At 37.0% G+C, this 42,800-nt stretch carries 37 protein-coding genes and 1 tRNA gene; 4 read left to right on the forward strand and 34 right to left on the reverse strand.

Annotated features, from left to right (window positions below; genetic code table 11):
- Positions 1 to 127: 127 nt before the first annotated feature.
- The 23 genes from hpf to HNQ37_RS04800 form a co-directional block, all read right to left on the reverse strand.
- A complete protein-coding gene (hpf, locus tag HNQ37_RS04690) occupies positions 128 to 670 on the reverse strand; it encodes a ribosome hibernation-promoting factor, HPF/YfiA family (protein ID WP_183539791.1) in 543 nt (180 codons plus the stop codon).
- A 203-nt stretch (positions 671 to 873) separates the two neighbouring features.
- Positions 874 to 3,357: an ATP-dependent Clp protease ATP-binding subunit gene (locus tag HNQ37_RS04695; protein WP_183539793.1), complete on the reverse strand. Its 2,484-nt coding sequence runs from the start codon at positions 3,355 to 3,357 to the stop codon at positions 874 to 876.
- A gap of 1 nt (position 3,358) precedes the next feature.
- On the reverse strand, positions 3,359 to 3,802 hold the full coding sequence (locus HNQ37_RS04700; protein ID WP_183539795.1) for a CtsR family transcriptional regulator: 444 nt from the start codon (positions 3,800 to 3,802) through the stop codon (positions 3,359 to 3,361).
- Between the two features lie 435 nt (positions 3,803 to 4,237).
- Entirely contained in the window at positions 4,238 to 4,717 is a 480-nt protein-coding gene (gene greA, locus HNQ37_RS04705; protein ID WP_183539797.1) for a transcription elongation factor GreA, read from the reverse strand.
- A 166-nt stretch (positions 4,718 to 4,883) separates the two neighbouring features.
- Entirely contained in the window at positions 4,884 to 7,064 is a 2,181-nt protein-coding gene (gene mltG / locus HNQ37_RS04710) for an endolytic transglycosylase MltG (protein WP_183539798.1), read from the reverse strand.
- A gap of 56 nt (positions 7,065 to 7,120) precedes the next feature.
- Complete coding sequence (gene rpoE, locus HNQ37_RS04715; protein WP_183539800.1) at positions 7,121 to 7,669, reverse strand: DNA-directed RNA polymerase subunit delta; 549 nt, start codon at positions 7,667 to 7,669, stop codon at positions 7,121 to 7,123.
- Between the two features lie 28 nt (positions 7,670 to 7,697).
- Entirely contained in the window at positions 7,698 to 8,210 is a 513-nt protein-coding gene (locus HNQ37_RS04720) for an adenine phosphoribosyltransferase (protein ID WP_183539802.1), read from the reverse strand.
- Between the two features lie 10 nt (positions 8,211 to 8,220).
- Positions 8,221 to 10,494: a single-stranded-DNA-specific exonuclease RecJ gene (recJ, locus tag HNQ37_RS04725; protein ID WP_183539804.1), complete on the reverse strand. Its 2,274-nt coding sequence runs from the start codon at positions 10,492 to 10,494 to the stop codon at positions 8,221 to 8,223.
- 62 nt (positions 10,495 to 10,556) lie between these two features.
- The gene (locus HNQ37_RS04730) at positions 10,557 to 10,988 is read right to left on the reverse strand and encodes a deoxycytidylate deaminase (RefSeq protein ID WP_183539806.1); all 432 of its coding nucleotides are present in this window, start codon (positions 10,986 to 10,988) and stop codon (positions 10,557 to 10,559) included.
- A gap of 41 nt (positions 10,989 to 11,029) precedes the next feature.
- Positions 11,030 to 11,626 carry a hypothetical protein gene (locus tag HNQ37_RS04735; protein ID WP_183539808.1) on the reverse strand — a complete coding sequence of 199 codons (597 nt, stop codon included), beginning with the start codon at positions 11,624 to 11,626 and terminating at the stop codon, positions 11,030 to 11,032.
- A 61-nt stretch (positions 11,627 to 11,687) separates the two neighbouring features.
- Positions 11,688 to 12,323, reverse strand: a complete 636-nt coding sequence (locus HNQ37_RS04740; protein WP_183539810.1) for an SDR family NAD(P)-dependent oxidoreductase — start codon at positions 12,321 to 12,323, stop codon at positions 11,688 to 11,690.
- Positions 12,307 to 13,233, reverse strand: a complete 927-nt coding sequence (gene rnz / locus HNQ37_RS04745) for a ribonuclease Z (protein ID WP_183539812.1) — start codon at positions 13,231 to 13,233, stop codon at positions 12,307 to 12,309. Before rnz ends, HNQ37_RS04740 begins: the two co-directional genes overlap by 17 nt.
- A 161-nt stretch (positions 13,234 to 13,394) precedes the next feature.
- Positions 13,395 to 13,466: transfer RNA gene (locus HNQ37_RS04750), tRNA-Arg, on the reverse strand.
- 62 nt (positions 13,467 to 13,528) lie between these two features.
- Positions 13,529 to 14,158 (reverse strand): LysE/ArgO family amino acid transporter, encoded by a 630-nt coding sequence (locus HNQ37_RS04755; protein ID WP_183539814.1) that lies wholly within the window; start codon positions 14,156 to 14,158, stop codon positions 13,529 to 13,531.
- A gap of 84 nt (positions 14,159 to 14,242) precedes the next feature.
- Positions 14,243 to 15,958 (reverse strand): ABC transporter ATP-binding protein, encoded by a 1,716-nt coding sequence (locus tag HNQ37_RS04760; RefSeq protein WP_425486325.1) that lies wholly within the window; start codon positions 15,956 to 15,958, stop codon positions 14,243 to 14,245.
- A 413-nt stretch (positions 15,959 to 16,371) separates the two neighbouring features.
- Positions 16,372 to 18,111 (reverse strand): ABC transporter ATP-binding protein, encoded by a 1,740-nt coding sequence (locus HNQ37_RS04765; RefSeq protein WP_221289062.1) that lies wholly within the window; start codon positions 18,109 to 18,111, stop codon positions 16,372 to 16,374.
- A gap of 252 nt (positions 18,112 to 18,363) precedes the next feature.
- Positions 18,364 to 19,527 (reverse strand): cation diffusion facilitator family transporter, encoded by a 1,164-nt coding sequence (locus HNQ37_RS04770; RefSeq protein WP_183539818.1) that lies wholly within the window; start codon positions 19,525 to 19,527, stop codon positions 18,364 to 18,366.
- Between the two features lie 133 nt (positions 19,528 to 19,660).
- Positions 19,661 to 20,650, reverse strand: a complete 990-nt coding sequence (locus tag HNQ37_RS04775) for a M48 family metalloprotease (RefSeq protein WP_183539820.1) — start codon at positions 20,648 to 20,650, stop codon at positions 19,661 to 19,663.
- A gap of 69 nt (positions 20,651 to 20,719) precedes the next feature.
- Entirely contained in the window at positions 20,720 to 21,286 is a 567-nt protein-coding gene (locus tag HNQ37_RS04780; protein WP_183539822.1) for a LemA family protein, read from the reverse strand.
- A 129-nt stretch (positions 21,287 to 21,415) separates the two neighbouring features.
- Entirely contained in the window at positions 21,416 to 23,941 is a 2,526-nt protein-coding gene (locus tag HNQ37_RS04785) for a M1 family metallopeptidase (RefSeq protein WP_183539823.1), read from the reverse strand.
- A gap of 96 nt (positions 23,942 to 24,037) precedes the next feature.
- Positions 24,038 to 25,468 (reverse strand): MFS transporter, encoded by a 1,431-nt coding sequence (locus HNQ37_RS04790; protein WP_183539825.1) that lies wholly within the window; start codon positions 25,466 to 25,468, stop codon positions 24,038 to 24,040.
- A gap of 248 nt (positions 25,469 to 25,716) precedes the next feature.
- Positions 25,717 to 26,940, reverse strand: coding sequence for a tRNA uracil 4-sulfurtransferase ThiI (thiI, locus tag HNQ37_RS04795; RefSeq protein ID WP_183539827.1), 1,224 nt, complete (start codon positions 26,938 to 26,940; stop codon positions 25,717 to 25,719).
- A 328-nt stretch (positions 26,941 to 27,268) separates the two neighbouring features.
- Positions 27,269 to 28,204, reverse strand: a complete 936-nt coding sequence (locus HNQ37_RS04800) for an IS30 family transposase (protein WP_183539829.1) — start codon at positions 28,202 to 28,204, stop codon at positions 27,269 to 27,271.
- A gap of 600 nt (positions 28,205 to 28,804) precedes the next feature.
- Here HNQ37_RS04800 and lysS point away from each other — a divergent pair.
- Positions 28,805 to 30,292, forward strand: a complete 1,488-nt coding sequence (gene lysS / locus HNQ37_RS04805) for a lysine--tRNA ligase (protein WP_183539831.1) — start codon at positions 28,805 to 28,807, stop codon at positions 30,290 to 30,292.
- 62 nt (positions 30,293 to 30,354) lie between these two features.
- On the opposite strand, the gene HNQ37_RS04810 is transcribed toward lysS, so the two are convergent.
- Genes HNQ37_RS04810 through HNQ37_RS04820 form a run of 3 tightly spaced genes read right to left on the reverse strand, consistent with a single transcriptional unit; the run spans position 30,355 to position 33,580 of the window.
- Positions 30,355 to 31,329 carry an FAD:protein FMN transferase gene (locus HNQ37_RS04810; RefSeq protein ID WP_183539834.1) on the reverse strand — a complete coding sequence of 325 codons (975 nt, stop codon included), beginning with the start codon at positions 31,327 to 31,329 and terminating at the stop codon, positions 30,355 to 30,357.
- Between the two features lie 2 nt (positions 31,330 to 31,331).
- Positions 31,332 to 32,084, reverse strand: a complete 753-nt coding sequence (locus HNQ37_RS04815) for an NADPH-dependent FMN reductase (protein ID WP_183539836.1) — start codon at positions 32,082 to 32,084, stop codon at positions 31,332 to 31,334.
- A 38-nt stretch (positions 32,085 to 32,122) separates the two neighbouring features.
- Complete coding sequence (locus HNQ37_RS04820; RefSeq protein WP_183539837.1) at positions 32,123 to 33,580, reverse strand: amino acid permease; 1,458 nt, start codon at positions 33,578 to 33,580, stop codon at positions 32,123 to 32,125.
- Positions 33,581 to 33,875: 295 nt separating this feature from the next.
- Between HNQ37_RS04820 and HNQ37_RS04825 the strand changes: the two genes are divergently transcribed.
- Positions 33,876 to 34,658: a peptidylprolyl isomerase gene (locus HNQ37_RS04825; protein WP_183539839.1), complete on the forward strand. Its 783-nt coding sequence runs from the start codon at positions 33,876 to 33,878 to the stop codon at positions 34,656 to 34,658.
- A 52-nt stretch (positions 34,659 to 34,710) separates the two neighbouring features.
- On the opposite strand, the gene HNQ37_RS04830 is transcribed toward HNQ37_RS04825, so the two are convergent.
- From HNQ37_RS04830 to HNQ37_RS04840, 3 genes are read right to left on the reverse strand one after another with little or no spacing between them, the layout of a single operon-like run.
- The gene (locus tag HNQ37_RS04830; RefSeq protein ID WP_183539841.1) at positions 34,711 to 35,613 is read right to left on the reverse strand and encodes an RluA family pseudouridine synthase; all 903 of its coding nucleotides are present in this window, start codon (positions 35,611 to 35,613) and stop codon (positions 34,711 to 34,713) included.
- A 40-nt stretch (positions 35,614 to 35,653) separates the two neighbouring features.
- Positions 35,654 to 36,526: an NAD kinase gene (locus HNQ37_RS04835; RefSeq protein ID WP_183539843.1), complete on the reverse strand. Its 873-nt coding sequence runs from the start codon at positions 36,524 to 36,526 to the stop codon at positions 35,654 to 35,656.
- Positions 36,527 to 36,550: 24 nt separating this feature from the next.
- Positions 36,551 to 37,198 carry a GTP pyrophosphokinase gene (locus HNQ37_RS04840; RefSeq protein WP_183539846.1) on the reverse strand — a complete coding sequence of 216 codons (648 nt, stop codon included), beginning with the start codon at positions 37,196 to 37,198 and terminating at the stop codon, positions 36,551 to 36,553.
- A 110-nt stretch (positions 37,199 to 37,308) separates the two neighbouring features.
- On the opposite strand from HNQ37_RS04840, the gene HNQ37_RS04845 reads away from it, so the two are divergent.
- Entirely contained in the window at positions 37,309 to 37,911 is a 603-nt protein-coding gene (locus tag HNQ37_RS04845; RefSeq protein WP_183539848.1) for a CYTH domain-containing protein, read from the forward strand.
- A gap of 746 nt (positions 37,912 to 38,657) precedes the next feature.
- Here the strand turns inward: HNQ37_RS04845 and HNQ37_RS04850 are convergent.
- The 4 genes from HNQ37_RS04850 to HNQ37_RS04865 form a co-directional block, all read right to left on the reverse strand.
- A complete protein-coding gene (locus HNQ37_RS04850) occupies positions 38,658 to 38,807 on the reverse strand; it encodes a hypothetical protein (protein WP_183539850.1) in 150 nt (49 codons plus the stop codon).
- 51 nt (positions 38,808 to 38,858) lie between these two features.
- Positions 38,859 to 39,140, reverse strand: a complete 282-nt coding sequence (locus HNQ37_RS04855) for a DUF2129 domain-containing protein (protein WP_183539852.1) — start codon at positions 39,138 to 39,140, stop codon at positions 38,859 to 38,861.
- 49 nt (positions 39,141 to 39,189) lie between these two features.
- Positions 39,190 to 39,564: a YlbF family regulator gene (locus HNQ37_RS04860; protein WP_183539854.1), complete on the reverse strand. Its 375-nt coding sequence runs from the start codon at positions 39,562 to 39,564 to the stop codon at positions 39,190 to 39,192.
- Positions 39,565 to 39,636: 72 nt separating this feature from the next.
- A complete protein-coding gene (locus HNQ37_RS04865) occupies positions 39,637 to 40,233 on the reverse strand; it encodes an ATP-dependent Clp protease proteolytic subunit (RefSeq protein ID WP_183539856.1) in 597 nt (198 codons plus the stop codon).
- A gap of 246 nt (positions 40,234 to 40,479) precedes the next feature.
- On the opposite strand from HNQ37_RS04865, the gene HNQ37_RS04870 reads away from it, so the two are divergent.
- On the forward strand, positions 40,480 to 41,010 hold the full coding sequence (locus HNQ37_RS04870) for a hypothetical protein (protein WP_183539858.1): 531 nt from the start codon (positions 40,480 to 40,482) through the stop codon (positions 41,008 to 41,010).
- Between the two features lie 68 nt (positions 41,011 to 41,078).
- Here HNQ37_RS04870 and HNQ37_RS04875 read toward each other — a convergent pair whose 3' ends face one another.
- On the reverse strand, positions 41,079 to 42,344 hold the full coding sequence (locus HNQ37_RS04875) for an FtsW/RodA/SpoVE family cell cycle protein (RefSeq protein WP_183539860.1): 1,266 nt from the start codon (positions 42,342 to 42,344) through the stop codon (positions 41,079 to 41,081).
- Positions 42,345 to 42,800 lie beyond the last annotated feature (456 nt).

The raw sequence follows: 42,800 nt of genomic DNA on the forward strand, positions 1-42,800 counted from the left end.
GAGTCCTGTTCAATATCGTTTGAACTATTTAAAATAACAAAAAAGGCAAGAAATGAATCTTGTCTAAAAAAGTCTAACTTTTGGGGTGCACTACATAATAGTTCCATTTTTTATTTTTGATTGTAAACTATCTACCTTCGATTAATCCTACATTACCATCTGAACGTTTGTAAATAACGGCTGGTTGATTTGTATCACCATCAATAAAGAAAAAGAAATCATGTGAGAGCATATCCATTTGCAGAGTAGCTTCATCAACAGTCATTGGCTTCAAATCAACATTCTTTGTTCGAACAAGTCTTGAAACTGCTTCTGTTAATTCTTCGCCCGCTTCTAACTCCGCAAACTCATCAGCTAAAGCGGTATGTTCAGACTTGGTATTGATACGAGTTTTATATTTACGAATTTGACGGGCCAACTTTTCTTGAACGGAGTCAATTGAGTTATAAAGGTCACGAGATTTATCCTCAGCACGAAGCGTTATTTGCTTTGCTGGAATTGTTACTTCAACTTTGGCGGACTTGTCTTTATAAGTTTTAAGACTAACGTGAGCAATCATCTCATGACCGTCGTTAAAGTACTTCTCGAGATTAGAAATTCGATCCTCGACATAGTCGCGTAAGGCTTCGGTGACTTCGATGTTTTCGCCACGGATGTTGAATTTAATCATAAAAACCTCTTTCTATTAGCCATAATCGCTTTAACTCTGATACTTAATTCTAGGGTAATAAGCATCAGAGAATAAAGCGTTTACAACCTTATGGTTTAACTTATTATACCAAATTAACTTTTTTTTGGCTTGAAATGATTTTACAATTAAGAACTTAAATTTTTCTTCAAATATGACGTTTGATTAAGATGAGAACTTAAACATTATTCGAGAATAAAGGCTTCTGCAACGGCAAATTTCATTTTATCTTTTTCACAAGTTACAGTCACAATTTGATTGTTTTTAACTTCTTCCTTAAGGATCATCTCCGAGAGTGGGTCTTCAATTTCTCGTTCAATAACTTTTCGAATTGGTCGAGCTCCATATTCAGGGTCAAAGCCCTTTTTAGCAATATATTTAATAGCTGATGGGTTAATTTTTAGGCCAATTTCTTGCTTGGATAGGTGGTCAACCAATCCCTTGGTCATATATTTAACAATTTGATAGATCTCGTCTTCTGTCAAATTATGGAACACTATCGTCTCATCAATTCGATTAAGAAACTCCGGACGGTAATGAATTTTGAGCTCTTCCAAAATACGTTTTTTCATTGCGTTATAATCTTGTGTCCAGCTTTTGGTGGCAAAACCTACTATTTTGTCATCTCTTAAAGCTGTTGCGCCAAGATTTGATGTCATAATAATAATAGTATTGCGGAAGTCGATTTTTCTTCCCTTGGTGTCTGTCACAAAGCCATCATCAAGAATTTGTAACATAACATTAAAAACATCTGGATGTGCTTTTTCAACTTCGTCAAGTAAGACCACCGAATAGGGTTTGTTACGCACACGCTCTGTTAATTGTCCCCCTTCGTCATAACCAACATAGCCTGGAGGAGCACCTATAAGACGACTGGTTGAAAATTTCTCCATATATTCACTCATATCTACACGAATAAGATTGTTTTCTGAGCCAAAGACGCTGGCAGCAAGAGCTTTGGCAAGTTCTGTTTTACCGACTCCAGTTGGTCCAAGAAACATAAAGCTTCCGAGAGGACGGCCCCCAGTTGAAACTCCTGAGCGACCACGACGAATCGCACGAGATACAGCAGAAATAGCCTCTTCTTGTCCAATCACCCGCTTATGCAATTCCTTTTCAAGATTGATAATTCGATCTGTCTCCGACTTGCTCATTTGTTGAACCGGAATTCCAGTCAAACTTGATAGAACTTCATAAACATCCTCCTCTTTAACTTCAGCTTTACTTGAATTTGAATTCAAAGAAGACTCATATTTTGACAACTTTTGCTCTATTTTTTCAATTTGCTTATTGATAGCCTTTGCCTTTTTCAAATCAAGTAGCTCAACAGCTTTTGGCAAATCCTTCTTTAGCTTTTCAAGTTCGATTTCATCATCAATATTCTTATTCGTAAAAGTTTTTTCAGTAATTTTAACCTTAGCTGCTGCTTCATCTAGTAAGTCAATTGCCTTATCCGGTAAACGCCGGCTAGGTTGATAACGAATACTCAATTCAACCGTTTTTCGGATCGCTGATTCTGATATTGAGATACCATGAAACTTTTCGAATTTTTTTCTAAGTCCATTTAGAATTTCAATTGCTTCATTTTCAGATGGTTCATCAATATTAATCTTAGCAAAACGACGCTCTAATGCCTCATCCTTTTCAATATATTTTTGATATTCCTTATACGTTGTCGCACCAATTAGTTGAAATTCACCGCGAGCAAGTGCTGGCTTCAGTATGTTTGAAGCATCACTTACAGAATCTTGCCCCCCTCCTGCCCCAATAATGGTATGAAGCTCATCAATGAAGAGAATTGTATGAGGGTCTCTACTAACCTCATCAACAATTGCAACCATACGATCTTCAAATTCACCACGCAAGGAAGTGCCTGCAATTACATTAGCCATTGAAAGAGAAACTAACCGTACACCCAGAAGATTTTTTGGAACGTCACCTTTAATTATTCGCGTTGCCAGTCCTTCTACAATTGCAGTTTTTCCAACACCGGGTTCACCAACCAGAACAGGATTATTTTTCCCACGTCGACTTAAGATATGAATTATTCGATCAATTTCAACATCTCGTCCAACAGTCGGATCGAATTTTCCAGCAATCGCTTGTGCTGTCATGTCATCAGAAACTGTATCAAGAGTTGGTGTTTTTGAGTTTTTATCAATTGATTTCGTCCTACGACGTTGTGACATAGGGGTGATTGGCTTGATTGGACGTTCGGGATGAGGAATTTGTAAATCATTATCTTTAATTACAGATTTAAAAAGATTCCGCATATCCACGTCAAGCTCATCCAAGATGGTTAATGCAAAGGAATTATCCTCATTTAACATTGCAAGTAATAAAAACTCAGTTCCTATTTTTTCAAGGCTATTTTCTTTGGTATATGCGAGAGCAGTATCCAAGATTTTTTTCAGCCGAGGACTGAAGTCCATATCTGATTTGTTAAAAATATTATGACTTGAATATGCTTCTAACTCTTCTGCAATAAGCTCATAAGTCACACCACGATCAATTAAATAACCATCCACTAATGTATCAGAAACATCCACTAGAGCCGCCAATAAATGCTCTGAACCGACAAATTGATATCCAAAACGGTAAGCAATGTCAATTGCACGCTTCAAAACTTTTTGTGCCGAAATTGTGTAATCATTTTTGTTGAATAACATTTTAATTCCTATCTAAACGTTGTAACACTTCGTGCAGTAGATGACCGCGGGTAAGGTCAGAGATTTTGTCTGAGGAAAGAACAACCAAGAGTAGATTTCCCTCTTGCTGAGTCAAAATATTTTCCTCAAAGAGCATTTGCAGCACTTCACGCATATCTTGACTCGTAAGTAAATATGGTAATCGTTGATAAAAATCAGATAAAAAATCATGCTTACTTGAATAGTCAAACTTAACAATTTTGATGTAGCCACCGCCACCTCTTTTAGATTCCACATCAAAGCCTTGATTTGAATTAAAGCGAGTTTTTATAACATAGTTGATTTGAGATGGAACCACAGAAAATCGTTCAGCTAATTCAGAACGTTTGATTTCGATCTCACTGGCTTGTGCTTGAGCTAAAAGCTGTTTTAGATAAGCCTCAATCATATCTGAAGTATTTTCCATTTTTCGATCTTTCTTTATTTATTTAAGTCACCCTGAACGTTGTGAACGTTAGAGAAATTCGACTTTGACTATATCTGACTATTATACCATACGCCAATTTTACCGCAACTTATACAATACTATTAAATGGAATCAAGAATAATTTTGGTTTTATAGATTCAACAATCCAATAGACCTTTTCACAATTAACGATGGTAAAGGATTTTTCTCATGGCGATTGATGACTAAGTGCACGAAAGCCTATAAAATAATGCACAAGACTCTTCAATCTGGAAAATCCTCAAAATGAACACCCACACTTGAGGTTTTTAAATATAATATTAGGTAATAACAACAATTTTTTATATATTCGACTATAAAAAAACTGCCAAGGGCAATTTTCATTTTCTATTTATAAATCAAAGCAGATTCACTAATTAGGACTAAAAGTAAATCTTATTGTGAAACCTTCATAATCTTAACATTCATCTCAGCACCATTAGGAAGTTCAACTTTAACCAAGTCACCTTTTTTGCGGCCAATAAGGGCACGAGCAATCGGACTTTCGTTTGAAATCTTTCCTGAGAATGGATCAGCTTCTGCTGTACCAACAATTTGGTAAGTTTCTTCCTCATCTTCACCCTCAGTCAGAATACTCACTCTCTTACCAAGAACAACCACATTTTTTGCAACGCTTGAACTGTTGACGATTTCAGCTGAACGGATCATTGATTCCAATGTTGAAATTCGTCCTTCGATGAAGGCTTGCTCATCTTTAGCTGACTCATACTCTGAGTTTTCAGATAAATCTCCGTATTCACGAGCAGTTTTAATGCGTTCAACTACTTCTGGGCGCTTTACAAGCTTGAGCTCCTCAAGTTCTGCTTCAAGCCTTTCAAGACCTTCTTGGGTCATTTGATATACTTTTTCTGCCATATTATTCCCTTTTTCTGTTAACCGCCAATACTTCAATGCATTGCGATTCGACCTTTAAGGACAACTCAGATTAGGCCACTGACGCAAAGATAAAATAGGTTACGGTTTATTTTTGATTATTTTAGCACTAAATCGCTTTATTTCAAGCAATTAAGTTTTTTGAGGACTAGTTTCCTCCTAAGTACAGCTGGACATCTGCATCGTGCTCAGCAGAAGTCTCTTCAAAGTGAAGCGTTCCAGTACTATCTGCAATAAAGTAATAGTAAGAATTTGAAGTGTGATTCATCACCGCTCCCAATGACATAGCACTTGGAGAGACAACTGGACCAGGACCAGTTCCTTGATTTGTATAGAGGTTGAATGGAGAATTCATACTAGTATCTATATTTGCATCATCCTTAGCACTTACATTTGTACCAAGTTTTCCCTCAGCATAGAGAATTGCCACATTTGAACCAAGAGCCATGCCCTGATTAATTCGTTTGAGGAATACATCAGCTACATTTTTACGATCTGATTCTGTGTTTGCCTCTTTTTCAACTAAAGCTGCCAAACTTATAAATTGATTCACATTAAGATTAAGTGATGAAATTTGATCATAATAAGGTTGCATATTTTTATCCATTGCCTTAATCATTTGTTCAACCACTTCTTTCAGGCTAGTTCCTGCGGCGTATTCATATGTAGCTGGAAATAAATAACCTTCAAGTTGATATTTAACTCCAGAATCTGCTTTTGGTAAATTTACAAACAATTTGGGATATTTAGCTGCCATCTGAGAAATAAAGCTTGGATCAGTCACAATTTTCAAGAATTCATCTTTTGAAAATGGAGAGGCAGTGGAATCCTTGCTTCCTGCATTTATTGTGATTGCTGTTGAAATTTGATCAAGTGTGTATCCTTCTGGAATTGTAACTTTACCAGTGATGGTTACCCCACCCTTGACAAGTGTTTGAGCAATTTGAAGGGGAGTCATGCTCTTAGATAAATTGTAAGAACCAGACTTAAAATTAGTTTGCCCTTTAATCAAAGCATAAATATTAAAAATAGTTGGATTTTTGACTAGATTATTATTTTTAAGAATATTCGCAACATTTTTTGAACTTGTTCCAGCAGGGATTGTGACGAGGTGTGTTGTTTTATTGTTTGGATCAACCGCTTTTAAATTTGAAGAAATATAAGTGTACCCGAAGCCACCAAGAGCTAATAAAAGAAATATAAGAACAATTGCAATCGATCTTCCAATATGAATTTTCGATTTCTTTTTTTCCTTTTTTTCAACTTTGTTCAATTTTTTTTCTTCAGTTTCTTCATTAAAATTGCGGGCTTTCCTACTCATTATTAAGGGGTTCTCTCTGATTTCATTACTAATTGTAACTCGATTCGCCTGACTTAGTCCATCCTTAATTTCTGGAGATTTTTCGACAATTTTTTCATCACTTCTTACTGAAGCATGAGCCTGTTTGCGGGTCGCAAGCGCTCGTGCAAGCGCAGGACTTATATCAGGTTCTTGAGCCTCAAGTGGATTCCGAGATTTTTTAGATTCAGGATGGAGCGTATGATTGAGATCAGAAAACTCCGATTTTTGAGTCGTCTGGAAACTTTCAAAGTCATCAAGCTCCTCAGAAGGTTCTTGAATAAATCCTTTAATTTTCTCCGTGTGTACCTTTGGAAGTGGTGATTCGGATAAATTATCCGTGATAGCCACAGATTGAGATTTAGACTTCATAGAAGGGTCTTCAGGGTCTTCTGAATCATCATACAACCGAGACATAATCATCTCTTTAAAAGAGACATACTCTTTAGTGTCTGAGGTCTTTTGGCTATTAGTTGATGAACTCTCCTTAACATCATTCATGTTATTTTTCAATGATTTTGGAATTAGACCTGAAGTCAAAAGATCTGAATTTTGAGGCAATTCAGATATTCCTTTATTTTCGTTCTCAATCTCACTTGTTTTTCTCTTAGGGAGCTTATCTAGATAGTCAACTTTGGATATTTTTGATGAATGAGAATTATTTTCAAATTTTTGCTTTTTTGAAATAATAAAATCATCGTCATCCATTGACATAATAGGTTGATCAACCATTAGGTGTGACTTCATAACTTTCTGACTATCAGGTCTTTTATTTGTCAGATAAGAATTATCTTCATCTCCTCCAACATGAACTTTTCCTTGCTCAAACATTGCTTGCTGAGCAATTAGCTGGATGTCATCGGGAACTTTCCGTTCAACAAAAACAGGTGTCCCAGGCACAGGCTTGGGACTACTTTCAAACTCTGACTGCGGAATTTCCTTTAGAAGGAAATCGCTAGAAAGGCTTTCGCTGTTGATTTCTTCAGACAAAAGGGCCTCCTAAATTTCTATAATAAATATTAAAATATTAAAATTAATATTAAAAATTAATCTTCATCGTCGTCATCGTCAACTTCTCCGATTGCCCCGACTTCATCTTCAGGAATTTCAGCGTCAATTTCAACTTCAGCAAGCTCTTCATCATAAGCTTTTGCTTCATCTTTGTCCTCATCAGACTCATCGTCATCATAACTGATCTCTTCGATCTTTTTGGGAACAAAGCCCCCACTGTCTGACTCATCATCATTTATAGTAACATCAAGAATATCTTCATCAAGCTCATCTTTGATCTTATTTTCATCATCGAAATAATCAAGTGAGATTGTTTCCTCATCAATGGAGTCAATCGCATACCATGAACGAAGTCCCCATGTATTGTTACCAAGTGGTATGAATGAGCCATCCGTGTTTAAGTCAGTATAAAAATGAGACAAATCAGCTGACATTTTCTCATCTGATTTTCCTAACATACTTTGAACTTCAGTCACGATATCAGCAAATGCCATCTCTTCACCAGCTTGATCAAGTAAGGCATGTGCCACTTCAATCATAGAAAGTTCTTCAATATTTTGGCCTTCAAGTGCTTTAATTTTCATAAAAGATTAGATCCTCCGGAATTATTAATTAGTAATGTAAAAGAACTTTATAATCAGTGCCTTTAAGCTTTTCTCTACCCTTAAGTTCATCAAGTTCAATAATAAAGGCAGCTCCAGCAACTACACCACCTAGTTTTTCAACTAAAGCAATAGTTGCTTCAATTGTTCCACCAGTTGCAAGTAGATCATCAACTATCAGAACACGTTGACCTGGTTTAATGGCATCCGCATGAATCGTCAATGTATCAGTTCCATATTCTTTTTCATATGTTTCTTCAACCACCTCACGCGGAAGCTTTCCTGGCTTGCGCACAGGAGCAAAACCAACTCCCAAAGCATAAGCGACTGGACAGCCAATGATGAATCCACGAGCTTCTGGTCCAACAACAAGATCGATTCCTTTATCACGCGCATATTGTACAATTTCAGTACAAGCATAGTTAAAAGCATTTCCATCAGCCATAAGGGGAGTTACATCACGGAAGACAATCCCTGGTTGTGGGTAGTCTTTAATTGTCGCTACGTACTCTGAAAGTTCCATAATTAAGTTACTACTGGTATCTCAACTCAGTAGTCTCTCCATTCTTTAGTTTATTATAAATTTCTTTGACCGAAGATAGGGCAAAAAACTCTTGTAATCGGATTGTTTCTTCAAGTTCCTGAAAGATCTTGCTTTCTCTGATCTCACGCTTCTCAGCATTTTTTACTACTGACATTAACCCATCTTCAAGCTTGACAAAGCCAAGTTCTTCGAAAATTTGTATCATCTTAACGAGTAAGTCTTTTGGAATTTTAAGATAGTTTGAGAGTTCTCCTAATTTAAATCGGACATCAAACTCAGGAAATTGATAGATTGCTTTAAAAAGACCCGCATACTGGTCACGGCTTCCAGACCCATTGAGATAGTAGGACTTTTCAATTTGATTTAAAAAGTAAACTAACTCCAAATTTTCAGAAAGCAGGGCATTATGCAAGACTTCAAGCCCCGCTTTTCCGGTCGGAGCATCTTTTATGAGCAATACAGAGTTCATTATACCATTTTTCAAAGAATTATTCTCAAAAATGCCAATTTTGTCCTGAAAGTCTGCTATCGTCATTGGGTGGCTACGTAAATCGACCAATTCAATTCCAACTGCTCGTGCATCCTCTACCATTAATTGTAGACTTGTTTGTCCATTCCAAGTATTGCTCGAAACTTGAACCATGAGTTCTGTCTCTACCTGTTCAAATTCAATAGCCTTATTCCCTTGTCTGAAAAGGACCGCATCCAACTGAGTTTTTCCCTGGCTTAGACGCATCTTTAGATGTGAATTATCCTTACCCATAGTTCGGATGTTTTGAGTTTTAAAGTTTCTGAGTAAGAATAAAGGTTTTGGGTTTCCCATCCCAAAGGGTGAAATTTTAGCGAGCGACTTTAGCGTATCAAGTGAGATTTCATCAAGCAAAATTTCTTCGGCTACCTGTAAATTAGGTTTTGCTGATAAATTTGTCCCTTGAAACTTAAGTTCTTCGTTTAAGACTTTGCGAAGTTCTTCAACTTTATCTACATCAATCGTCAAGCCACATGCTTGAGCATGCCCTCCAAATGCTTTGAAAAGATCTCGATGCTTCGTAAGTGCTTCAAAAATATTAAATCCAACTACTGAACGACCAGAACCTCTAAGCTCACCCGTTTTTTCATCCAAAGATAACATTATTACTGGTTTTGAATGTTTCTCAAGCAAACGACCAGCCACAATGCCAAGAACTCCTTTATGCCAATTTGCATGGTAAAGTACTTCAACTGATTTGTTTGGATCTATCATAGACTCAGCTTCAAGCATAATTTTTTCAACAATGTTTTTTCGCTCAGTGTTTTTCATCTCAATGAATTTTGCAATTTCAAGATTGGCTTCTTCATCCCAACCTGTTAAAAGTTCAATTGCGGGATTCGGATCATCTAAACGTCCAAGTGCATTTAAACGAGGTGCGATTTGAAAACCTATTGCCTCCTCATCAAGCTTTCTTAAATCACAACCTGCTAATTGCATCAAATGGATCAAACCTGAACGATCAGTATTTTTTAGTTGATGAAGTCCAAGAGAAACAAGTACACGATTTTCTCCACCGGGGCGAAGTGAAACCATATCCGCCACAGTACCAATTGCCACAAGATCTAGCATTTCCATCGGGATTGACTCAAGTAATGCACAGGCAACCTTAAATGCCACCCCCGCGCCACACAGATCATCAAAAGGATAAAAAGAATCAGGATGCTGAGGGTGTACAATTGCATAGGCTTTTGGCAAAATCTCGGGAATTGAGTGATGATCTGTCACAACAACGTCGCACCCATGGCTTTGTGCCCAATCAATTGGTACATTTCCAGCTACTCCATTATCTGTTGTAATAATCAGACTAACAGCCTCTTTTTCAATCCAATATTTATAAACATCTATATTAGGACCATACCCATCGGTGAAACGATTAGGAAGATAAACCTGAGCCAACTCGTCAGCACCAAGTTCATCCAATGCCGATTTCATGATGGAAGCAGATGTCATCCCATCGGCATCATAGTCTCCATAAATGAGGATCTTCTCTTGATTTTCAATAGCAGTACGGATCCGGTCTACTGCCTTCTTCATATCATGCAGAAGAAAGGGATCGTGTAATTGGGAACTGTCTGGATTTAAAAAAGCTTCTATTTCGCTTTTGCTTCTAACGCCTCTCTCCCACATGATGGAAGCTACAATCTTATCTATTTTTTCTTTTTTTACAATTTTCACGAAGTCTTCAGAAGGTTCCGTTTCTAATAACTTCCAGTTATACTTTGCTTTTATCATTCTTTTAATTATATCAAAAAAGGCCAGATAACCGTCCTTCTTAACTCATCTTATTTCAATACTCAATCTACTATTTGATATTTTCTAATACTTATTCCAGCACTCTTAAGAAGTTCTTTGGCATAATCGGTGTCCCCATACTCGCGACCATAAACGATTTCTGAAATTCCAGCCTGAATGACGAGCTTGGTGCAGATTAAACAAGGAAAGTCCGTCACAAAAATGATCGTTCCTTCAGTTGACTCACCATACTTCGCACATTGAATTAAGGCATTTTGCTCAGCGTGTACTGTTCTAATACAATGACCGTTTTCAATCTTATGCCCTACTTCATCACAGTGGACATCACCAGAAACTGAACCATTGTACCCTGTCGCGATAATATGCCTATCTCGCACCACAAGCGCACCCACATAACGACGATCACAAGTTCCACGGGAGCTCGTGAGTTGAGCAATTTCCATAAAATACTGATCAAGGGAAGGGCGTGTCATTTAATTCTCCTTATTTTCACAAAGATTTTTTCATTGCAATTTTAATATGGACTTGAGTTCGTAATTGAAACAACCTGTTTCGTTGCATTTGCAACTTTGCCTGAAAATTGGCTTTGAAGCTCTGAAATAGTCAAACTTGCCTGTGTCTTCCAAACAATTTCACTCCAATTACCAGAAACGCCATTAGGAAAAGACGGAATTTGGAAAGTGACCTGATCGCCTTTTACCAAAAATTGTGCAGAATTTTGCTCATTTTTCAGGCTGATACCCGATGGACTGTTTCCATAATAATCTTTTCCAGTCCCATTTATTCCACCATTAACAAAGACATATACTGTTGTGCCATCATTATTGTTAAAATACTGTACTTCGTATAGGCCTTCTGAATTTTCAACTCTTGATGCCAAAAGATAAATCAAATCAGTCTGAGAAATCGAAGCAGCCGCGACAGAGCTGCTTGACTCTGTGGAAGTGGAATTTGATGACGAGGAATTAGATTTAACCTGAGAACTCGAAATAATTGAACTCGTAGAACTTGAACTGCTATTTGATTTTTTTTCAGGTGTACAAGCTACTAAGATCCCAGCTGATATTAATATAGTAAAAACCAAAGCAATATTTTGAAAAGTTTTCCTCATGGCAGACCTCCAAATCTAAAAATTCTTTTGAAAATGGAATTCTTAAATTAGCTCTATTATATCATTTATAGTCAAAGAATTTCTTGGAGACCTTGTCAAAGAGTTTAGGCGAAAGTGCTCTGGCTTTTGCTGCCAATGCCATTGAAAAAGGTAAGTTTAGCTCTCGACGTTTGCTGTCAAGATTTTTGACAATCTTTTCAGCTACAAATTCTGAACTAATAGCATGCTTACCTACCTTTTTCAGATAATCACCATTGTTAGCATGAAATTTGGTAAAGACAGGCCCTGTATTCACTGTCAAAACTTCTTTTCCTTCCATCCTAATTGCATCAGAGAAGGCGATAACTGCTGCCTTACTAGCTGCGTAAACACTTGATTTAGCCGTTGGAATTTTTCCAGAAATGGACGCAATATTCACAATCTTATCTGGATGAAGTACTCTGGTTAACTTAATGAGATCAGTCGTATTAATTTTAAACATCTCATCGATCTGAGATTCTGATAAATTGGTTAGCTCCTCAAAGATACCAAACCCAGAATTGTTAATCAAGATGTCAATATGTGCTGGAAGATTTGGCCTAGGTAAGCTTCTACTCAGAAGAAAAAGTTGATCCTGAGTGAGTAATTTTATTAAAGATTGGGCAATATCTCCTGTCGCACCTGTAATCACAATATTTCGATTAGATTTTTTCTTCATAGAAATCCTTAGCTACGAAAGAATTTTCAAAAATGCTTTTCGCTCCTTGAGCCAGTTCAGAAATGTCTGCCCCCATATATCGAGCTGAAACATGATTCATAAGAAGTCGTTTGACCTTTGCCTCATTGGCTACTTCTGCGGCTTGACGACTACTTGAGTGCCCATGATTTTTAGCCATTTTTTCATCACCAGCCTTGTAAGTTGCTTCATGAACGAGCACATCAGAACCAATAGCAAGATGAACTGACCGATCCGTTTTCCTAGTATCACCCAGAATAGTAACAACCTTACCTATTTTTTCATCACCAATATAATCTTCTGGTCTGAAAGTTTTACCTTCAAACTCGACCGTTTCTCCTTTTTTAATTTTTCCAAATAGGGGACCAAAAGGTAGGCCATCCGCTTTCAGACGATCAGAATTTAGTTCGCCAACCCTATTTTTTTCAACAATGCGATAACCAAGACAAAAAATTGTATGATCTAGTTTCTCTGTATAGACTTCAAAAGTTTCATCTTCAAAAATTTTACCTGCTTCACTTAACTCATGAAAGTTAATACGGAAAGCAAGATGTGTTTTTGTCAGTTTCAATGAATTCATCACAAAATCTTTAATCCCAATAGGACCAAATATATCCAGTTCTGTTTGCCCGTCTTCATCACTAGCTTGAAAATTTCTTGATGCTAAAAATCCTGGCAAGCCAAAAAGATGATCCCCATGCATATGAGTTATAAAAAGCTTTGCTACTTTCCGAGGTTTCAAAGTCGTTGACAGAATCTGTCTTTGTGTACCCTCACCACAGTCAAAGAGCCAAACTTCATTTCTCTCATCAAGTAACTTAAGGGCGGTTGAGCTGACATTACGAGCTTTGGACGGTTGTCCTGCAGAAGTTCCTAAAAATAATAGTTCCATATATTTCTCCAACTTTTAGATAGTTCGTAAAAATTAAAAAAGCCCAACGGGAAATTACATTCTGAGGCACGAGGTCTAGAATTCATCTTGGAAGCAATGCCTCCTGACCGTCCGTTGGTTTTTTAAAAGTTTTACAAAGTTAAACATGTTAAACTCAATTTTGAGCTCGGGGGGAATCGAACCCTCATCTCAAGAACCGGAATCTTACGTGATATCCATTACACTACGAGCCCATAACGTAGTCAATTTTACAGAAATTTCTCCAAAATTGCAAATTTGTGAAAACCACTTTTTATTAACTGAATAAAAATACTACAACTTGAATTAGCAAATAAATACCATAAACCAGAACGATTAGCCCAGAGAGGATATTCACCCAAAGGAGAAATTTCTTTGGTAACTTTTCTTTAAGAAAAGAAATTAAGATAGTAATACCATAGAACCAGATAAACGTTGCTATTAGGACACCAATAATAAAATAAACTGAACTCAAATTTGAAAGAGTTCCTTTGAGTGCACCTAACATTAAGGAACCATCAATTAGTGCTTGAGGGTTCGCCCAGACCAGAAGAATTGAAGAAAGGATAACATTAAGTACTGTTTGTGATTGTTGCCTTTCTAAGTCAGGAGTAAACCTTGCTTGTTGTGCTCCCCTTAGAATACCCCATGCAATATAAATCAATAAAATACCTCCAATAAACATTACAGTTATTTTAAATATGCTATTGGTCGAAATCAATGTTCCCATGCCATAAAAGGCTACTATTTCAAAGGTAGCATCAGAAAACCAAAGAAAAAAGGCATAAACTAAGGCCCTTCTGAGTCTATTTGATAAAGCACTATTAAAAACATATAAATTTTGCATCCCAATGGGTGAAATAACTGCAAAACCAATTAGCATACCTTTAAAAACTTCAATTAACATTTCTTAATTATACACTCAAAGTCATCGCTCGCGCGCAAATAAGACCAAGAGTTTCCTCTTGGTCTTATTTAACCCTTTTGAGAATCATTCAAAAACGAATTGGTTCTTGTAAAGTTCAGCATAGAAGCCATTTTGAGCGACTAGCTCATGATGGGTGCCACGCTCGATAATTTCTCCGTCCTTAAGGACAAGAATCACATCAGCATTCAAGATTGTCTTCAGACGGTGTGCAATGACAAATGAGGTACGGCCAGCAATAGCTGCCTCCATGGCCCATTGAATCAATCGTTCTGTTACAGTGTCTACGTTTGAAGTAGCTTCATCCAAAATCAAGAGTTCCGGATTTGTTAGGATAGTACGCGCAATCGATATCTGTTGTTTTTGGCCAACAGAGAAGACAGATTCATCATCAGAAACGTGAGTATTATATCCCTGAGGTAAGCTTTCAATAAACTCATGGATATGAGTTGTCCTCGCAACTGTGATAATTTCTTCCATTGTTGCATCTTGTTTACCAAACTTGATGTTGTCTGCAATTGTGCCATCAAATAAGGTTGACTCTTGAAGTACAATACCAACATTTGAGCGGAGTGAATCAAGGTCAAATTCTCGAATATCTGTCCCATCAAATTTGATTGATCCACCTGTAACGTCGTAGAAGCGGTTCATCAAGTTCATTACAGTTGTCTTACCAGAACCTGTAGGTCCAACAAGGGCAACCATTTGGCCTTTTTCAACGTCAATATTAACATTTTTTAAGACAGGTTTACCTGGAAGATATTCGAAGTCAAGGTTTTCAACCAAGACATTTTTCTCGAGTTTTTCAAACTTCTTTCCATTTTCAGGTCGAATTTCTTCTGGTTCATCGAACATGACATTCAAACGAGTCGCACCAGTAATTGCCAATTGCAATTGACCAAAGTTAGATGATATTTGCATAATTGGATTGTAGTACGTCTGAACGTATTGAACGAAAGCAGACAAGAGTCCTAAACCAACAGGCAATGATATGCTATTATTGCCTAATACATAAGCTGTACCACCAAATATAACAATAGCCAAGCTTAAAAGTTGGAACCCATTCATAAGTGGGAAAATCATGCCTGACCAAGCTTGCGCTGCAAAGGTACGTTTCTTTACCCTGGAATTATGTTCCAAGAAGCCATTGATAGACTCTTCTTGAAGTCCCTCAACAATGATCGCCTTTTGTCCTGAGATTTTCTCATCCATGTAGGCATTAAGTTGTGAAACTTCTTCTTGTTGTTTATCGGTTGATTTCTTAGCCTGATGAATGATGACCAAAGATGCCAAAATCGCAATTGGTGAGGCTGAAATTGTCAACCACGCAAAGGTCACATTCTTGTTAAACATTTCGATAATAACACCAATAAAGAGGGCACTATTTGAAATAACTGAAACTAACGCTTGATTCAAGGTATTTTGAATATTGTCCAAGTCAGAGGTAAAGCGGGCCAATATATCACCATCATGATGATGATCAAAGTAAGAGATGGTTAAACGTTCTAACTTACCGAATAGACCCTTACGCATACGATTAGTTGAATGTGCAACAATACGGCTAAATAACAATGTGTAGATCAACATTGAAAGACCCGTTGCAACGTAAGCGGCTAATAAGAGCCACATACCTTTCATGAAGTTAACTGTTGAAGCCGCCGATGAGTGAGCCACTGAAATCAATTGGCTCAAAGATGTGCCACTAGATTTCAATCCATCAGCAATGGCTGCAGGTACGTTTGAGTTCGTCAATTGACTCCAGTTTGCTGGCATTTTAGCCATTTGTTGCAAACTATCAATTGTTGTCCCAGCTGGCAGGTGAGAAGTCACAACTGAAGGGACATTAGTTGAAGTCAAACTTTGCCAATCAACTGCGTGACCCGTAGCAGCTGTCAATTGTTGAGCAATTTGCTGTAAAGAATCTTGAGCAGTTGTTGAATATGTAGCAATTTTCTTCAAACCATTAATTGCATCTGAAGCATGCTGATGAGTAAAGAAGTCTTTAACATAAGTCGCCAAATTTGTAATGGCATCACCCAACAGTGATGGGGCAACAACTTGAAGCCAAGTAGCTGAAATAATGAAGACAAGAATGACCAAAAATTGTAACTTATATTTCTTAAGGTAAAGATAGAAAAATTGAAGGGCACGTAGAGTATCAGACTTTTGTTTTACAGATGTATTTTTTTCCATTTTCAGTCCTCCTGCGCTTTCTGAGTGTTGTAGATTTCTTGATAGATAGCATTATTTTCCACCAAATCATGATGCTTGCCTTCACCAACCAATTTACCTTGGTCAAGAACCAGAATTTTATCCGCATGAACTACTGAAGAAATCTTTTGAGCAATGATAATGGTTGTTGTGCTCTTAAGTTCATGATTTAAAGCTTCTTGGACCAAAGCTTCAGATTTTGCATCAAGAGCTGAGGTTGAATCATCGAGGATTAGAATGCGAGGATCTTTGACTACCCCACGAGTGATTGACATCCGTTGTTTTTGACCACCTGAGAAATTGTTTCCACGCTCTTCAACTTCAGCTTCATATTTGCCTTCTTTTGTTTCAATGAATTCGGCAGCTTGAGCTATACGAGCGGCACGTGTCATTTCTTCGTCTGTTGCATCATTCTTTCCCTGCTTGATATTTCCTGCTATAGTTCCAGAAAAAAGAATAGCTTTTTGGAGAACTATCGAAATATTTGACTTCAGTGTCCCACGGCTGACAGATTTAAGATCTTTTCCTCCAACAATGACCCTGCCTTCGGAAGGATCAAAGAGACGCGGGATCAACTGTGCCAATGTGGACTTACCTGCACCAGTAGCTCCAACAATGCCAATCATTTGACCCGCTTCTATTTTGAAGCTGATATCTTTCAGAGTTAATTCGTCATCATTTGGATAGCTAAATGAAACATGCTCAAATTCAACAGAACCATCTAGAATTTCATTTTCAGCTTTTTCATCAAACTTCATCACAGATTCAGTAGCCATAACTTCATTAATACGGCCGATTGACACCATACCACGAGAAGCAAACATTGACATCATGCCCCCCATAATGATGGCAAACATAATCATACCCATGTAAGTCATAAAGGTTGTTAGACCACCTATACTATTTGTAGCTACCGTAGGTGAATCAGTCACAAAGGTAGAAACAAAATAAATGGCAACCCAGATAGCACCTTGAGCTATGACAGTGAAGAGAGGAATCATAGCTGAAAAGAGCTTTCCAACAGCCCAGTTGTGTCCGTAAAGTTCATCTGAGGTCTTATCAAAATCCTCAATTTGAGTGTTTTCTTGAACAAATGACTTAACTACGCGCGCACCACGCAAATTTTGCTTTGCAATCGCATTAATACGATCCATCAACTTTTGGAAAGCCATAAAGTGAGGACCCATTTGCCCCATCAAGACACCTGTAACTAAGAGGATCAAAACGATTAAGACAAGTGTAATCCACCAAAGTTTTGGCATCGTGGTAACTGAAAGAATGACTCCCCCAATTAAAAGAACTGGAATACGTAGTAAAATTTGGAAGACCATCATCATCAGGGTTTGAACCTGTGTGACATCATTGGTCATACGGACAACAAGGTTACCGGCATTAAAATGTTCAATATTTTCATAGGAAAAAGTATTAATTTTTCGGTAAGTTGCCTCACGTACATCCGCACCGATATCTTGAGCTAGACGGGCTGCGGCCAAAGTTGAGATAATAGCAAAAATAATACCAATTCCCGCAACGATTAGAAGTGCAATACCTGGCCCAACAATTTTTGTTGACATTTGATGACGTGTATAGGTCGTTGAAGACATAATGGTCATGACTTGTTTCATAATTTGAGGCTGATAAAGTTGAACACCAGCATAAAGGAAGGTAGAGAATACTGACAAAAGCGCTATCCACTTATGTTTAATGATCGATTTAAAAATCATAGAATTCCTTTCTAATTGTGAGTTTAACAACTCTTAAGTAATGTAAATATTCAGCATATATCACTAAATATATGTTAAGCAGAGAAATTATAACAGAATTTTCATAATAAATGATAAGATTTCATTTGAAAACGTTTTACTTAGTTTTAATATTCTAAATCTAACGAAATTATTTTACACTTTTACAAGATCACTGTCAACAATTTAGAATTAAAAAAGCCCCAATTAGGGATTCCAAAGTATAAAAATACTTTAACTTTTTTTTGTAACTTGACGGAAATAACATTTCCAAGTACCGTAGCGACGCCAAACAGAACTTATAATTTTTCCGTCGGTCTCGTAGTTTAGGATAAAGGTGCGAGCACTGATTTGATTCGCCGAATAATGAAGAATACCCATTGGAGAAAGGGTTGCTTCAAGGCTTTCTTGGCCTAATTCGTTTATTTCAACAAACCCTTTTGCTTTTAGATTTTTACCTGCTAATAATTGTTCTTCTTTAGAAAGTAGTAATAGCGAAACATTGGCCACGCGTGATTCTTCTGGCAGCTCCGAAGGCTCAACATGGACATCTGTATCATAGACATCAAATTCATCCCGGAGGATGCGTTCAATATCTTCTGTAGCTTTATGACTTTCCGACACACTCATATCTGGAGACATCTCAACAACAACATCCAAAAAGATATTTGCACCGTAAGTACGACCACGGAGCATTTTGACGGATTCAATCTTATGAACTTTCTCAATAGCAACTTTATATTTTTCTAATAGCTGTTCATCAAATCCATCAGAGAGAGAAAAAGCAGATTCTCTAAAAATGTCAAAAGCCGTCTTTAAAATAAAACCACAAATGACAACGGCTGCTAGTCTGTCCACGATAACCCAATGAAAGCTTCCAGCAACAATTGCCACTGCTGTGCCAATTGAAGTTACAGCATCACTCAAATTATCTCTGCTTGCAGCCATAAGAGCGGGTGAATTTACCTGTTTAGCTAAACGACGATTGTAATAAAACACTGCTAGCATCACAACAGCCGCAATCACACCTATTACAGCTCCCAACGGTTCAACCTTAGTCTGTTTATTTTCAATTAGGTTTTGAATAATTTCCCTTAAAACCTCAAAACCAACTAAAGCCATGATAAAGCTTGAAATTAAACTGGCAATAGATTCAATTTTCCAATGCCCATAAACGTGATTATCATCTGCTGGCACCCGTGCCATTCTTAACCCAATTAGTAATGCAATGTTTCCTAAAATATCAGTAACATTATTGAAGCCATTCGCACGAAGTGATTCAGACCCAACTATATTTGAAATTCCTAACTGCATAATTGACAAGGCAATATAAGCGCTGATAGAGATCCAGGCTCCTTTTTCAGCTATTTTCAGGTTTTGTGTGCGTATATTTTGCATTTTTTTATCATATCAGAAAATTTTTGTCTTTTCCGTTTGTCAGCCCAAGAACTTGTGATTCATAAGCTTAGTAAGCACCTTTTCGGTACAGTAGAAATAAGCCAGCTCTTTAGGTCTGGCTCTGTGAATCTTGTTAAATTTGTAGGTTATCTGGATCAATCTGTGCACCCATCTCGCGAAGCTTTTCAATTCGCTTACGAGTTGTGGGATGTGTTGAGAGAGACATTTTCAGTGACATGGGATTAAAGAAAGCAACTGGACCAATGGTTTGGTTAAAGTTTTTTAAAGATTGTTTGTCTTCTTTACGGCTGCCACGCTCTAAGGCTAACAAGGCGCTAGCCAAGGCAGTTGGATTACGAGTGAATTGAACTGAGCTTGCATCCGCTCTTGACTCACGTTCACGTGACATGTATGACTCAGCCACCTTGGCTAATAGTGGAGCTACAATTAAGAATATAAATGAAATAATGATAATCACAATTGCAAGTGGGTTGTTACCACCTTCACGGTTATCATTAGAACGACGTCCTCCTCCCCAAAACATCATCCGACCAGCTGCACCTGCAATAAGAGCAGTCGTTGAAGTGAGGGCAACCAGTTTTGTCATAGCCTGTGAATCACCTTCAACAATATGACCAATCTCGTGACCGATAACACCTTGAAGCTCTTCACGATTATCAAGCACATCAAGAAGTTCCTGAGTGATCACAACTTGAGTATTACCCAGATTGTCCGCACAGGCATAGGCGTTTGCCACGCCTGAGCCACGGAGCAAATAGACTTCTGGAATTTTGGGTAGGTTGGCAGCAATTGCCATTTCTTCAACAATATTAAAAATTTGCCCCTCTGCCAAATGAACAGCATCTCCAGCTGGGGCTTCTAATAGAATTCGAGTAGAGTAATTTGATACAAAGAACATCACAATAATCGAAATAACTAAGGAAATAGCTGCAATGATAAGCATTTGGGTAGCCAATTGTTGATTGCTAACACGTGTTGACAATGTGAATACAACCCCGATTGCAATACAAAGGATCCAGATAATAGCAAAATTAATTATCCAAGCTATTCTAATTCCTTTTTTGAGCCGTGAAATCTCATCACGAAACGTAGTTATTGCCATAAAAACCTTCCTAAGCAAGCAGCTTCGCGTCAAGGCGAAGCTGCTGCATTGTGAACACTCATAGATAGACTAAAATTGAACTTTAGGTGCTTCCTTAACAGCTTCATTTTCTACTTCAAACATTTCACGCTTGTGGAACCCAAACATACCAGCTATCAAGCTTGTTGGAAAGACTTGAATTCCAATATTGAAAGCACGAACACTATCATTATAAGCTTGACGAGCAAATGAAACTTTGTTTTCAGTTGAAGTTAATTCTTCTTGAAGAGCTAAAAAGTTTTGATTGGCTTTAAGGTCTGGGTAGTTTTCAGCTACCGCATTGATGGCCAAACGAGCAGATTGGTACTGTTTCTCAGCTTCATCGACAGCTTCAGGACCAACGTTCTTTAATGCATTACCAATTGCATTGCGGGCTTCAGTTACTTTATTGAATGTTTCTTGTTCGTGCTTTGCATATCCTTTAACAGTTTCAACCAAATTTGGAATTAAGTCAAAACGACGCTGAAGTTGAGTTGATATTTGAGCTGCAGATTCATCAACACTAATGTTCAAACGAACAAGTCTATTTCGTCCACCCCAGAATAGCCAAACGACTGCAAGAATGATGACAACGATAATTATAAGGGATATAGTCATGTTTAAATCCTCCAATTTCTTATGTAAATTATATCACATTATAATGAGTCTAAATAGGCCTTTAGACTTATTGTTACACTAATTTTCAATCAAAAAAGTTAGGCTAAAGGTCTAACTTCATAAATTTACTTAAAGCTTCTTTTCAAGAGCTACAACGCTAGAGGTAACCGCTTCTTTTTGGCTCTCAACCAATTCTACACGATCTGAGATTTCTGTCAAAGCCATGTTTATCCCACGCTCAAGTCCAAGTTGACCTTTGCGAGGTTCAAAGAAAGCCTTGGCTTCAGCAAGCATTTCAGCTGTCTTGAAGGTGTTGCCTGAATAAGTAATGTAGTGATCAAAGCTCATGTCACCTCCAAGCTTCTTTACTACCCAATCCCAGTTAGCTTTCAACCAGTTCCAGACCTTCTTCTGTGTGAAATCTTTCTTGATCAAGTAGTTATACCAGAAAAAGAGATCTTGTGGTTTTATTTGTTCAGCATCTTTTTGAGCATCCAAAATTGTTTCAACAACTGAATCGAGCTTTGTGTTTGACAGAGCTGCACCTAATTCACGTTTGTAGAAGGACTCGCTACTAGATTTATAATCTGCAAAAAATTTATCAGCTAATTCAACTGAGTCTGAAACCTTGATCTCATTAATCAAAACAATTGGTCGAACATCCGCTGGAATCTTTGAAGTATCTGACTCAAACTCAAGATAAAGTTTTTTTGCCTTTTCTACAGCGTCTTTGTTTTCTCCAATAATTAAGTTAGAAAGAACAAGAGTACGGAGAGCCTCATCGTCTGCGCTTTCACCCTTGATTTGTGTCCAACCAAGTCTAGCATATTCCTTCACAAACAGTTTGTTGCGAAGCGACTTGAAGGCAACATCGGCTTCTGCCCCTTCTTCAATAAATATAGCCAAATCTGCCAAAAGTTGATTTACCGCATTAGACACAGTGTAAGACTTCTCGCCAGAATAGTAACCAAGAATCTCGATCAAAGTCGAATATTCAACGCGTTGAGCTTTAGTAAGAAGTTTCAAGTCTTGGAGAAGTTGGAACTTTGTCAGGTCGTCTTGAGAATCAAGATTGGTTAAGATGGCGTCAAGTAAGGTTGCATCATAGTTTACGATATAGTGAGCAGTATTTTCTTGATTAATCAGGAGTGGCTTACCCTCTTCAAGCTTGAAATTAGGAATTTCAAGGCGTTCAGCTGTCATGACCTCAGGAAGGGCATCATAGTTTGAACGAAGTGGTATTTGCCAGATGCGTCCTTTTTCCTCACCTTCACCAGTAAAGAATTGCTCTTGTGAAAGGACCAATTTACCGTCATAGTAATTTACCGTCAACACTGGATAACCAGGTTGCTCCAACCAAGAATTCATAAATACAGCTACATCACGACCGGAAGCTTCTGACAGGGCAGCCCAGAGGTCTTTACCTTGAGTATTACCATATTTATGTGTATCAAAGTAGTCATTTAAACCTTTTGAGAAGTTCTTATCACCCAACCAAAAGCGAAGCATGACCATAAGACGTGCACCCTTGGCATAAACGATGGCTGGATCAAAGAGAGTATTAATCTCTTCAGGCTCATTTACTTCAACATGCACAGATTGAACACCATCAATTGCATCACGATTCAAAGCAAGGTTAGCTTCAACTGCTGAAAATTGTGACCAAAGATTCCATTCTGGATGGATAGCATCAACTGCTACATATTCCATCATGTTAGCAAATGATTCATTCAACCACAAATCATCCCACCACTTCATAGTAACCAGATCCCCAAACCATTGGTGAGCAAGTTCGTGAGCCACAACGGTTGCAACATATTGCTTAGTCGATTGGGTCGCATGAGGCTCCGCAATCAAGCAGGCCTCTCTATAAGTTATGCAGCCCCAGTTCTCCATCGCACCAGCTGAGAAGTCAGGTAGTGCAATATGCCAGCTATGTGGCAATGGATAGGCCACACCAAAGTAATCTTCATAAAATTCTATAGCTTTAATTGCAATATCTTTGGCAAATTCGAGAGACTCTGGTGCGTGTACTTTAGTAGAAAAGATACCAACTTCAACACCTGTCTTTGTCTTTCCCTTGACAGCTTGCATATCTCCAAAGGCAAAAGCAAGTAAGTAGCTCGACATCTTGACCGTACGCTTAAAGAAATGAATTCCGTCTTTTTGTTCAATTTCAGGCATGTTTGAAACAATAATATCGTTTGCTTCTTCATCAAATTTTATGGAAAGATCAAAAGTTGCCTTGGCTTCAGGTTCATCAATACAAGGAAAGGCTTGACGGGCAAAGTGAGACTCAAATTGAGTTGAAACCAGTTGACGTTTCTCTCCATTTATTTCGTAATAAGAGGGGTAAATACCCATCATATTGTCAGTTAGCTTTGCTTCATATTCGATTGAAAGAGAGACTATGCCTTTTTCAGTGAGATTGACTAAGACTTCTTCTGCTGCACTATTCAAAGTGAAACTAGTATCAGTGCCCAAGAAAGTGATTTTATTAATTTCTAGATCTTTGGCATGAAAGGCAACTGGTAGATTCTTTGCCTCTCCAGTAATGACTGTCTTACCTTTGATAGTCTTTGCTTTTCGGTCGATATCTAGAAAAACTTCGTAATTTTCGGGGATAAAGTTTTCGATTAAATGTTTAACTGCCAATTTGAACTCCTTATATAGTATTCTTTATATTTTATCATTTTCTGACAATTTTTCCCAACTAAAAATTAGCCCTTATTTAAAGACTGATTATTAAAGTTATTTACCTGCAACAGTTCTCTTTCTGGACAGTAAACGAACGAGACAAAGAACCCAGCTAATCAACACAACAATCAAGGCAATTTCAAAGGAAAAATGGATACCATTAATGAAAACACCTGGCTGATCCTTGAGGTAAGTTGTTACCTTTTTACCAAGTTGGCTAGACATTGACATAAATAGGGAAATAGTTGCTACAGAAGTCCCCAGTACAAAGGCAACATTTCGAATCAAGGAATTGACTGAACCAACAATTCCTAGATAATTACGCTCGACCGTTTCCATGATGAGAGCATTGTTAGGACTTTGAAATGTGCCCATAGCTGATCCCTGGATAAACAAAATACCTGCAACCATGTATGGAGATGAAGTTGCGTTAATAAAAAAATAACCAACTTGCGCGACAACAATTAAACAGATTCCAATAAAGGTAACAAGTTCCTTATCAATCCGATCAGACATCCAGCCAGAAATTGGCGAAAAAATCAACATTCCCACTGGGTAGCACATCATGATTAGACCTGCAAATCCTGGCACAAATCCCTTGAAGTCTTGAAGATAAAAAGGTAAGAGAATACTTGAAAACATGGCTACGGTAAAGTTAAGTAGAGCCATGAACAAGGAAATTGATAAAAGCTTTGATTTGAAAATGTTCAAATTCAAAAGTGGTATAGTCTTTCGCTTCTCGGTAATCACAAATGTTACAAAAAAGATTATCGCAAACAATGCCGCAATTAAGATAATTGGATTTGTCCAACCAATTACTTGTGCAAAGTTTAAAGTCACAAAGATCAAGACCAAGACAATCATCATTTGGAGACCACCAATTAAATCAATATCTTTGATACTCCCATGCGATTCATCCTTAGGGAGGGCACGATTGCCATAAATCCAAGCAACGATTCCAATAGGTACATTTATCCAGAAAATATAATTCCAACTTGCGATTTGAAGAATTAAACCTCCAAGTGCTGGACCAGCAATTGCACCAACCGATACAAACATAGCATTGATTGAGAGAGCACGAGCTCTAGTCTCAATCGGAAAAATTTGTGCAACAAGTCCAAAGCTAGTTGCCATCATCATTGAAGCCCCCAAAGCCTGCACAACGCGTGCTATCAACAAAATTGTAAGGCCTTGACCCAAATTCAATCCTGCAAGGAATGAACCAAATATAAAAATTCCCCAACCAATTTTTGTGACTTTAGACTTCCCAATCAAGTCTGAAAGTCGCCCGAAAATCAGAATAATCGCTGAAATAACGATCAAATAAATAGTAACAACCCAAGTCACTTGAGAAGTCGTGACATTCAATTCGCGCGACATTGTGGGAAGTGCAATATTAACAATTGATCCATCCAAAGTTGACATAAATGTAAAAATACCAATAGCAATCAGTGCTTTGATACGAGGTTGGACTTTTCCTGCCATACATGGTTCTCCTTAATAAGCTAAAAGTAAAGCTATAAAAAGTTTACACTTTTTATTCCGTAGAGCAATTGTAATTAATTAATATAATGTATATTTATTGCTTTTTATGTGTCTTTTCCCCCCAAAAAATACTAAGCTGTAGATTAAATAAGGGCAAAAAAAGGAGCCTCTGGACTTATCCACCTGATGCTGAACACTAGTGACATGGTCCAAGAGTCCTACTCCTAATAATTAGATCTAGTTATATTTTATAAGAAATTTGCGAATTCATTTGAAGCAACTTCTAAATTTTCACGATCCCCTGAAATTAATTCAATCTTAATTTCCCTCACAGCACGCTCAACCAGGCCTTCAACATCTAACTTTTGCTCATAAAACTCTGCTTTATTGAGCTTTGGATTTGTCTTTGGATTAGGTGGTGCAAAGATAGTACAACAGTCTTCAAAAGGAAGAATTGATAAATTGAAGGTGTCAATCCTTTCGGCGAGTTCAATAATTTCCAACTTGTCCATTGTAACAACTGGACGGATAATTGGTGTATTGGTCACAGCATTAATCACTTCCATTGACCCAAGCGTTTGTGAGGCAACTTGTCCAAGTGACTCTCCATTAATAATAACCTTACCTTCACGGAGTTCACGAATCTTATCGACAATGCGAAGCATGAAACGGCGGGTCAACGTCATTAGGTAAGTTTGAGGCACCTTATCACGAATTTCTTCTTGAACCTCTGTAAAAGGAACTTCAATAAATTGAATTGAGCCACCGAATACCGTTAACTTTCCAGCCAAATCTTTGGCCTTTTTTAAAGCTCCAGGAGACGTGTACGGAGGACTAGCAAAGTGAACTGCTTCAATTTCAACCCCACGCTTAAGCGCCAAATAGCCTGCAACTGGTGAATCAATTCCACCAGATAGCATAAGATGCCCGCGTCCAGCAGTTCCAACAGGCAAACCACCCGCACCCCTGATTGTCTCATAGCTCAAGAAGATCTCTTCTGAACGAACCTCAACACGTAAAGTTATATCTGGAAATTTCATCTGTACCTTAGCATAATCAAAATTGTCAAAAATTAAATCACCCAAAACCTGATTGATTTGCATTGAGTCCAACTCAAAGCTATGATCCGCTCGACGGGCTTGAATCTTAAATGTCATATTAGGCAGATAAATGTTATTAAAGAGAGCAACGACAGTTTCTTTCAAAACCTCAAGATTTGCATCAATCTTCAAAGACGGGGAGAAGTTTTGTAGACCAAAAACCTTTCTCAAACGTTCTGCTACAACATTGTAATCAGCACCATTCAGGATTACATGTGCATGATCACGATTCGCAGTGACCTTTACTGGTAGATCAGAGAGAACATCAATCATATTATGAGCCAGACGGTTGATGAAAACTCCTCTATTTTTTCCCTTGGTTGAAAGTTCACCATAACGAACCAAAACCTCTGTATATTCAGTATTAACCATGAAAGATATTATATCATATCTCCCCCATAACTTAGATCTTACAATCCTCAATTTTAATCTAAAAATATAAGCCCAGTAAAGTTTTCCCCCCCCCTTTAAGCATGTTATAATCATATGCATAAATATAAATGATTACGGTTAGGAGAACGATAAACCTTAATGATATAGATTTTGGCCCGATTTATTTACAAAGAATTACGAGAAACAAAAAGAATACTGTAGCCTGATTTTTCTGGGTCAGTCGTGAATTGTGCCTCAAGTTATAACTTTTTGATCCTGGGAGTTCGATTTTAATCATTGATAAGTTTTGGCAAATTGCAAATTTAATTTAGCCACCCCGATACATCTGAAATGGTGTCTGATACTTGAACATTTTTCTTGGATAACAATTCATCCAAGTCTCAATTTTAGCAACTGCTGAAGCTGTTGTTTGCTTCGTTCCTTTGGGTAAGAAGCGTCGGATCATGCGGTTATGATTCTCATTGCTTCCACGCTCAAAGCTGGCATAGGCATGACAGTAGTACACCGGACAAGTCACTGCTTCATGTAAACGGGCGAATTCACGGCCATTATCTGACGTGAGGGATTCAAACTGAACCTTCTCTTGAAGTGCTAAAAGTGCCGTATTGACAGATTGGGCAGACTTATCTGGAATCAGACGAATGATTTCGAAGCGTGTTTGGCGCTCTGTGAGTGTCAAAAGACAGTCATTTTTTTCTTTGGTCAACAGCACCGTATCGATTTCCCAATGGCCGAATGCTTCACGATGGTTAATTTCCTCTGGACGTTGGTCAATGGACAAGCCATACGGACGCTTGGGGTGAGTTTTTCGGAGCTTCTTAGCCTTCTTATAATGCGGATAAAGTAAATTATGATATTTTACATCAAGCCAGCCTTTGTCCACCCAGTGATAGAGGGTGCGCAAGCAAACACCTGTCAGTTTTTGGAGAATCACTTCTAATGATTTCTTATCTCTGACACCCGCACTTATGGTTTCATTGAGGGCCGATGTAAGCTTAGAATGACGACCACAGTGGCTTTTATTGGCGCTGTGGTATTCTTGTGCATGAGACGCAGAGTACTTTGTCTTTATTTTTAAGTGCACTTCCCCTTTACGAAGTTCATTGTTTATTGTTTGGGGCGCTTTATTCAAGAGCTGAGCGATCCGACGATTACTTAGCTTCTCCTTGTTGTGCCAACGTTCAATCAACTGACGTTCTGTATAAGTAAGTTCCTTGCCTTTTGTGTTAAAATAACCGTGCATCTGAATTCCTTTTCTACTTGTCTTCTTTCAAATTCAAGTATAAGAAATTCAGGTGTTTTTTTCTTGCTTCAGGTGGCTAAACTAATTTTACAATTTGCCATTGATAAGTTTTTTAAAGTACTTAAGAATATTAGTATTTTACCTAATGATTACACATGTCTAGTTCAACTATAAAGATACCAAGAATCCGATCTACTTGTCTGAGGTAAAAATGGCCTTTACTACACACAGTAATATCGCTTTAGAAAAGCATTATATCAAGTTTTTTTGAAGAGAAGTATGAGAAATCCATACAATGCTTTAATTTTAGCTCAGTAAAAGGAAGACATTTTTCATCATCTGGCGAAGATCTTCTACTTACACATGGAATCAGATTTATATTTGATTATTTGATGGCATCGTTTATTGCCTCTTGAAGAAGATATCGAAAAATGCATACTTTATTTAGAAATTCAAAAGAGAAATTCAAAGTTGATTTGGTCAACGCTCGAACCAGAGATTTTCATTTAAAGTGTGTTAGAATATTAGGTGATTGAAAATTTTGATTTGGCACTTTTCTCTCGCTTTATCAAATAAAAATAAACTAGGGGTTTTATATTAATGTCAGAAAAAATAGAGCTGAATGACCAAGAAATAGTCCGCCGGGAAAAGTTAACCAAATTGAAAGATATGGGCATTGATCCTTTTGGGCATCGATTTGATCGTAGCCACTTATCCACAGAGCTTCATAAAGAATTTGATACAAAATCAAAAGAAGAGCTTGAAGAAATGAACTTGACGAGTGTAATCGCTGGTAGAATGATGACCAAGCGTGGTAAAGGTAAAGTTGGATTTGCTCACTTGCAAGACCGTGAAGGCCAAATTCAAATCTACGTTCGTAAAGATGAAGTCGGTGAAGAAAACTACGAAATTTTTAAGATTGCTGATCTTGGCGACTTTCTTGGCGTTGAAGGCCAAATCATGAAGACAGACACTGGAGAAGTGACTATTAAAGCTAGAAAATTGACTTTTTTATCAAAAGCACTTCGCTCACTTCCAGAAAAATATCATGGTCTAACAGATACTGAAACCATCTACCGAAAGCGTTACTTAGATTTAATCTCAAACTCTGAATCAATGAATCGTTTTCGTCTTCGTAGTAAGATCATAAGCGCAATTCGAAACTATATGGATAATGAGGGATTTCTCGAAGTTGAAACACCTATCCTTGAAAACGAAGCCGGTGGTGCAGCTGCCCGTCCTTTCTATACGCATCATAATGCGCTTGATATTGATATGGCTCTCCGTATTGCGATTGAGCTTCACTTGAAACGTCTGATAGTTGGTGGTATGGAGCGGGTTTATGAGATCGGTCGTATATTCCGTAATGAAGGTATGGATGCAACTCACAACCCTGAATTCACCATGATGGAAACTTACGCAGCTTACATGGACTTTCAAGATGTAATGGACGAGACAGAAGGAATCTTCCGCGCAGCTGCTCGTGCAGTAAAACCTGAAGGTGATCTTATTTTCAAATACGCTGGAAATGACATTGACCTGGGTAAACCATTTGCACGCGCTCACATGCTTGACTTAATCAAGGATCGTACAGGTGTAGACTTCTGGGAAAAAATGACCCTTGAAGAAGCTAAAACTCTTGCAACAAAATACAAAGTGCCAGTTCAACCTCATTTTACAACTGGCCACATCATTAATGAATTTTTTGAACAGTTTGTTGAAGGAACATTGACTCAACCTACCTTTGTTTATGGTCATCCAAAAGAAGTTTCACCATTAGCCAAGATGAACAAAGAGGATAATCGTTTCACAGATCGTTTCGAGCTCTTCATTGCTCAACATGAATATGCCAATGCTTTCTCAGAATTGAATGATCCAATTGACCAACTTGAGCGCTTCGAAGCTCAGGCACATGATAAGGAGCTTGGAGATGATGAGGCTACAGGTGTAGACTACGATTATGTTGAAGCTCTTGAACATGGTATGCCACCAACAGGTGGGCTTGGCGTTGGTATTGACCGTTTAATCATGCTGTTGACAGGTGCAACAACAATCCGTGATGTGCTTCTTTTTCCAACTATGCGATAATGTGTTTACGGTATTAATTAAATAAAGTATATTAAAAAATTCAGGTTTCAAGCCTGAATTTTTTAATATACTTTATTTAATATTTCTTTAATATAATATTCAGAATCTGTAATTTGAATATTATTTTCGTCAAAATTAAGCAATGTAATGGATTTATCTCTATAAGCAATGATAGCTGGAAATTTATACTGATTCGGTATCGCATCAGCAAAGAAAAGTCGAGTAGTTTCAACCTCTCCATCAATTGATTCGTCAGTCAAAACAGTGACGCTTGCAATATTGTTATCATGAGGATAGCCAGTTTCTGGATCAATAATATGGTGATAACTTTTTCCTTCTTGAGTAAATGCTCGTTCAGAAATTCCAGATGTCACAACTGAACCTGCTCCACTTTTAATGACAGCTATTGTCTCCTTCGTAGATCTCAACGGATCCCTAATCCCCACTCGCCATTTTAAATCTGGTTGATGAGGTGCATTACCCACTAACAGAAGATTTCCACCAAGATTTATGATACCTGATTGAATAGACCGTGATTTCCATAAATCAGCAACTCGATCAGCAATGTATCCCTTAGCAATTGCTCCCAAATCAAGCTCCATTCCATCTTCCTTGAGAAAAATCGTCTGATTAATTGGATTGAGTTCGATATTTACCGGGTTGGTAAGCTGTAATTTTTCAATTATCTCAGATTTACTAGGAACTCTAGCATCCTTGAAACCAATGTGCCATAGCTTTACCAATGGACCAATGGTAGCATTAAAACCAAAATGTTCTAAGCTTTTTTCAATAGCTTTTTTCACTAGTACAAACGTTGCTAGGCTGACCTGCACAGGTTCGATACCAGCCTTATCGCTAATTGAAAGCACTTCAGAAGTCTCTCGATTTACGGTAAAAATCTTTTCATAGTACTGAATAAGTTCATTGCTTTCATCCAGTAGTTCTTTATCTTGACTTCCAAAAATCGTTAAATTAATAACTGTTCCCAGTCCTCGATAGTTCTTTGTAATCTTTGAATGACCAAGTTCTGTGATCATCTTTACTCATCTGCACTTTCCATTGCGTCTAAAGCCCACGCTAACTCTTCTTCTATATTTAATCGATTGGCTTCTAATTCATCATCTACTTCATCATCTACTGAAGCACCAGTGTCTGCGTCAATTTGGCTAAAATCTTCAATGGTCCAGACTTTATTCTCAGATTTATCGCTAGAATTGCTACTTTTTAACTTTTCTTCTTGATTTGATATAGGTTTGATAATATTTACATAAGAGATAAAAGCAGTGAAACAATGTTCGAGCCATGTAATTGTTCGCTCATCAATCAGGTTCCCATTTATATCAAATGCCTTTGCAGCATTTCCCAGTAAAAATTGATTTCCTGGAAGCACAAAGGAATTAAGACCTGGACTAGACAAAATTTGTCGAAGGTTTTCTTGAGCAAAAACAGTACCCATATTTCCTAATGATGCTCCCACAATCATGACTGGTCTATTAGTTAGAGGATGGAACTCCCCCCAGCTCAACCATTCAATGGTTGATTTCAAAGCTGCTGAAATTGAGTGATCATACTCGGGGGTTGAAAAGATGATACCATCAGAAATTTCAATAATTTGAATTAAATCATTGACACGTTTTGGTACTTCAACGGCATCTTCAATGAACATGGGAATATCTGAAATTTCTTGAATTTCAATATTTGCCTGAGTTCCAAAATGCTTTTTCATAAACCACAAGAGTTTTCGGTTGTATGAAAAACTCGCATTGGTGCCAACGAGGGCGATAAAGTTCATCTAATCTCCTTAAATATAACGTTTTATGAATATACAAACTAATCTTTATGTCTTGATAAGTCTACATCTTCAAGGGGAATAATTTTTGTGTTGTACTTCCATTTATAGCTGAAATACAAAATAATAAAGATAGGAAAGGCGGCATAAGTCGCCAACGCTTGGCCCCATTGGGCACTGAAAAGTTGTGCTGGGTCAAGATTGACCATAATGGCTAAGGTCATTAATAACGCTAAAATTGGGCCAATTGGAAACCATTTAGCCTTATATGGTAAATCATTCAAATCTTTATTTTGTACCATATAAGCGCGACGGAAACGAATATGACTAAAGGAAATACCTACCCAGGCTAAGAAACCAGTTAGGCTTGATAAGTCAACTAGAAAGATATAAATTTGAGTTCCAAAAATTCCTGTCAAAAAGGCCAGAACACAGATTATTGAAGTCAGAATCAAGGCATTAATAGGGATTCCGTTTTTTGCAACTTTACCAAAGATGTTTGGGGCTCCTTTTCCTTTACCCAATGAGTAAAGCATACGCGTTGAAGCATACATAACCGAATTGGCTGATGATATCACTGAAGTCAGAATAACAGCATTCATAACAGAAGCAGCCAGGGCAAAACCGATATTTTTAAATACAATAGTAAATGGGCTCATGACGGCTGTTGAATTTGGGTTGAGCAAACGTGAGTCCTTATAATTAATAATAGCTGCAATTACGATAATTGTCAAAATATAAAAGAGCAGTATACGCCAAAAGATTGAATTCATGGCCTTAGGAATTGATTTTTCAGGATTCTCCGACTCACCTGCAGTAACACCCAATAATTCCGTCCCTTGAAAAGAAAAACCAGCAATCAGAAGCACTCCAACGAAGCCATAAACTCCACCAATAAAGCCATGATTCCCTGCTGTCAGATTTCCAACCACATTTACATTACCTTGACCTAGAATACCAAAAATAGTCAGCACACCTATTGCCACAAAGAGAGTGATGGCAACTACCTTAATCATGGCAAGCCAGTATTCAGTCTCACCAAAAGCTCCAACCGCTAAGACATTGATAATAAAAATCAAAATCGTTGCGACACCTGAGAATATCCAGGCTGGGATGTGAGGAAACCAGAACTGAGTAATTAATCCAACCGTTGTCAAATCAACGGCAATCGTAATCGCTCCATTAATCCAGTAGTTCCAAGTTAAGGCGAAACCAAAAGCGGGATCTACGTAACGTGAACCATAATCGCCAAACGAACCCGTTGTCGGTAAATAAGTTGCCATTTCTCCCAAAGAGGTCATGACAAAGTAAACCATTATGCCAATGAAAACGTACGCAGATACCGCTCCCAAAGGACCAGCTTGTGAGATAGTTGCACCTGAAGTTAAGAAAAGTCCTGTTCCGATCGTCCCACCGAGTGCAATCATTGTAATATGACGTTGTTTCAGATTTCTTTTTATCTGATTATTGTTTTGATTATTTAATTCTAGATTTTCCATATGAAACTTTCTTATTATAAAGATCTCAAGCTATCTAACTTAAACAAAAGACCAATTAGTCTTCACTAACCGGTCTTTTTTAGAATCACCGGCATAGATAGCAACAGCAAAGCTGCATCTATACCTTCGTCAGACACAACTCATTATCTATGCAAATGATGGTGTTGAATAAACATGTGATTCTTCCTTTCTTTAGTTAAAGTCATATGTATAATACAACTTAATTCTGTTTAATTATACATAACCCTTTGTCATTATGCAAGAATTTAACTTATTTTTTTGCTATACTGAAATCATGAAAAATAAGAAAAATATTCAAATATTAACTGGAGCAATTATTATTTTGCTACTACTTAGCCTCGGCGCCTTTTTTGTTAATAAAAAAGATACTGCAGGATTCACGCTTACCTCGCTTGATGGAAAGATCACGAAACAAGCAGATTTAAACGCTCTTAGCTTCCCACAATTGTCAACCAAAGTCGCTAAAGATGAGGCTGAAATCGAGTTAATCACGACTGATGGAAATATTGATATTAAACTTTTTCCTAAGCTCGCGCCTATGGCAGTTAAAAATATTCTAACACTTGCCAAACAAAACTACTACGATAACAATCAGTTTTTTCGCGTCATGAGTGGATTCATGATTCAAACGGGTGATCCAAGTAACACAGGAACGGGAAGCAAGGTCATAAGTACAGTCAATAATGGAAAACCTTTCGCTACTGAGATCTCAAATCAACTTTATAATATTCGTGGAGCAGTCTCACTTGCCAATGCAGGTACAGCTGATTCATCAGCTGCTCAATTCTTTATTAACCAAAATAATCAAGATGCAACTGGACAATTAACTAAATATCTGTACCCAGATTTAATTAAGAAAGCCTACGAAAATGGTGGGAACCCAAATCTTGACTCTGGTTACACAGTATTTGGGCAAGTTGTGTCTGGCATTGACGTAGTTGACAAGATTGCTTCTGGTGCTGTTACGGCGAATTCGCAAGGGGAGAAGTCTACACCAACTAGCCCCGTCACCATCAAAAGTGTTTCTATTTTGAAAGACTATAATTTTTCTAAGTAAACGGAATTAATATAATTTTACAAAAAATGCATATCATAATTGATGTGCATTTTCATATTTCTTTAATTCCTGATTCAAGCAAACAAATTAAATCTTCTGGAAGCCCACAATCAACTTCGATGAGATTTTCACGAAAATGATTATCAAATCTAACATAATGACAGTGTAAAGCTTGACGTTGAATCTTGTGAGTATCCCCTCCGTATAAATCATCGCCTAAAAGTGGATAGCCAATATAAGCGAGATGAACACGAATCTGATGCGTTCTACCTGTATGGAGCGTTACGTCAAGAAGTGCCAAGCCATTTTTTACCATAATAAGTTGATAGCTTGTCTTTGCTGACTTTGCTTCTAAGAGGCCATCAAATCTAACACGACGTTCAATAATTGACCCTTCAGCTCTACCAATAGGAGCATCTATAACTCCTGATTCAGCCAAATTCTCATCCCATTTCACGATTGCATAATATTTTTTGGTAAAATCCGAATTCTGGGTCTTGAGAATAGAATGAGCAAAACTATGCTTGGCAAAGATCATGATTCCGCTAGTATCACGATCAAGGCGTGTTGCTAAGTGAACTGTCTTATTAGGGTACCCGTGAGAAATAAAATACCCAGCAACATAATTACACATGGAACCAGTTGGTGCTTTTAAACCTGTGATTGATGGAATACCATAAGGCTTATTTATTAATAGGTAATCTTCATCTTCATAAAGAATCTTGAGATCAGTTTCTTCCGCAATTAGTTCATCATTTACTGGCTCATCAGGTGTAATTATTTTAACGATATCTCCTACTTTAACTCTGAAGACTGCATTTTCTTCTTTTCCATTCACTAAAATTTCCCCTCCGTTAAACTTTATCTTGGAGAGAAGTCTTTTAGAAACATGATGTCTTTTCAGAAAAAATTTAACTTTCTGATTTTCAATATCTGCGTGATACGTAAATTCCATTAATTAACTTTTACTAATCCAAATCTTCATAGTTGGCATCTTATTCTGAACCGATGAAGTTATTTCTCACTCGAGACCAAAATGGAGTATGTGCACAATTTGCAAAAGCAATAGTATGGCCATCTAAACTGTATACCACTTCTTTTAGATTAGTCATTTTATATTCTTTTTGATCGATGGTGAACCAAAGTTCATTTTCTGATTCTGGTATTATAGTGATACTGTCTTTCTTGGCTACAATCATAGGAGAGCCTAAGGTACGAAAAATTCGATTATTAATTGAAGCAATTTCAGCCATCTGCATGGCTTCAACTTGAGGATGCATTACAGCACCTCCGATCGACTTATTATAAGCAGTTGAGCCTGTCGGTGTCGAGACAACCAACCCGTCCCCTCTAAATTTTTCAAAAATAAAACCGGATATATTCACTTCAGCAACCAAGGTTTCTGCACCACGACGGACTGTAGACTCATTCAGAGCATAAAAAGATTTACTATTTCCATCATCAAGGTTAACTTTTACCTTTAGCAATGGATAATGTACTGCATTTCTCGGATCTTCATTTTTCAACGCAGCCACTACTTCATCTAATTGGCTGGATAAGAAATCTGTATAAAATCCAAGATGGCCCGTATGAACACCAACAAAACGAATCTTATCAGCCTGAGTTTCATATTTATGAAACGCTGAGAGCATCGTCCCATCACCGCCAATTGAAATGACAATATCAGGGCTTTCTTCATTAAATTCAAAATGTCCATCCTGAACTAATTGTGTTTGAATCAATCCTGGTGAAGCTTGATGTTCTTTGGTCCTTAGACTTCCTGATGCTAAAAGCTTTTCACGAAGCTTCTTGGAAGTCTCTTGTGAATGCAAGCTTTCATTATCATAAATCCAAATTTTCTTTACCATTCTCGTCCTTAATTATTATCTATTCTAATCATTGTCAATCAACCCGTCAGGTAGAGGACGTTCTCCATCAAAAAGCAGTTGAGCTTCTTGGATTTCTTCACGAATGTTTGACATCTCACGGTCCAAAGCATACGCAATTTCGGCCGTTCTAGACAAACGATCGCGAATATCTGTGGGAATTTCTCCTTCATACTTGTAATTTAAAGAATGTTCTATAGTTGCCCAGAAATTCATTGCAAGAGTACGAATCTGAATCTCGGCTAAGACCTCTTGATGCCCATCGATAATGTCAATAGGATACTTTATTATTACATGATAGCTCCGATAACCTGACTCTTTTTGATTATTGATATAATCTCGTTCTTCAATAATCTCAAAGTCTTGACGTCTGTGCAAAATTTCTAGCACATCATAAATATTTTCCACAAACTGGACCATAATCCTAATTCCAGCAATATCTTCCATTTCAACAATCTGGCTAGGCTTGTAACCTCGTCTTTTGGCTTTTTTTTGAATTGAATCCAAACGTTTGACTCGTCCTGTTACAAATTCAATTGGCGGATAGATGTTTCTTTTTTGATATTGCTTACGAACGCCACGTAGTTTTATTTTTAGCTCGCCAACTGTCTGCACATACGGATCTAAAAATTCTTCCCACTCTTTTTTATTCATGTGATTTCTACCTCCCTGATGCACACCGACTTTGCAATACACTACTATGTCAGATAATTTGACGAGATTATGATACAATCAAAATATATTTTAACACAAAGAAAGTCAAAATGCCTACACATTTAGAAATTGAATTCAAATCTCTCCTCTCAATGCCTGAATATGAACGATTACAAAAATTATTCAGCCACGTTAAACCCGTCACGCAGACAAATTATTATTTTGATACCAAAGATTTAAAGATGCGCGAGAATCATCTTTCCCTTCGAATCAGATGTTTTTCTGAGACTGCAGAAATGACTTTGAAGGTACCACAAGAAGTTGGAAATCTAGAATATAATATTGATGTACCTCTAGTTGAAGCAAAAAGTTTAATCGAAAATAAGTCTCTTGTTAAATGCCAGCAAAATATCTCAAGTATCTGTGATATAATTGCCGAACGAGGACTCACTTTTTCAGATATTACCTGTATTGGTTCCCTCAGAACAACACGCCGTGAATATCAAATGTCAATCGGTTTAGCCGCTCTTGACTTCAACGAGTACCTTGGAACTTCTGATTATGAATTTGAACTAGAAGTTGAAAATGACAAACAAGGTCAGAATGACTTTGATGAATTTTTGGAAAAAAATGGGATTGAATTTCGATATGCTCGAAGTAAGGTTGTTCGCTTCCTAGATACTTTGAAGCATAAAAGCAGAGAGAAAGATTGATATGGCTTCTCTTTTTTTTTACTTCATTCATATGAAATAAACGGAAAGTTATAAGTCAGGAGTAAATCATAATAATTTTCTACCTTAATTACCCATCTTTATAATTTCATCCATGGAGTCATCCAGTTCAATCTTTTCTTAATTCATTTTGTGTTGCAATTATGATCCATGCTATGATAGGTTTTTCAAATTTTCCGATGAATTAAAATATAACTATCATAAACTCATGTTTGAGTAGTACAGAAAAATTCTCTATCACTAAATTATCATGACAGTTACCATTATGACTCATTGATTGGATAATCTTATTAGATTTAAGCGTTAAAACATAATGCTTCATCTGATATGTCCAACCATGTTGGAGTGGAAAGTACAGCGATAAACACATTCAGAGATATTTTCTATGGTCAGAATTAAAGTTGTTAAGATCGCTTGATAAGTATGATTGCTTAGTGATTTAAAAGCTGGAAACCTCGTTGTTAAACAAGTAAAGATAAGAATTGAGATAACATTTTCTGAACTTTGTTTTCGTAATATTCAAATTTGTGGTGTCCGTTGTAAGTTTTTGATGTCAAATAAAGGTCTTAAAGTTTCTGTGAAATTTTTTTCGGTTGTACAACTTGTCCCTTACACGGATTAACCTGATGTGATTTGCGCTAATAAGAAGTTACATGAAGACTTATTTTTTCATCAAGCGTTTACCTTCTTGTGATCCACGTAGGCTCTACATTGCTTAAGCAATTTTATCATTGGGCAATATCTTGCGTTAGCGTATTCTTGACGAATTTCAAACCTTTCTTGTTCAATTGCTTCATATTTGTTTGAACATTCAAAATGAGATACTTAATAATATGTTGCTTTGGCATACTTTTCAAAGCCAATGAATACTTTACCATAAGAAAAGACCTTCCTAATTTGGAAAGTCTATATTGTTGGAGTCACATCAATTATTCTTCCGTAGTTTTATTTCTTATTGCTGTTTCGCCGATGTAGTCCGCAAAAGCTTCACCAAAGTCAGAGGCAAGGTTCATCATCTGCCCTTTTTTGACAAATTTCACAAACGGAAGCTTTTTTAATTCCGCCGCTTTTGAATCTGTCTCCCCCGAATTCAAGTAAAGACAGGCGTAGTTTTTCTTTTCTGAAACAAAAACAACTTCTCCAAACTTACTAAGATGACGTGCATCCTTTTTTGAACGGAAAAATACGTAAATTGGCTTGCGGCCATTCATTTCAAAATCCTCGCTTGTATTACCTGATACCTCAATAGGTTCTAAATTTTCAATTTCTTCGATGATGGTGATGACCTCCCTTCAATGGTAAATTTTCATCAATATTAATGTGCTCTGAAACGCTTGAGACAATCACACTTGTTTCTCCAGAAAGTATTTCTTGCAAGTCATTTTCAGCTAATCGAAATGCGTAAACTTTAGGATTCATATTAATTCTCTTTTTCAAATCCTTAAATTCAGTTCGGGAATCAATAAAATTAAGATTTTCATTTAAGGTCTGTAAATCAGCTTGTAGATCAAAATCAGACAAAAACTCTTCACGTGCCTGACAGTAAGCTTGAGCTTGCTTAGTTTTTAAAATGTTGTCCACTAGCTTTTCAATTTCATCATCTATTGCCAGTAGTTTTTCATCCAAATGTAACATATATTCTCTTATTATATCAAAAAAAGTGGCTCATTTCAGCAGCCACTTAGTTATGGTAAGCCTCGAGAAAACTTACTTCAAGTCGTTACGCTCCATGATTTCATCGATTAAACCATAGTCTAAGGTTTCTTTGGCATCCATCCAATGATCACGTTCGCAATCCGCATGAACTTGATCAATCGGTTTTCCAGAGTTTTCTGCTAATATTTTTTCAAGGCGATCACGAGTCTTCTTGATTGAATCTGCAATGATCTGAATATCAGTTTGTTGAGTACCTTGTCCTGTACCACCCATTGGCTGGTGAATCAAATACTCAGCATTAGGTAGCATAAAACGTTTGCTCTTTGTACCACTTGAAGCAATGATCGTACCCATTGATGCAGCCATACCCATAACAATAGTTTGCACATCAGACTTGATAAAGTTCATAGTATCAACAATCGCAAGACCAGCTGAAACAGATCCACCAGGTGTGTTGACATAAAGATAGATATCTTTAGTATTATCTTGAGCATCAAGGAAAAGGAGCTGAGCAATGATGGCGTTAGCCATTGCATCTTCCACTTGTCCTTGAAGCATAATAATGCGGTCTTTCAAAAGTCGGCTGTAGATATCATAAGAACGTTCACCGCGGCTAGATTGTTCAACAACATAAGGAATTAATGCCATTTATATTTACCTCTTTTAAAATTGATAGGCTAAAGCCCAAATTTCACTTTTAATTTGTGATAAATGTATTATAACTCATTGGTCAAGAAAGGTCAAAGATTTAAGTCGGAAAAATATATTGATTTTTTTTTACTTATATTAGCCCGGAATGTTTAAAAAATGGTTATTATGTGGCAATTTTCAATTTAAAGTTAAAACATAAAAAATAAGCTTGTATTTTCCCGGAGCTCTTTGTATAATGACTATATGACTATTTCAGTGTTATTAGCTTTTTTATTTGGTTTTATTATCTCTTTTTTACTCTCCCTTTTCACCTTCTTTATTATTAAACGTTATGATGAAAATCGATATAAAAAAGATTCAGCAATCATTAAGTTGCATAAGGAAATTGAAGTTCGACGTCAACTCAATATTAAGATTATTGAAATTCTCAATCGCCCTGTTTCTGTCTTGGATAAGAATTTTGTTGATCCACGTGAAGATGTTAAAGTAGCTTTTGCAGACTACAATTACTTGAAAAACTTTACATCTTTGCATAATCTGTATATGCCAGTATATTTCATGGATCAGTTCTTCAAAAATCTTTCAAATCATTTAGCCATCTTTGAAGATCAGGACGATTTAAAAAATGGTGGCTATATTTTTCGTGATTCTCGTCGTATCTTTGAAGACTTTTCTATAGTCATCACTAGTGAGATGGAATCAAAGAAAAAAGAACTAAAATCTTTAAAAAATATTTACCCTGAAATTTTAAGAAAACAAAATTTTGATTTGTAAAATTACTGCAGTTAAAAGAGGTCCCTGTTCCATAGTGGCCTCCTTTCTTTACCAAATTTCATTCAAAGTTATTTCCAGTGTAACGTATTTTCTCTTTGCTTCATTATCAAATTGTTCTCTACCGAAAGTTCAAGAAGTTTTTCATGTGCTGAAGCATTCAAAGCTAAAGCAATACCAATTGACAAGACAAAAAGTGAGGATCCCCCTTGGGAGAGAAACGGGAAGGTGACTCCAGTCTCAGGAATCAAGCCAGTTGCTCCACCTACATTTACAAAAGTCTGGACTAAAAGCATAGAACTTACGCCAATACAAATAAATGCATTAAAGGGGTGACGGGCACGAATCCCTACTAACATGATTCTTAATATAAGAAAGAACAAAATTCCTAAAACAATGAATCCGCCTATAACTCCAATTTCCTCTATTACAATTGGAAAAACAAAATCAGTTGAGGCAAAAGGAAGGTAACCTTTTTTTTCAATTGAATTGCCAAGACCCAGGCCCGTCCATCCTCCATTTGAGATGGCAAAATATGAATTTGCTAGCTGTTTTCCATAACTATTTAATCCCGAAAAAGGATCAATCCAAGCCATAAAACGATTATTGAAATATGTAAAAGAACTGAGTGAACTTGGTACTATATTTCCTTTTGTTATTGCTACTAAACCAAAGAAAGCGGTAAATATGATAACAAAAATTCTAAAGATCCCATTTGCCCATTTTGATGAGATACCAGATACACCAAGCAAAATCATTGCAATGATGATACAAATAATGCCATTTCCAAAGTCAGGCATAATAATAACTGCAGCGATTAAAAAAACAATCCAACGACGCCACCCAGAAAATAGATTGGCTAAGAGGTGCTTTTTAGGGAAAAGTTCAGCTAAATCTTTTTTTGCGATGTTTTCTTGTCGTTTGGTTAAAATTAACGCCATATACCAGACAATAAATATCTTTAAGAATTCAGCAGGTTGAATGGTACCAAGTCCACCTGGTAATGGTATCCAACCATGGGCACCATTGACAGGTTTAAATATAAAACGAGCTGCTAAGAGAAGTATACCTTCAATAATAACAAAGACTCCAAGCAGTGTGTTTAATTGAAATGTTCTGATATTTATACGATAAATCAAACTCATCACAACTAGCGATAGTATCAAAAATACTGATTGGGAAATAACTTGTTTATAGATATTTGCACCTAGAGCGACCTGTTCTGGTACGGTGACAGAAAAAACTACTACCAAACCAAAAATAGCAAGAAGTAGGAAAGGTAATAGAATTGAATAGTCTAAGAAATTGGATTTACTTATTTTTTCTGGTTGATTCATGTTGTTGTCCTTATAAGCTAAATCTTATTGTACCATATTCGCAATACATTATAGAGCCATAAGAAAAATCATATTGTAAGCCGAAAAACGAAAACAAGAAGCTTGATATTTTAAAGTTCCACAGTTTATAGTGTTAACCTTCATAGGCTTACCTCCCCATCAATTATAATAATTCTCCCAATTTTCACAATAAATGTTGCTGTGAAAGAGATTATTGAAAAGGTGATCCGTGAATGCAATAAAATCAAATTTTCTGTCATGCATACGTTCTAAAATAGAGATTTATAAATATCATGATCAATTATTATGAATCGTTAAAAATGAAATAGCAATTCACACAACTTAAAGTTAATTTTTCAATTAATGGCAAATTGTAAAATTAAGTTAGCCACCTGAAGCAAGAAAAAAACACCTGAAACCTTTATACTTGAATTTGGAAAAATAAAGTAGAAAAGG

This window comes from Lactovum miscens (assembly GCF_014202895.1).
Lineage (GTDB): Bacteria > Bacillota > Bacilli > Lactobacillales > Streptococcaceae > Lactovum > Lactovum miscens.

What these genes read in the sequence shown, in the direction of transcription:
- thiI (WP_183539827.1), bottom strand. Translation starts at nt 26,940, where the DNA reads ATGGTTAATACTGAATATACAGAGGTTTTGGTTCGTTATGGTGAACTT.
- HNQ37_RS04850 (WP_183539850.1), bottom strand. Translation starts at nt 38,807, where the DNA reads ATGGTAAAGTATTCATTGGCTTTGAAAAGTATGCCAAAGCAACATATT.
- HNQ37_RS04825 (WP_183539839.1), top strand. Translation starts at nt 33,876, where the DNA reads ATGAAAAATAAGAAAAATATTCAAATATTAACTGGAGCAATTATTATT.
- HNQ37_RS04780 (WP_183539822.1), bottom strand. Translation starts at nt 21,286, where the DNA reads ATGACTATATCCCTTATAATTATCGTTGTCATCATTCTTGCAGTCGTT.
- HNQ37_RS04790 (WP_183539825.1), bottom strand. Translation starts at nt 25,468, where the DNA reads ATGGCAGGAAAAGTCCAACCTCGTATCAAAGCACTGATTGCTATTGGT.
- greA (WP_183539797.1), bottom strand. Translation starts at nt 4,717, where the DNA reads ATGGCAGAAAAAGTATATCAAATGACCCAAGAAGGTCTTGAAAGGCTT.
- hpf (WP_183539791.1), bottom strand. Translation starts at nt 670, where the DNA reads ATGATTAAATTCAACATCCGTGGCGAAAACATCGAAGTCACCGAAGCC.
- HNQ37_RS04860 (WP_183539854.1), bottom strand. Translation starts at nt 39,564, where the DNA reads ATGTTACATTTGGATGAAAAACTACTGGCAATAGATGATGAAATTGAA.
- HNQ37_RS04730 (WP_183539806.1), bottom strand. Translation starts at nt 10,988, where the DNA reads ATGACACGCCCTTCCCTTGATCAGTATTTTATGGAAATTGCTCAACTC.
- HNQ37_RS04810 (WP_183539834.1), bottom strand. Translation starts at nt 31,329, where the DNA reads ATGATCACAGAACTTGGTCATTCAAAGATTACAAAGAACTATCGAGGA.
- HNQ37_RS04760 (WP_425486325.1), bottom strand. Translation starts at nt 15,958, where the DNA reads ATGGCTAAAATGCCAGCAAACTGGAGTCAATTGACGAACTCAAACGTA.
- HNQ37_RS04840 (WP_183539846.1), bottom strand. Translation starts at nt 37,198, where the DNA reads ATGAATAAAAAAGAGTGGGAAGAATTTTTAGATCCGTATGTGCAGACA.
- HNQ37_RS04720 (WP_183539802.1), bottom strand. Translation starts at nt 8,210, where the DNA reads ATGGAACTTTCAGAGTACGTAGCGACAATTAAAGACTACCCACAACCA.
- HNQ37_RS04865 (WP_183539856.1), bottom strand. Translation starts at nt 40,233, where the DNA reads ATGGCATTAATTCCTTATGTTGTTGAACAATCTAGCCGCGGTGAACGT.
- HNQ37_RS04845 (WP_183539848.1), top strand. Translation starts at nt 37,309, where the DNA reads ATGCCTACACATTTAGAAATTGAATTCAAATCTCTCCTCTCAATGCCT.
- HNQ37_RS04755 (WP_183539814.1), bottom strand. Translation starts at nt 14,158, where the DNA reads ATGTTAATTGAAGTTTTTAAAGGTATGCTAATTGGTTTTGCAGTTATT.
- HNQ37_RS04830 (WP_183539841.1), bottom strand. Translation starts at nt 35,613, where the DNA reads ATGGAATTTACGTATCACGCAGATATTGAAAATCAGAAAGTTAAATTT.
- HNQ37_RS04870 (WP_183539858.1), top strand. Translation starts at nt 40,480, where the DNA reads ATGACTATTTCAGTGTTATTAGCTTTTTTATTTGGTTTTATTATCTCT.
- HNQ37_RS04775 (WP_183539820.1), bottom strand. Translation starts at nt 20,650, where the DNA reads ATGGCAATAACTACGTTTCGTGATGAGATTTCACGGCTCAAAAAAGGA.
- HNQ37_RS04695 (WP_183539793.1), bottom strand. Translation starts at nt 3,357, where the DNA reads ATGTTATTCAACAAAAATGATTACACAATTTCGGCACAAAAAGTTTTG.
- lysS (WP_183539831.1), top strand. Translation starts at nt 28,805, where the DNA reads ATGTCAGAAAAAATAGAGCTGAATGACCAAGAAATAGTCCGCCGGGAA.
- HNQ37_RS04815 (WP_183539836.1), bottom strand. Translation starts at nt 32,084, where the DNA reads ATGAACTTTATCGCCCTCGTTGGCACCAATGCGAGTTTTTCATACAAC.
- rpoE (WP_183539800.1), bottom strand. Translation starts at nt 7,669, where the DNA reads ATGAAAATTAAAGCACTTGAAGGCCAAAATATTGAAGAACTTTCTATG.
- HNQ37_RS04765 (WP_221289062.1), bottom strand. Translation starts at nt 18,111, where the DNA reads ATGATTTTTAAATCGATCATTAAACATAAGTGGATAGCGCTTTTGTCA.
- HNQ37_RS04700 (WP_183539795.1), bottom strand. Translation starts at nt 3,802, where the DNA reads ATGGAAAATACTTCAGATATGATTGAGGCTTATCTAAAACAGCTTTTA.
- HNQ37_RS04835 (WP_183539843.1), bottom strand. Translation starts at nt 36,526, where the DNA reads ATGGTAAAGAAAATTTGGATTTATGATAATGAAAGCTTGCATTCACAA.
- HNQ37_RS04875 (WP_183539860.1), bottom strand. Translation starts at nt 42,344, where the DNA reads ATGAATCAACCAGAAAAAATAAGTAAATCCAATTTCTTAGACTATTCA.
- HNQ37_RS04800 (WP_183539829.1), bottom strand. Translation starts at nt 28,204, where the DNA reads ATGCACGGTTATTTTAACACAAAAGGCAAGGAACTTACTTATACAGAA.
- HNQ37_RS04820 (WP_183539837.1), bottom strand. Translation starts at nt 33,580, where the DNA reads ATGGAAAATCTAGAATTAAATAATCAAAACAATAATCAGATAAAAAGA.
- rnz (WP_183539812.1), bottom strand. Translation starts at nt 13,233, where the DNA reads ATGGAACTATTATTTTTAGGAACTTCTGCAGGACAACCGTCCAAAGCT.
- HNQ37_RS04855 (WP_183539852.1), bottom strand. Translation starts at nt 39,140, where the DNA reads ATGAATGGCCGCAAGCCAATTTACGTATTTTTCCGTTCAAAAAAGGAT.
- recJ (WP_183539804.1), bottom strand. Translation starts at nt 10,494, where the DNA reads ATGATAAAAGCAAAGTATAACTGGAAGTTATTAGAAACGGAACCTTCT.
- HNQ37_RS04735 (WP_183539808.1), bottom strand. Translation starts at nt 11,626, where the DNA reads ATGAGGAAAACTTTTCAAAATATTGCTTTGGTTTTTACTATATTAATA.
- HNQ37_RS04770 (WP_183539818.1), bottom strand. Translation starts at nt 19,527, where the DNA reads ATGCAAAATATACGCACACAAAACCTGAAAATAGCTGAAAAAGGAGCC.
- HNQ37_RS04740 (WP_183539810.1), bottom strand. Translation starts at nt 12,323, where the DNA reads ATGAAGAAAAAATCTAATCGAAATATTGTGATTACAGGTGCGACAGGA.